The sequence below is a fragment of the Oscillibacter sp. KLE 1745 genome, from assembly GCF_000469445.2.
Classification (GTDB): domain Bacteria; phylum Bacillota; class Clostridia; order Oscillospirales; family Oscillospiraceae; genus Oscillibacter; species Oscillibacter welbionis.
In genome coordinates this window covers 1-53423 of the sequence record NZ_KI271735.1, presented here as the reverse complement: position 1 = coordinate 53423, position 53423 = coordinate 1, and the positions used below count along the sequence as shown (strand labels likewise).

At 54.7% G+C, this 53423-nt stretch carries 42 protein-coding genes and 4 pseudogenes; 26 read left to right on the top strand and 20 right to left on the bottom strand.

Features of this window, described 5'->3' with window-relative positions; translation table 11 throughout:
• From HMPREF1546_RS19675 to HMPREF1546_RS11400, 10 genes and pseudogenes are all read right to left on the bottom strand, one after another.
• Positions 1-259, bottom strand: a 259-nt coding sequence (locus HMPREF1546_RS19675) for a tyrosine-type recombinase/integrase (protein ID WP_021751957.1), incomplete at its 3' end; no start/stop codon positions are given.
• A gap of 69 nt (positions 260-328) precedes the next feature.
• The gene (gene xerC, locus HMPREF1546_RS19670; RefSeq protein ID WP_051320018.1) at positions 329-883 is read right to left on the bottom strand and encodes a tyrosine recombinase XerC; all 555 of its coding nucleotides are present in this window, start codon (positions 881-883) and stop codon (positions 329-331) included.
• Positions 884-2200: 1317 nt separating this feature from the next.
• Positions 2201-3799 (bottom strand): solute:sodium symporter family transporter, encoded by a 1599-nt coding sequence (locus HMPREF1546_RS11435; protein ID WP_021749586.1) that lies wholly within the window; start codon positions 3797-3799, stop codon positions 2201-2203.
• 70 nt (positions 3800-3869) lie between these two features.
• Complete coding sequence (locus HMPREF1546_RS11430) at positions 3870-4868, bottom strand: Gfo/Idh/MocA family oxidoreductase (protein ID WP_021749585.1); 999 nt, start codon at positions 4866-4868, stop codon at positions 3870-3872.
• 92 nt (positions 4869-4960) lie between these two features.
• A complete protein-coding gene (locus tag HMPREF1546_RS11425; RefSeq protein ID WP_021749584.1) occupies positions 4961-5713 on the bottom strand; it encodes an SDR family NAD(P)-dependent oxidoreductase in 753 nt (250 codons plus the stop codon).
• Positions 5714-5775: 62 nt separating this feature from the next.
• On the bottom strand, positions 5776-7014 hold the full coding sequence (locus HMPREF1546_RS11420) for a Xaa-Pro peptidase family protein (protein ID WP_021749583.1): 1239 nt from the start codon (positions 7012-7014) through the stop codon (positions 5776-5778).
• Between the two features lie 332 nt (positions 7015-7346).
• Complete coding sequence (locus HMPREF1546_RS11415; RefSeq protein WP_021749582.1) at positions 7347-8060, bottom strand: GntR family transcriptional regulator; 714 nt, start codon at positions 8058-8060, stop codon at positions 7347-7349.
• A 1370-nt stretch (positions 8061-9430) separates the two neighbouring features.
• Positions 9431-9925 (bottom strand): annotated as a pseudogene (locus HMPREF1546_RS19665) (site-specific integrase).
• 49 nt (positions 9926-9974) lie between these two features.
• Positions 9975-10301 (bottom strand): annotated as a pseudogene (locus tag HMPREF1546_RS19660) (hypothetical protein); the annotation flags it as partial.
• An 848-nt stretch (positions 10302-11149) separates the two neighbouring features.
• Entirely contained in the window at positions 11150-12619 is a 1470-nt protein-coding gene (locus HMPREF1546_RS11400; RefSeq protein ID WP_021749575.1) for a sigma-54-dependent Fis family transcriptional regulator, read from the bottom strand.
• A 445-nt stretch (positions 12620-13064) separates the two neighbouring features.
• Between HMPREF1546_RS11400 and HMPREF1546_RS11395 the strand changes: the two genes are divergently transcribed.
• Genes HMPREF1546_RS11395 through HMPREF1546_RS11375 form a run of 5 tightly spaced genes read left to right on the top strand, consistent with a single transcriptional unit; the run spans position 13065 to position 18265 of the window.
• Positions 13065-14372, top strand: a complete 1308-nt coding sequence (locus tag HMPREF1546_RS11395; RefSeq protein ID WP_021749572.1) for an acetyl-CoA hydrolase/transferase family protein — start codon at positions 13065-13067, stop codon at positions 14370-14372.
• 1 nt (position 14373) lies between these two features.
• Positions 14374-15183 (top strand): enoyl-CoA hydratase/isomerase family protein, encoded by an 810-nt coding sequence (locus HMPREF1546_RS11390; RefSeq protein ID WP_021749571.1) that lies wholly within the window; start codon positions 14374-14376, stop codon positions 15181-15183.
• Positions 15184-15220: 37 nt separating this feature from the next.
• Positions 15221-16306 (top strand): TRAP transporter substrate-binding protein DctP, encoded by a 1086-nt coding sequence (gene dctP, locus HMPREF1546_RS11385; RefSeq protein WP_021749570.1) that lies wholly within the window; start codon positions 15221-15223, stop codon positions 16304-16306.
• A gap of 52 nt (positions 16307-16358) precedes the next feature.
• Positions 16359-16958 (top strand): TRAP transporter small permease subunit, encoded by a 600-nt coding sequence (locus HMPREF1546_RS11380; RefSeq protein ID WP_021749569.1) that lies wholly within the window; start codon positions 16359-16361, stop codon positions 16956-16958.
• Positions 16955-18265, top strand: a complete 1311-nt coding sequence (locus HMPREF1546_RS11375; RefSeq protein WP_021749568.1) for a TRAP transporter large permease subunit — start codon at positions 16955-16957, stop codon at positions 18263-18265. The genes HMPREF1546_RS11380 and HMPREF1546_RS11375 overlap by 4 nt, the downstream gene beginning before the upstream one ends.
• 508 nt (positions 18266-18773) lie before the next feature.
• Here the strand turns inward: HMPREF1546_RS11375 and HMPREF1546_RS19655 are convergent.
• Positions 18774-18908: pseudogene (locus tag HMPREF1546_RS19655) on the bottom strand (site-specific integrase); the annotation flags it as partial.
• Positions 18909-20055: 1147 nt separating this feature from the next.
• Between HMPREF1546_RS19655 and HMPREF1546_RS18895 the strand changes: the two are divergent.
• The 13 genes from HMPREF1546_RS18895 to HMPREF1546_RS11315 all read left to right on the top strand — a co-directional run bounded on the left by HMPREF1546_RS18895 (position 20056) and on the right by HMPREF1546_RS11315 (position 34466).
• Complete coding sequence (locus HMPREF1546_RS18895) at positions 20056-20445, top strand: hypothetical protein (RefSeq protein WP_021749563.1); 390 nt, start codon at positions 20056-20058, stop codon at positions 20443-20445.
• Between the two features lie 1253 nt (positions 20446-21698).
• The gene (locus HMPREF1546_RS11370; RefSeq protein ID WP_021751948.1) at positions 21699-21947 is read left to right on the top strand and encodes a heavy-metal-associated domain-containing protein; all 249 of its coding nucleotides are present in this window, start codon (positions 21699-21701) and stop codon (positions 21945-21947) included.
• Positions 21948-21987: 40 nt separating this feature from the next.
• Positions 21988-22869: a helix-turn-helix transcriptional regulator gene (locus tag HMPREF1546_RS11365; protein WP_021749558.1), complete on the top strand. Its 882-nt coding sequence runs from the start codon at positions 21988-21990 to the stop codon at positions 22867-22869.
• 213 nt (positions 22870-23082) lie between these two features.
• Positions 23083-23343, top strand: coding sequence for a DUF6110 family protein (locus tag HMPREF1546_RS11360; protein ID WP_025544004.1), 261 nt, complete (start codon positions 23083-23085; stop codon positions 23341-23343).
• 56 nt (positions 23344-23399) lie between these two features.
• Positions 23400-25496 carry a heavy metal translocating P-type ATPase gene (locus HMPREF1546_RS11355; protein ID WP_021749555.1) on the top strand — a complete coding sequence of 699 codons (2097 nt, stop codon included), beginning with the start codon at positions 23400-23402 and terminating at the stop codon, positions 25494-25496.
• A gap of 113 nt (positions 25497-25609) precedes the next feature.
• On the top strand, positions 25610-26227 hold the full coding sequence (locus HMPREF1546_RS11350; protein ID WP_036630510.1) for a TetR/AcrR family transcriptional regulator: 618 nt from the start codon (positions 25610-25612) through the stop codon (positions 26225-26227).
• Between the two features lie 57 nt (positions 26228-26284).
• Positions 26285-28078, top strand: a complete 1794-nt coding sequence (locus HMPREF1546_RS11345; protein ID WP_021749553.1) for an ABC transporter ATP-binding protein — start codon at positions 26285-26287, stop codon at positions 28076-28078.
• Between the two features lie 16 nt (positions 28079-28094).
• The gene (locus tag HMPREF1546_RS11340; RefSeq protein ID WP_021749552.1) at positions 28095-29849 is read left to right on the top strand and encodes an ABC transporter ATP-binding protein; all 1755 of its coding nucleotides are present in this window, start codon (positions 28095-28097) and stop codon (positions 29847-29849) included.
• Positions 29850-30861: 1012 nt separating this feature from the next.
• Positions 30862-31053: a hypothetical protein gene (locus HMPREF1546_RS11335; protein ID WP_021749550.1), complete on the top strand. Its 192-nt coding sequence runs from the start codon at positions 30862-30864 to the stop codon at positions 31051-31053.
• 699 nt (positions 31054-31752) lie between these two features.
• Positions 31753-32598 (top strand): tyrosine-type recombinase/integrase, encoded by an 846-nt coding sequence (locus HMPREF1546_RS11330; protein ID WP_021749547.1) that lies wholly within the window; start codon positions 31753-31755, stop codon positions 32596-32598.
• Between the two features lie 287 nt (positions 32599-32885).
• On the top strand, positions 32886-33758 hold the full coding sequence (locus tag HMPREF1546_RS11325) for a site-specific integrase (RefSeq protein WP_025544841.1): 873 nt from the start codon (positions 32886-32888) through the stop codon (positions 33756-33758).
• Positions 33724-34194: a hypothetical protein gene (locus HMPREF1546_RS11320; RefSeq protein WP_021749545.1), complete on the top strand. Its 471-nt coding sequence runs from the start codon at positions 33724-33726 to the stop codon at positions 34192-34194. The genes HMPREF1546_RS11325 and HMPREF1546_RS11320 overlap by 35 nt, the downstream gene beginning before the upstream one ends.
• Positions 34191-34466 carry an S-layer homology domain-containing protein gene (locus HMPREF1546_RS11315; protein WP_198016070.1) on the top strand — a complete coding sequence of 92 codons (276 nt, stop codon included), beginning with the start codon at positions 34191-34193 and terminating at the stop codon, positions 34464-34466. Before HMPREF1546_RS11320 ends, HMPREF1546_RS11315 begins: the two co-directional genes overlap by 4 nt.
• 578 nt (positions 34467-35044) lie before the next feature.
• Here the strand turns inward: HMPREF1546_RS11315 and HMPREF1546_RS11310 are convergent.
• The 4 genes from HMPREF1546_RS11310 to HMPREF1546_RS11295 are packed head-to-tail and all read right to left on the bottom strand — an operon-like array spanning position 35045 to position 39047.
• Complete coding sequence (locus HMPREF1546_RS11310; protein ID WP_021749543.1) at positions 35045-36199, bottom strand: mandelate racemase/muconate lactonizing enzyme family protein; 1155 nt, start codon at positions 36197-36199, stop codon at positions 35045-35047.
• A gap of 11 nt (positions 36200-36210) precedes the next feature.
• On the bottom strand, positions 36211-37488 hold the full coding sequence (locus tag HMPREF1546_RS11305) for a TRAP transporter large permease (RefSeq protein ID WP_021749542.1): 1278 nt from the start codon (positions 37486-37488) through the stop codon (positions 36211-36213).
• The gene (locus HMPREF1546_RS11300; RefSeq protein ID WP_021749541.1) at positions 37482-37997 is read right to left on the bottom strand and encodes a TRAP transporter small permease; all 516 of its coding nucleotides are present in this window, start codon (positions 37995-37997) and stop codon (positions 37482-37484) included. Before HMPREF1546_RS11300 ends, HMPREF1546_RS11305 begins: the two co-directional genes overlap by 7 nt.
• Before the next feature lie 21 nt (positions 37998-38018).
• Positions 38019-39047 carry a TRAP transporter substrate-binding protein gene (locus tag HMPREF1546_RS11295; protein WP_021749540.1) on the bottom strand — a complete coding sequence of 343 codons (1029 nt, stop codon included), beginning with the start codon at positions 39045-39047 and terminating at the stop codon, positions 38019-38021.
• Positions 39048-39323: 276 nt separating this feature from the next.
• Between HMPREF1546_RS11295 and HMPREF1546_RS11290 the strand changes: the two genes are divergently transcribed.
• Positions 39324-40223, top strand: coding sequence for an AraC family transcriptional regulator (locus HMPREF1546_RS11290; protein ID WP_021749539.1), 900 nt, complete (start codon positions 39324-39326; stop codon positions 40221-40223).
• 842 nt (positions 40224-41065) lie between these two features.
• Positions 41066-41287, top strand: a complete 222-nt coding sequence (locus HMPREF1546_RS11280) for a hypothetical protein (RefSeq protein WP_036630504.1) — start codon at positions 41066-41068, stop codon at positions 41285-41287.
• A 216-nt stretch (positions 41288-41503) separates the two neighbouring features.
• Here HMPREF1546_RS11280 and HMPREF1546_RS11275 read toward each other — a convergent pair whose 3' ends face one another.
• The 5 genes from HMPREF1546_RS11275 to HMPREF1546_RS11255 are packed head-to-tail and all read right to left on the bottom strand — an operon-like array spanning position 41504 to position 45970.
• Positions 41504-42712: a hypothetical protein gene (locus HMPREF1546_RS11275; RefSeq protein ID WP_021749536.1), complete on the bottom strand. Its 1209-nt coding sequence runs from the start codon at positions 42710-42712 to the stop codon at positions 41504-41506.
• Entirely contained in the window at positions 42712-43857 is a 1146-nt protein-coding gene (locus HMPREF1546_RS11270; RefSeq protein WP_021749535.1) for a hypothetical protein, read from the bottom strand. Before HMPREF1546_RS11270 ends, HMPREF1546_RS11275 begins: the two co-directional genes overlap by 1 nt.
• On the bottom strand, positions 43854-44705 hold the full coding sequence (locus tag HMPREF1546_RS11265; RefSeq protein WP_021749534.1) for an ABC transporter ATP-binding protein: 852 nt from the start codon (positions 44703-44705) through the stop codon (positions 43854-43856). Before HMPREF1546_RS11265 ends, HMPREF1546_RS11270 begins: the two co-directional genes overlap by 4 nt.
• Positions 44692-45441: a hypothetical protein gene (locus tag HMPREF1546_RS11260; protein WP_021749533.1), complete on the bottom strand. Its 750-nt coding sequence runs from the start codon at positions 45439-45441 to the stop codon at positions 44692-44694. Before HMPREF1546_RS11260 ends, HMPREF1546_RS11265 begins: the two co-directional genes overlap by 14 nt.
• Positions 45434-45970 carry an RNA polymerase sigma factor gene (locus HMPREF1546_RS11255; protein ID WP_021749532.1) on the bottom strand — a complete coding sequence of 179 codons (537 nt, stop codon included), beginning with the start codon at positions 45968-45970 and terminating at the stop codon, positions 45434-45436. Before HMPREF1546_RS11255 ends, HMPREF1546_RS11260 begins: the two co-directional genes overlap by 8 nt.
• Positions 45971-47213: 1243 nt before the next feature.
• Here HMPREF1546_RS11255 and HMPREF1546_RS11250 point away from each other — a divergent pair.
• The 6 genes and pseudogenes from HMPREF1546_RS11250 to HMPREF1546_RS11225 form a co-directional block, all read left to right on the top strand.
• A pseudogene (locus tag HMPREF1546_RS11250) lies at positions 47214-47576 on the top strand (transposase); the annotation flags it as partial.
• Between the two features lie 873 nt (positions 47577-48449).
• The gene (locus HMPREF1546_RS11245; protein ID WP_021749525.1) at positions 48450-49226 is read left to right on the top strand and encodes a FadR/GntR family transcriptional regulator; all 777 of its coding nucleotides are present in this window, start codon (positions 48450-48452) and stop codon (positions 49224-49226) included.
• Between the two features lie 45 nt (positions 49227-49271).
• Positions 49272-49772, top strand: coding sequence for a TRAP transporter small permease (locus tag HMPREF1546_RS11240; RefSeq protein WP_147629928.1), 501 nt, complete (start codon positions 49272-49274; stop codon positions 49770-49772).
• Positions 49769-51064 (top strand): TRAP transporter large permease, encoded by a 1296-nt coding sequence (locus HMPREF1546_RS11235; protein WP_021749523.1) that lies wholly within the window; start codon positions 49769-49771, stop codon positions 51062-51064. The genes HMPREF1546_RS11240 and HMPREF1546_RS11235 overlap by 4 nt, the downstream gene beginning before the upstream one ends.
• Positions 51065-51139: 75 nt before the next feature.
• Complete coding sequence (locus HMPREF1546_RS11230; protein WP_036630500.1) at positions 51140-52198, top strand: TRAP transporter substrate-binding protein; 1059 nt, start codon at positions 51140-51142, stop codon at positions 52196-52198.
• A 208-nt stretch (positions 52199-52406) separates the two neighbouring features.
• On the top strand, positions 52407-53366 hold the full coding sequence (locus HMPREF1546_RS11225) for a 3-hydroxyacyl-CoA dehydrogenase family protein (protein WP_036630498.1): 960 nt from the start codon (positions 52407-52409) through the stop codon (positions 53364-53366).
• Positions 53367-53423: the final 57 nt, after the last annotated feature.

Genomic DNA, 53423 nt, shown 5'->3' with positions numbered 1-53423 from the left:
TGAAGCCTGCGCTGAAATGTCCCAGCATCCCGGACACCGTCTTAATGTCCACCCCATTCTGAAGTGCCAGCATAGCGAACGTGTGCCGGAGGTCGTGGAATCGAACTCTGGGCAACCCCGCCCGCTTCAGCACCGGGTGGAGTATATGCAGGACGCTATCCGGTAAGATTAGACTGTCAGTAGGTAAGGGAAACACCCAGGGACTGCTGCCAATTTCTTTTTTCTGTTGTTTCAGAACCCGGATGATGTCCTCTGACACCGGAAGCGTCCGGTAGGCCTTCTTGGTTTTCAGGGAGGCATCTACGATTTTTCTGCTGATCCGGGCGATCTACTGTTTCATCCAAAGGTTTCCGTGTTCGAAATCGATGCCTTCCCATTTCGGGCCAAGCAATTCGCCTCTTCTCAATCTTGCTGCCAGCTCCACATAGTACATCTCGAATATCCTACTGTTTCTGGCATCTCTAAGGAAGGATGCCAGCTGTTCAATGGGCAGCGTTTTCATCTCCTTGCGTTTCAGCTTCGGCAGGGCACAGCCCTCTGTAGGGTCTGCTGCAATCAGCCGTTGCTCTTTGGCCAGTTTCATAGCCGAGGCAATGATCTGGCAGATGTTCCGCACCGTCTTAGGACTCAAACCCTTTGCCTGATTTTTGCTCTCGACCCTGTCAATTCTCCCGCTGGTCAGCAGCTTCTTGTAGAATTTCTGTAACTCCAGAGAAGTGAGCTTTTCCAGTGAAATCTCCCCGATGTTTGGCTTGATGTGGTTATCGATGTACCTCCGGCAGGTCTGGTGAGAGGATGGTCTCGCTTTGATCTTTGAGTAGTTCTCGAACCACTTGTCCATCCAAGTACCCGCTGTGTATTTCACGATGTTGGTAACGTCCAAGCTCTTGGTTTCCTAGATGGCCGCCTTTAGCTTGGCCTTTGTCTCTGCCTGGGTCCGGCCGAGGACGTTTTTGTAGATCACCTTTCCGGTCTCCAGATCGTGCCCAGCGGTGTAACGCCCTTCCCACCGGCCATCTTTTCCTGATATTACCTTCACCGTTGGCTCGCTTCTTTGCCATGGCATCCGCCTCCCTTTCAACGACACACAATACCACAGAAAAAGAAACAGCCAGGGCTTACAGCTACTGTTATCAGAAATTTAAGAAAGAGCTGCCAGCGGCAGCTCTTTCTCTTTGTATACCATATCAATCTTTGACGTGGGGACGCCCTGTTTTCACCCACTCTGTGGCTTGCTTTTCTTCCGCGTCTTCGAAAGAATAGGGCTCCAGTCCCCCAGCAATCCCCATGCCCAGCTGAAACCCGGCGATAAAGGTACCAGGGAGGTCTCCACCCGCAGTTCGTTCTCCCGATCCGCCAGCTGTAACAGAATTTCCTGGTCTTGCTCCCTAATCTTCCTTTGATTTTTCTGCAGGTGTGTTCCAGTGCCGCCCGGGTACTCCAAAGCTCCGGCTCCCGGTAGAACCGTGTGTGCAGGGCTCTTATGTAGCTGCGCCGCTTCCTATCAGCGACACACCATATCATGACGCTGGCTCAATAGCCGGGGGATACGTCATCTATTACCAGAAAAGCAACAACTTGGTTGTCCGGTCGGAATCCGTAGCGTTGCTTTCGGTTCCGCAATTCCTGATGGGACGTCCCTGCCGGAAGCGTGGGGCATAGCTCTAGGAAGCTGTGTGCATCCCAGCGGTGACCCATACTTTTTGCTCGTGCTTTCGGCCACCTGAAAAACTCCCGCAACCGCCCGTGCTGCGGGCAGTTGTAATCTGGCCAGAGGACGCCCGTGCCTATGGCCTTTATCCTACGGCACTGGCCGATCCATGCAGCGTGGGGCCGCACCTTTATGCACATTTATTGAATATAAACTTATTCAAATAAGTGCATTTTTAATCCTTGATAAATCCATAGCCGAATGCCTTTTCTTTCGTTCTCCTCAAATTCCTGAAATAAGGTCCAAACTGCCCCCAAAAGGGCGGACGCGGGAAGATGCTGTTGCGTGCCCTCTGATGAAAGAGGGCACACAGCGGCTCACAAAGCCAAACGGGGGAGCGTCTCACCGCCCTGGGGCCTTTGACTGCTCAAAGTGGGACCGGCTTCTGATGTATAAAATTATATGGCCCTGTGCTGAAAACACAGGGCCATATAATTTTCGGAAATATCTCCAATTAGGAGATAAAATGAAAGTAAAATTTAGCACAAATTATATCTTTGCTAAACACAGCGGAGAGAAAACAAAGTACATGCCCAGCAGTGCTAAAATCGACAAAACAGCAACTAATTTGCCGTATTTCCAGGGGGTCATATCAACCTGTGCTTTTTCTTGAATCTCAATCAGTTCTGTTCGGGGGTGCCGCTTGGTGATAACATACATCACCAACACATCAAACGGGAAGAGAATCGCAAAGAAATAGAGGTAATGGACCTGTGGCAGCAATAGCGTCGCCAGCCAGTACAGGGGGATATGTACGCAGAACGCAGCCTTTGCGGCCAGCGGTGTAACCTTGCGGGAATAAATCGCATACAGAACAACCGCCAGTGTAGGAGCATTGAACGTGCCAAAAAATCTTTGCAGAAAATCGTACAGGCCGGAAGGCGCATACATGATGAACGGTGCAATGCCTATGGAAATGATTGCAATGATCACACCGCTGATTCGGCCTACACGGACCAGCCCTTTGTCGCTGAGCTTCTTTTTGAAAATGCTTTCATGAAACTCTAGAGAGTACAACGTTACACAGGAGTTCAGTGTACCGGCATAGGAACTCAGGATTGCGCCAACAATAGCGGCTCCGACAAAGCCCAGCAGGGGGGCAGGTAGGACTTCTGCAACCACCATAGGATACGCCATATCAGCCACTTCGATCGTATCGCCAAAGATCGCATAGGCAAACAGTCCTGTAGAGCAGAGGATCAGAGGACAGAACACCTTAATCAGGCCGAACAACAGGGCGCCCTTCTGGGCTTCTGCCAGGCTTTTTCCTCCCAGAGCCCGCTGTACAAGGGATTGATTACATCCAAAATAGTACAGCATGTTAAACACCATGCCAGTAAACAAAATCGGCCAGGGGACCTCGGGCGCAGTAGCGGTTGCTGAGTTGATTGCGGTAAATTTCTCAGCCGGGACCCTGGACAGAAGGGCTTGGAAGCCATCTAAAAAGTTGCCGTTTCCCAAGAAGATTAAGGCAAAAATCGGCACGGCGCAGCCACCGATCGCGAAGAGGATGCCATAAATGGTATCCGCAGAGGCAGAGGCTTTAACACCGCCAACAATGGTATAAAAAGCCCCTACCAAACCCAAGATAAACGTGACCAGTGCAACCGCAGTGAAATGACTGATATTCAGGATCTCGCCGACATTGAACATCTGTTCAAAAACCAGCGCGCCGGAATAAAGTACGGTCGGCAGGAATGTCAGCAAATATGTGGCAAGCAGCAAAAAAGCAACCAGCTTTTTGACGCCTGCATCATATCTGGTCTCTAAAAACTCTGGGACAGTCATAACACCCTGCCGGAAATAGTGGGGCAGGAAGATAAATGCTAAGCCGATTGCGCCGATACAAGCAGGAGCTTCCCAGGCCATTGGACCCATGTTGGAGGAATAGACCTGTCCGCTCAGGCCTACCAGTTGCTCAGTAGAGAGGTTTGTCAGCAGAATTGTGGCACAAATTACGCCGCCTGTCAGAGATCTGCCTGCCAGAAAGTATCCGTCACTGCCGCTGACATTGATCTGTCTGGTTTTATAGACCACATAGACAAAGACGACCAGCAAGCATATAGCCATACTGATAGCAGTAAACATCGCTGATATTTCGCCTACCTTTTTATATTATGCGTAGTATCAGTGAGTTCTCTGTGGTTTACTCTGTTTTTCAATAAGTTAGTTGTACTGGTTTATCTGTGCGGTAAGATTCGGTGGCAGCCAGGGCCAGTTTGATACCGACCAGCCCGTCATAGGCGTCTACGGGAGAGGGGTTGCCTGCCCGGACGCAGTCAACAAATGCCTGCAATTCGCCTTCATAGGCATCCTTAAAGCGTTCCAGAACCCAGTCAGACATATCTGTGGTGCGGCTGCGGTCTCCGATCATTGTCACATTGGTCAGGCGGTCCTGCCCAACCAGAATGGTCTTCTCCTTACCAACGACCTCTGTACGGCATTCATAAACATTATTGCCATTGCGGCAGACCTCGATCATTCCCAGAGCACCATTTTCGAACTTCAGCAGCATCTGGCCATGATCCACATCGTTCAATTCATTGAGGAAGTCGTATTTCAGTACACTGCCGCGAGAATAGATTTCCGTGATCTCGCAGCCCATCATCCAGCGGACGATGTCCAAATCATGTACACCCATATCCACAAACAGACCGCCGCTCTGCGGGACATAGTTGGGGGGAGGTCCTTTGGGATCTCTGCAGCAGTCATGGACATAGATGGGCTTACCGCATTCGCCACTTTCGATCATCTTTTTTCCGGCCATGTAAGCAGGGTCGTACCGGCGCATATAGCCGATCATGACAAAGGCGTTGTATCGTTCAACTTCTTTTAAGATCTTCTCCGCCTCGTCAAGCTCAAAGGTAATGGGCTTTTCACAGAAGATCGGCTTTCCGCTGGGAATTGCCGCCATCAATACCTCATAGTGAGTCTGGGTCGGCGTTGCAATGACAATGGCTTCCACTTCAGGGTCATTGATCAGATCACGGTAGTCTGCATAACCTTTTACTCCGAAATCCGTTTCACCCCGTTTTAAAGCATCTGGGAAAGCATCTGCAACTGCTACCAATTCCGCGCCAAATGTCCGAGTCACGTTTTTGGTATGATGGTAACCCAGGCGTCCGAGCCCGATGGTGCCAATTTTCAGATTTGCCATGACAGCAACTCCTCCTTATTAGTCCCGGGCATTTGTTAAAACAAATGCCCGGGAATTTCAAAGTTCAAAAACACGCCAAACGATGATGCCAATTACTTTGCGGTCCAGCCACCGTCAACCATCAGAATGTGACCGCAGATAAAGCTGGCATCATCAGAGGCCAGAAAGACGGCGGGGCCGGCAATGTCATCCGGAGTAGAGATCCGGCCAATGGGATGGCCGTCAATGCAGTCCTGAAGGAATTTACCCTCCAGCGGAGAATTGATGTCGATAAACAGGGGTGTATCTACAACACTGGGGCAGATCGCGTTTACATTGATGCCGAAAGGCGCCAGCTCGACACCCAGCTCACGCGTCATATTGACCACACCGCCCTTGGCGGCGCAATAGATGGATTGATCCACAAAGGCAACGCAGCCGGAAATGGAGGCGATATTGATAATCTTGCCGCTTTTGTTGGCTTTCATAGTGGGTGCTACACCTTTGATCATCAGCCAGGTGCCCTTCAGAGTGACATTGTTCACGTAATCCCAGTCTGCCTCAGTAGCATCTGTGATAGATGCCATCTTGGACAAACCTGCGGAGTTGACAAGAATATCAATGGTGCCATAAGTATCCAAGACCTGCCGAACAGCGGCTTCAATACTGGCCTGCTTAGAAATATCGCACTGAATAGCCATAGCGTCGCCGCCATTGGATTTGATGTGGTTCACGGTCTCCGCGGCAGGGTTGCGGTCCAGGCAGATAACCTTTGCGCCTTCCTTACCAAATCTGGCAGCAATACCAGCGCCGATACCTCTTGCAGAGCCGGTTACGATTGCAACTTTTCCCTGAATGCTTGCCATAAAAGATCCTCCTTAAATATCACATATCAGCACACCCGTGCCAGAGCTACACAAGAAAGACTTTACAGAATAGGGCAGGCCAGAAGCTTATCTTTGGGGAACTTGGAGATTACCAGAGGGCCGTCTTTGGTGATGACCACCTCGTCTTCGATGCGGGCGCCCACATGCCCCTCGCCATCATAGGTCTCCACAGCGATGACCATGCCTTCCTGCAGCTCCACAGGATGCTCCAGAGAGAAGCTACGCTCGATCATGGGCCGCTCCCACAGGCATACGCCCAATCCATGGCCAAATGCCAAGCCAAATGCCTCACCTTCATTTTTAAAGCCCCAGTGCTTGAAATCAGGCCATGCATTCACGATATCTGCTGTGGTGTTGCCTACCCGACATTTATCAATTCCGGCCAGCAACATCTGATAGGCACTGTCATACACTCGCTTTGCCTGGTCAGAGGGTTCACCGCAGCACAACGTCCTGTAATAACAGGTGTGGTAGCCATTGAACAATGTGCAGAGATCCGCAAATACCATATCGCCAGGCTGGATCACACGATCAGAGGACAGATGCGGGTGGGGATGTGCCCGGGTGCCAGAGGTCATCTGGATATTATGTATCCACTGTGATCCCTGCCGATGCAGCTCTGCGGCGGCTACTGCCTGCAACTCATTCTCCTTCACGCCGGGATGCAGCGCACGGGCCATTTGATAGAAAGCTGCGTCCACACTGGCGGCAGCCTGCATCATGATCTGGATCTCGTCCTCGTTTTTGATCTCACGGGCGGCACACATGATTTCTTCGCCATCGCCCAGCTTATAACCTCGCTTCGTCAGTTCCGCCATCAACTGGCCGTCGATCTTGTCTACACCGATGGGGGCCTTTGGATCCAGATGATTTTCCTCCATCACCATTCGGAGATCCGCCTCAAATTTATCCAGATGTCCGCCATCCATGCCCCAGCTGGCAGGCAGAGCGCCAAACATTGTTGTATGAGCGGGATAGGCCCGATTTTTAATCCAAGAGCAGTTAATCCGCTCATTGGCGACCTCGGAGCCGAATCCAAAAATATAAGGTTTGCCGCCGCGGGGGACAATGGCATACCTTCCCATATTATCGACTTCTGGAGAGGCTACCGCCGTGGATGTTGCATACCGTTTGTTCTCTGTGGCAAACAGAATCAGGCAGGAAAAGTCAGACTTTTCCAGGAGCTTCTGAATCCGTCCCTCGCGGTACTCCCGCATTCGTGTAAAGTCAATCCGGTCTTCATAATCGACCTGCATCGTCCCCTTGGTGCCGTATACCATTTTGATTCCTCCCTGCGCATATATCGCTTTAATTTACTTGGTTCTTTTGGTATACCAAGAATACCATTCGGCTTATGAATTTGTCAATATACTTAATGGGCTCTGGGGATCAATTCTATTTTTTGTAACATTCGGATCAAAAAATATATACACTTTTAACAAATTTCTATGCCCAGTCCTAATTCTTATGTGTATTCTGCTCCGAATCTCGGTATTCCTAGTATTATTTCTGATTCAAGCGATTCCGCAGCATTCAGACTTTTTATATATCAGAAAAAAATACGCCTGCTTTCCTTATGGAAGCAGGCTGCATTTTCCTGAAATCCGCACAATTATGTGGCAGATTCATCATTTTTTAATTTTTGAAGATGGTACTCCATGGTCGATATCATATGTTGTTGAACAGCTTCACATGCCTTCTCAACATCTTTGGCCTCGACGGCCTCTAAAATCGCCTGATGCTCCCGCCTGGAGGCCATGATGCGGGTATGGTCTTCTTGAACGAGATGCCGCATCCGGTTGGACTGGTCTTTCAGCCCATCCAGCATCGCCTCTAATCTGCCGTTTCCCGTGTTGTGAATATAAATACCGTGAAAGACCTCGTCTTGCTGGGCAACTTCTGCGTAATCTTCGAGATGATAAGCCTCTTCCATCGCATCAAAAGCATCTGCCATCTGTTGAATGGACGCCTTTGTTGCACGTCCAATATACAATTCAATTGCCAGAACATCCAGGGCCTTCCGAAGGGTGTACACATCTACGACATCATGTTTGTATAGGGGCGCCACCACCATACCTCGCCCGGGCGAGATCACAACAAAACCCTCATCTGCCAGGCGCATAAGTGCAGTACGGACCGGGGTCCGGCTAATATGCAGCATTTCACTCAGATGCCGCTCAACCAGCAGGGTAGACGGCTTGATTTTATTCTCAATAATCGAGCTTTTTAGCCACTGATACGCATACTCCTGCTTATTAGTGAGAAGAGGGTCCAGAGAGTTTCCCTGCGCCGCGACCTCTTGATATACCAGTCTTTTGTAAGACATATCTGATAAAACCTCTTCACAAAAGATTCTTCCGGATGGAGTTCATCTGGAAAATTTCAGAAACCATAAACCGAAAACAAATCTGCAACGCTGTATACTATAATTAACATATATTATAGCATGACGAGACAAATCCTGGCAATACCAAGATGAAGAATGGCTAGTATGTTCCAAGTTTTTGACTCCAAGTCTCCCTTTAAGTTCCTGTCGCTCTGTGGCAATCGTAGTGTCTGGGAATTGGCCTGTCCCGAGAACGCAAAAGTCGAATTGTGGCCTTTTTGTTCAAAAAAACAGGAAATACTGATTCAAAAAACTGTGCTGCAATGTCACTAAGTTAAGAACCGGGGCACCCCTGTTCTTAACTTTCGCTTTTTAAGTCTCCCCCAATTTGTGCGAAATAAATTACTACTTTGTGCGCCGTTCCTTCGGAAAACGCTTAACTTAATGACATTGCCCTGTACTGTGGGGCTTTTTGAACAGGCTTCCGGACTTCCCACAGCAGTCCTCTATCCCCTGCTTTTTGCGGGAAACTCAATTTTTCCTAAATCGTGTGGTGGGTAACAACTTCAAACTCATCGGCCACGCACTTCTCCCCAGACAATTCCAAACTAAGGCATCATATCACATGTTTCTGGTTCAGGTCAAATTCTCTTCTAATGGCAAACAGTCCAAAGGACACACAGAGGCTCACACGGCCAAACAAGATCTGGATTTTTTCTGTCCTTCGGGCTGTTGGTCCCCCAAAGTTGGGCCAGGTTTCTGCTCGGAACTGAGACGGCGTATAGCTGGATGTGGTGCTTGCCCTGCCCAGTTCCATGGCTCAAGAAATGAGAAGAATAGCTTCGCTTTATTTCTTGAAATATCCTTACTTAGTTCGAAGCGGGGTAAGCCTTCCCACATGGTTGTGCAGTTTTTGGTAATTGCAGTTGCCTCGAATCAGCACGGCAGATCAAGGCCAAATCCGTGTTTGCGGTTATTTTGCAAGTGGGATAAAATAGTTAAAATTAAAAGGGAAAAAACTGACACACAGGCTCTACGGAACGTGCTTTGCTGTCGGGCGCTGTATCGCCTGATATGAAAGGCAAAAACAGAAAAACGACCTCCGGATTACGGGCCACTAGATTAGTGACTCATAACCCGGAGGTCATTGGTTCAAGTCTAGCCCCCGCAACCATAAAATCGCTGCTTCCCACCCGGAAAGCGGCGATTTTCTCTGCCCGTTTGCAACTTTTTTGGACATCCCCATTTTCTGGACACCGGGGTGACCCAAACCATGACCCAGATGGGTCAAAAAACGCGCCCGGAGGCGGAAATACCGCCTCCGGACTTTTCCGCTTTCGGGGAAGATTTTTTTGTTTACAGTGTTGCCGTCAGGACCCTTTCCATGGTTTTTGCTGCCTCCTTCTGGGCTGCTGTTGTGACATGGGCATAAGTGTCCAGGGTGAACCCGCGCTGAAGTACCCCAGTATCCCGGACACCACCTTGGTGTCCACGCCGTTCTGGAAGGCCAGCGTGGCGAAGGTATGCCGGAGATCGTGGAATCTGACCCGAGGCAGCCCCGCTCGTTTCAGTACCTGGTGGAGCAAACTATCCGGCGAGATGGGACCGCCGGTGGGTGAGGGAAACACTCAGGGACTGCTGACGGTTTTCTTCCTCTGTTGTTTCAGAACCTGGATGGTATCCTCCGCTTGCGGCAGCGTCCGGTAGGCGTTCTTGCTTTTCCGGTGTGCTTTTACGATTTCGTCATTGATCCGGGCGATTTGCCGTTTCACCTGGAGGTTGTCATGTTCGAAATCGATGTCCTCCCACTTCAGGCCGAGCAATTGGCCTCGCCGGAAACCGGTTGCCAACTCCACGTAGTACATCTCGAATACCCCGCTGTCTCTGGCCTCTCTAAGGAAGGAGTCCATCTGTTCAATGGGCAGTGTTTTCATCTCCCGATGTTCCAGCTTCGGCGGGATCTGCTACGATGATTCTCTGCTTCTTTGCCAGTTTCATGGCTGAGGCGATGATCCGGCAGATGTTCCGCACTGTCTTGGGGCTCAGCCCCTTTGCCTCGTGCCTGCTCTCTACTCTGTCAATTCTCCCGCTGGTCAACAGCTTCTTGTAGAGCTTCTGTAACTCCAGAGAAGTGAGTTTTTCCAGCGGAACTTTGCCGATATTCGGCTTGATATGGTTATCGATGTACCCCCGGCAGGTCTGGTGGGGGGAGGAGCGACCCTTAATCTTTGCGTAGTTTTCAAACCACTCGCCTAGTGCCGCTTCCTATCAGCGACACACCATATCACGACGCTGGCTCAATAGCCGGGGGATGCAGCATCTATTATCAGAAAAGTAACAACTTGGTTGTCTGGTCAGAATCCGTAGCGTTGCTTTCGGTTCCGCACTTCCTGATGGGACGTCCCTGCCGGAAGCGTGGGGCATAGCTCTAGGAAGCTGTGTGCATCCCAGCGGTGACCCATACTTTTTGTTTGTGCTTCTAAGTATTCCAGAAAAGTGACCCTAAAGATGAGCCGATCCCTCTGTTTTTGGTCCTGCTTTCGGCCGCCTAGAAAACTCCCGCAACTGCCTGTACTGCGGGCGGTTGTGATCTGGCCGGAGGGCGCCCGCTATGCTTTCAACTGGTGGAGCCACTCCCGATTCTGGGGAAAAATGTGTTTCCATGGCAATCTCGCACTTCCACTCCCCACTTCCGCCCAGCCGTAGGATGACTTTTGTGGGGGGCACGGCTATCCCGTCCCCATTCGCCCCACACAGCGGCTCACATACCAAACAGAGGGGGGCTTCTTCCAGTCCTCCAACCCGTGGTCGTCCCAAGTGGGGCCGGGCTTCTGCCCAGAACTGCAGCCGCCGTATAGCTGGACGAGATGCTTGCCCACAAAAAAGCCCGGATGGTCTTGTACAAAGAATCAACAGAGCCGCCCCGCTGATTTTACCCAGCTCCCCACATGGGTCCAAAGGTCTGTGTCATTTACATAGAGTTGCCCGCATTCCAAGCATCCCGTGGCCCAACTCATTTCATATTGCATTTTGGAATTTGAATACATAGTATCCACATTGCATTAGCGGATGTTTATTTCGTCAGATCCTCATTCTTTGCCTTCTGCTGAAGAGGTTCCATATTTCTGCCGTAGCCGTTCCCAATGGCGTAGGAACGTAGTGGGCGGGAGTTTCAGGCGTTCCGCAGCCTTACGGATACTTCCGTACCGCTCGTAGAATGTCTGGAGATACCGCAGCTCCATACGCTCCAGCATCTCATTCAGTCCCGCCTCTGCCGGAGCATCCTGAACAGGCTCCGGACCCGCCACGTTCATCGGCAGGCTCTCCGGCTGAATCAAGTCTGTATCCGTGATGATGGTCGCCTGCTCAATGCTGTTTTTCAGCTGGCGGACGTTCCCTTCCCACCGATAGTTCAGCAACGCAAAGCAGGTTGCTGGGGACAGTTTCCGATGAAAGTCGTATTTTTGATTGTAGTAATCTAGAAAATGCTGAGCCAGAGGAATGATGTCATTTTTTCGCTTCCGGAGCGGCGGAATATGGATCGGCATGACATTCAGCCGGTAATACAGGTCCTCCCGAAAGCGTTTCTGCTGCACCATCTCTTCCAAGTCGCAGTTAGTAGCGGCGATCACTCGGATGTCCACCTGTACGGGTTCGTTGCCGCCCACGCGGATGAAAGAGCGGTTCTGCAGCACATGGAGCAGTTTGGCCTGCATATTCAGAGACAGCTCGCCGACCTCATCCAGAAACAGCGTTCCGTGATCTGCTGCCTCTAGAAGGCCTGGCTTCACTTTGCTGCCAGCGCCGGTGAAGGCATGGCCTTCATGTCCAAAGAGTTCGCTCTCAAAGAGAGACTCTGTGATGGCAGCGCAGTTGATGGGAACAAACCGCCGGTTGGACCGCCCGCTGTTCTGGTGGATGAATCTGGCAATCTCATCCTTACCTACACCGGTTTCTCCCAGCAGAAGGGCGGTAGAGTCCACCTTGGCTATCCGGGCGGCCAGGGCCAGCACCTTCAGCATCTCCTTATCGGCCACAATCAGTTTGCTTTGGCCACCCATCCGGGCCTTGATGCTCCCCAGTTCCTGGAGATATTGGTCATTCAGTCCCCGGATCTTATCAAGCTCCTGCTGCAAAGAGCTGATTTCGTCCAAATCCCGGTCATTACAGATATAGAATTCAATCTCACCGCAGCTATCAAATACCGGCGTGCAGGACACATGTGCACTGCGCCCTGTGCGATAGAAGGTCTGCACAATGGTGTGTGGCTTTTTGGTCTTTGCTACGATAGCACCGCAGGATTCGGAAATCAGATGGTTTCTCACCAACTGCTCCACCGGCACCCCCACTAACTCCTCTCTCCGAATCCCGGTGAGGACCTCATAAGCCCGGTTGATCCGCAGCGTCACCAGATTCCGGTCTGAGATCTGGATGGCATCCGTAGAGTTCTCGATAAAAGCATCCAGGACACGGTTCTGTTCTTCCAAATCCAAAACTCGCTTGCGCAGTTCCTCCATGGTCTCATGGGAAAACTGCGAGCGCACCTGCTTTTGCTCCAAAAATGGAACACCTCCCTTCGCCTTTTGCTCTTTTGTGCAATTTCAAATTTGAAATTACACTTTTTATCGTCAAAACTCATATCATCTTTGCTTTGTTTTTAACAAAAATGACTATATCATAAATCTTATGTTTTCACAAGTTCCAATTTCGGAGCACTCTACTCAAAATTCGTTCCAATTTTGGAACACAAAATTGCAATTTTTTTCACATAATCGAGGCCCCGTTTCCGTCATGGAAAATAATTCGATCTTTTTTGAATTTTGGGAGGAACCGCAATTCCATACAGTCATAGGGGTTTCTGGCTTTTCGCTGGAATGTTTTTTTAAATTGGCAAGATTTTTGCTATAATGATTTGTCGAATTCCAACGGAATGTGTTGGTGGCGGAAATCCCCCGCCAGACATACCATCGATGAAATATGTGAGATTTTAAGGAGGTACAAGAGATGGAAGACTGGAAGGCGCTCTATGCTTCCAAGCTGACGACCGCTGATGAGGCTGTCCGCCAGATTCCCAATGGCTCCCGGGTCTTTTTCGGCCATGCGGCCAATGAGCCCCCCGTCCTGGTGGACGCGCTGGTGCGAAACTATGAACAGTACAAAGACGTGGAGATCGTCCACTGGGTCCCCATGGGAAAGGGAGAGTATTGCGATTCCAAAATGAAGGGGCACCTCCACCATAATGCCATGTTCGTAGGCGGCCCCACCCGCAAAGCCGTGCAGGAAGGGCGGGCGGACTACACCCCCTTTTTCTTCCATCAGTCCACCCGGTTCTTCTCTGACGGCACTTTCCCCATCGATGTGGCAATGGTGTCCGTCACTCCGCCGGACAAGCACGGCTACGTGTCCCTGGGCGTCTCTGTGGGCGGTACCAAGCCCGCCTGCCTGAATGCCAAGATGGTCATTGCCCAGGTCAATGACCAGATGCCCCGCACCATGGGAGAGTCCTTCCTCCATGTCTCCCAGCTAACCTATTGTGTGGAGGCGTCCACGCCTCTGCCGGAGCTGGGTGGCGGCGCTATCGGCGAGGTGGAGGAGGCCATCGGCCGGAACGTGGCCTCCCTGGTGGAGGACGGCTCCACCCTGCAGCTGGGCATCGGCACCATCCCAGACGCGGTTCTGAAGTTCCTGGGAGACAAAAAGGACCTGGGCATCCACTCGGAGATGTTCTCCGACGGGGTGGTGGACCTGTACCAGAAGGGAGTCATCACCGGTGCCAACAAGCGGCTGGACAAGGGCAAGATGGTGGCCGCCTTCTTGATGGGCTCCAAAAAGCTCTATGACTTCGTGGACGACAACCCGGACGTGCTAATGCGGACCGTGGACTATGTGAACAACCCCGCCGTGATCTGCCAGAATCCCAAAGTCGTGTCCATCAACTCCTGCCTGCAGGTGGATTTCAACGGCCAGGTAAACTCTGAGTCCATGGGTACCAAGCAGTTCTCCGGCATCGGCGGTCAGCTGGACTATGTCCGGGGCGCGGCCATGTGTCCAGACGGCAAGGCCATTCTGGCCATGCCCTCTACGGCCAAGCACGGGGAAGTGTCCCGGATCGTCCCGGTGTTTGAGCCCGGCACCACAGTCACCACCACCCGCACAGATGTCCACTACATCGTCACGGAATACGGCATCGCCAACCTGCGGGCCAAGAGTCTGCGGGAGCGGGCCAGGCTCCTGATCAGCATCGCCCACCCCAAGTTCCGGGATCAGCTCTGGGAAGCTTACTACGAACGCTATGGCAAGGAGGATCAGTAATATGTCCGAGAAAAAAATTGAGGCCGTCAATGGACATACCTTACAAAAGGTATTCCTGTCCGTGGAGGATCACATCGCCGTTATGACCCTCCACAATCCCCCGGTGAATGCGGCAGACGGCGTGGTGCAGGAGGAGATCCTGCTCCTGTGCGACTATATCAACCATGAGGACGACATCTGGGTGTGCATTATGCACTCCGACATCAAAACCTTCTGCGTGGGCGTGGACATCAAGCGATTCTATCAGAGCATCCTGGATAAGGATGTCACCAATACCCAGGAGGTCTATTACGATGGTGCTCAGGCCCTCTATGAACTGCGGGTTCCCCTGATCTGTGCAGTTCACGGCCACTGCCTGGGCGGCGGCGTGTGCTACCCCGCCGGTGCGGATATCTCTATCGCCGTGAAGGGGACCCTCTTCGGCGCACCGGAGGCAAAGCTCAGCGTGGTGGGCGGCAGCGCCCATCTGGCCCGTATTCTGCCCCCCCAGATCCAGCGGGATATGAGCTACTGCGGCACTTTCATCACCGCAGAAGAGCTCCACGACAAGTACGGCGGTGTCACCATGGTGGTAGACACGCTGGAGGAACTGATGCCCGCGGCCATGGACAAGGCGCGGGAGTTGTGCCGCCGTGGTCCCCTGGTGCTGCGGTACCTGAAAGCCTGCATGAATGAGCAGGAGGATTTCCAGATCCACCGGAAGGATGAGCTGGAGGTGACTTACACCCGCTACATGGCTCGTCATGCGGATTTCAAGGAGGGTGTTTCCGCCTTCCTGGAAAAGCGGGAGCCGCAGTATACCGGCCAGTAAAACACATCCCCCATACAAGACTTTAGGAGGAAGGATCATGAGAAAGAATGCAAAAAAACTGTTTGCGCTGATTCTGGCACTGTGTATGTCGCTGACGTTGCTGACTGCTTGCGGCGGCGATACCGCTGGCAGCGATTCAGGCGTGGGAGAGAGCTCCTCCGGTGGCGAGACGATCACCTGGCGCCTGCAGAGCAGCTACTCCCTGAATTCCCTGCAGGGCGATATGGCCACCAACCTGAAGGAGGCTCTGGAGACCGCTACCAATGGCCGCCTTCAGGTGGAGCTGTATGAGCCGGGCGCTTTGTGCCAGACCTCCGATATACTGACCTATCTCTCGCAAAATGCCTTTGACTGTGCCGTCATCTTCGGCTCCACCTTCTCCGGCCTGATTCCGGAGGCGGATCTGGCCTGCGGCATCCCCTTTGCATGGGAGAGCTCCGCCGAAATCTATGACGTAATGGAGAACTATGGGTTGCTGGATGTGATCCAGGAGGCCTACGGAGAACTGAATCTCAAATACTACTGGAATGCCCATGAGCCCAACTACAACGTCCTGGCAAACTTCCAGGTAGAGAGCCTGGAGGACTTCCACGGCAAAAAGATCCGCGCTCTGGGCGTGTGGGGCGACTTCCTGGCTGCGTTGGGGGCCTCTCCCACCAACATTGCCGGCACAGAGGTCTATCAGGCCCTGCAGCTGGGCACCATTGACGGCGCTCTGTATGGCTGGTCCTCTCTGAGTGACTCCAACAACATCCGCGAGGTGGCGCAGTACGCCCTCAGCCCCTCCATGTGCTTCTGCCAAATGGCCACCGTGGTGAATCAGGACAGCCTGAACAAGCTCCCTGAGGACCTGCGGAGCATCGTGGACGAGACCATCCGGCTGGCCAACATCGGCGTCATCGGCCAGGCCCATGTGGTTGGTACGGAGAAAAGTGTTCGAGACGCTATCCAGGGCGGCTACACTGAGCTGTCTCCGCTGCCTGATGACGTCCTGGCCGAGATGCGTGAAATTGCTGTCACCCAGACCTGGGAAGAGCTGGCCGCCAAGAGCGAGCGTATGGCCCGCGGTATTGAGATCATCAAGCAGCAAAACCGTGACTATGGCCGCCAAGTGGATTACTGAGTCCGCGCGTTCCTCACAGAAAAATAGAATTCAAGAGAAGGGAAAGTGAGACATGAACGCACTATTGAAATTATCAGGCGGCATTGACGCCATTAATCGGACCATTGGCAGAATCTTCGCCTGGATTCTTCTGCCCATGATCTGCCTCACCGCCTTTGAGGTATTCTCACGTTATGTCCTCAAGTCTCCAACCGTCTGGGCATGGGAGCTGATTATCCAGATCTGGGGCCTGATGCTGATGGCCTGCGGCGGATACTGCTACTGGAAGGGCGGCCTGGTGCGAGTGGATCTGCTTTATAATAAATTCCCTGTCAAAGTCCGCTGCGGTATCAATATCGCCACCGCCATTCTGGTCCTGATCTGTATGGGGCTGGTATTTATCTACGGCATAAACATCTTCCTACTGTCCTTCCGCCTCAATGAACGGATCTCTTCCGTGTGGGGGTCTCCCATGTGGACCATCCGGTTTTGGGTGCCTCTGGGCGCTGCACTGATGTTCATTCAAGCCATCAGTGAGCTTATCAAGAATGTAGCCGCTATGGCAGGCAAGATTGAACTCACCAACAACTCCGACGAAGTCGCGGAGGCAATTGAAATCGTGAAGTCCGCTGAGCATCTGCCTGACGAAACCGGAAAGGAGGACATACAGTGAGTCCTGATATTATCATTTTGCTGCTGGGGCTGGTAGCCCTGATGGCGCTAGGCATCCCCATCTGCTTTGCCATGATGAGCGTGGCTTCAGTCATCCTGCTGGTGTTCTACGGCTCTGGCCTGCTGAATGTGTTGAACGCAGCATTTGTTTATCAGATGCAGTCGGAGTCCCTGCTGGCCATCCCCATGTTCGCTCTGATGGCGGCGTTCCTCCAGACCTCCGGCATCGGCGGAGACATCTACGAATTCTTCCACAAGTGGCTTGGCGGTATCAATGGCGGTCTGGCTATGGCCACAGTGGCCACCACAGCAGTCATCGCCGCTATGAGCGGTGTGGCGGCCACCGCTACCATCATGATGGGGCTGATTGCACTGCCAGCTATGTTGGACCGTGGTTATGACAAAGCGTTGGCCACTGGCCCCGTGCTGGCAGGTGGCTGCCTGGGCCCCATTATCCCGCCCTCTACCATCATGATCATCATGTCTTCCTATACCGGCGTGTCCGCAGGCTGGCTGTTTGCCGGCGGTGCGTTGCCCGGCGTAGGCTTGGCCCTGCTGTTCATCATCTATATCGGCATCCGCTGTGCCATCAATCCCAAGCTGGGCCCCGGCATCCCCAAGGCCGAGCGTCCCTCCTGGGGCGAGAAGATGCGGGTGTTTAAAAAGGTCATCGCCCCCATTGCCATCATCGTTCTGGTGCTGGGCTGCATCTATGCCGGAATCGCAACACCTACTGAGGCCGCCGGTGTGGGCGCCTTCGCCTCCATGGTGTATGCCCTGATTACCCGGAAACTGAATGTGAAGAATCTGCGGGCCTCTCTCATCCAGACCATGGAGGTCTCCGCCATGCTTATGTGGATTCTCATGGGAGGCGCCGCTTACAACTCCCTGGTGAATATCACCCGCCTGTCTGACGTGGTAGCCGCTGCTTTTGCAAGCTCCAATCTGGACGGCCTGCCCCTGATGCTGCTGATCTTTGCGCTGTTCTTTGTGATGGGGATGTTCCTGGACACTACGCCCATCATCATGATTGCCATTCCCATTCTGCTGCCGGTAATCCAGGCTTCTTCCCTGGACACCAACGCCACCATCCTGATTCTGTGTGTCACTCTTTGCCTGGGCATGATTACTCCGCCTTTTGGCATCAATATGTTCTACTTGCAGGGTGTGGCACCTCCGGGAGTGGACACCAAGGTTATGTACAAGGCGGTCATGCCGTATGTTATTATTTTCCTGGTTGCTTGCTTCTTTATGATGCTTTTCCCGGAACTGATTGTCATCTTCCCGAACGCTGCGATGGGATATTGATCTGGAAGAACATCGGAGCTGCAAAGACCCAGGGCCCGTTCCGTTTGATTCATGCAATGTGGTGTTAACACATCTCCCCCAATATGTAAGCATAAACCGTTAGATGCATTTCTTGTACTCCTTATTTTCGGCATCTTTCCCCGCCCCATGACCTGCCACAGATTGCTGAAAACCGTCATGGAGTAGGAAGAAATGAATTCCGGGTTTTGGACGATTCCAGGTCCCACAAAAGTCCGGAAAACGTTGCGGTGCAGCGGATAGAGAAAACGATAGCAGTTTATAACCCGGAGGTCGTAGGTTCAAGTCATGCCCCGCAATCACAAAACCGTCTGATTTCATAGAAATCAGACGGTTTTTCTGCCTTTGCATCCAAAGGTTTCCGGAGAAATAACGCGATTTTACAAAATTTGCAGTTGCCCCAAACCATGACCCATACAGGGCAAAAAACGTGCCTTGGCGCAACTCTGCCGTGCCAAGGCTTTCCTGCTGTTTGGAACCATTTTTCCACTTTCAGCTTGGTCGTCGTCTCTGCCTGGGTCCTGCCAAGGACGTTCTTGTAGATGGCCTTGCCTGTCTCGGGATCATGCCCTGCGGTATCCCCCCCTCCATCTTTTCTCTTTCTGATGTTACCTTCGCCGTTGATCTATTTCTTTACCATAGTATTCGTCTCCTTTTCAACGACACAATATACCACAGAAAAAAGAAATAGCCAGGGAAAGGTGACGGTTTTATTAAAGTTAAGAAATAACTGCCAACTGCAGCAAATTCTCCTGGGTCTGGTGAGCTAACGTTTCCTTAATTTTCCTATAAGCCTGTTCCGGTTTCTGCCGGACACCCTAAGTTTCGGTGCCCGGCAGAACCTTGCGTGTAGGGAACCCATGTAGTCATGCATTGTGCTGCATCCTTGTTAGTGACACATCATATCACGACGCTGGTTCAGTAGCCAGGAAACTGGATAGAAATTTTTAGAAAAGTAACAACTCGGCTGCCTGGCTGGAGGCCCTATGTTTGTTTTCAGTACCGCAAGGGGATGCGCTCTGGAACCGTGGGCCAAAACCGCAGAAAACCGTACATATCCCCGGCACGCCCCCACTTTTTGATTTTGTCTCTAAGCATTCCGGGAAAGTGATCCCAGAGCGGATCCCATCCCCATATTTTTGCCCCACTTCACAGCCCTATGAAAACCCTTGAAACAGCCCGCACTGCGGACTGCTGTGATCCGACCGGAGGCCGCTTGCGCTCCCCCGGTCTTTATCCTGTTTTTTCTTTCGTCCTCCGCAGAGCCTCAAAACTACCTTGTTTCCGCTCCCAATGGTTCGGTGGGGCTGGGACTATTCCCTGCTTCCGTGGCGGGCACACAGGCCACACACTGTTCGTAGCCGCTTCAGCCGTCCTGGTGCTGCCCTCTCTGCCAAAGCCTCAGACAAACCACTCACAGGCGGCAACGTGTGACTCTCCCGTTCAGGGCCCCAGTTCTCGGTCTTGTCTCTTTGCATTATTCATCGAGAGCTTTCTATATTCTTTAGTGCGGTGCAAATTTTGATAGATCTGTCCCTCAAAATCCTGCACCAGAATATCAAAAGCCACCGCAGAGCGGAATGAATCGCCCTTTGGCTCTTGGGGATTTCAGGAAGCAAAAGGTCCGAAAAGCACTGCGGCACAGCAGTTTGACGGACGGAATGCAGCCGGGGAACCGAAAGTCCTCATGCCTTCAAACCAGCGGTTTCCGTCCGAATACTGTCAGGATCCAAACAGGCCGGACCGTTGCTTATTAATTATTTTTCGAGATATTGGTTAATTTTGCTGCCCAGAATGGGGATGTACTGGACGATCTTCTCCTTGCTGACCGTGTAGAAAAACCTGCCGGGAATGTAGGCGATATTTTTTATCCAATATTTAAAACCAGCAGTTTGAGAATGACAGCGCGAAGCATTCACCAGATCATCGTCTCGGCTATGAAGCCAACAAATGCTTATCACAGCAGCTCAGAATACGGCAAAACCACGCAAAAATTCTTCCAGATACCATCTAATTCTTTGAAGGCGCAGGAAACCCGGCTGATTTCTTTGGAAATCAGCCGGGAGAGAAGCGGAATGCAATACCAGGCGGTAGCCTGTGTCCACTTTGAAAAGGCAGAGAAAAAGGGGCAATGCCCACTGCTCAAGGTGCGGCAGAGATAAGCCCGAGATTTCCATCTATGAGCCGATGCTGTTTCAAACGGCTATAAAGCCAGGTTGGGTCTGCCAGACCAATTTGAGCTTGTTTTACATGGCCCCGTAAAAGGCAAAAAACGTCGCGGTACGAGAACACAGAGTCTCCTCCGGGCGGCATCGCGTCGGCCAACTGTGACGCAAAAAAGCAGAAAGCGTATGACAGCAGGCGTCAGGCCGGAAGCAGCATTCTATCCCGCCACGACGGGCAGAACGGGAGGATATGGACTTGGTGGCACCGGTCTTCACGATGTTGGGCGGCCTGTCTCCCTGCCGTTCCGCATACAGCAACCGCGATATCAGCGAGCAATACCCCTAGCTCTCCACTGCGCGAAAGAGCTTTCCCACAGCGCAGCGCCGCAGCAACAGCACTTACTACCAGAACTTCAGCGAGCTGCAACTAGAGACCATTCTGGCTGCCCATGTCCAGCAGGCAGTTTTGGGGGTATGTTCCCCAGAAGAAGCGCTGAAGCAGGCCCAAGAGGACTGCAATCGCTATTTTCAGCCATGGTAAAGAGGCCAAACTGCAAGAGACAGATAGTCGAGGACGAATTTATCAGATCTGGAAGAGACGTCAACCCGGCAGGACCAGGAGATTCTGCCGCCGTCTGCAGAACTGGAGATCGGGCCGCAGGCTGAAACACGGCTCAGAATCTGCAGGGCCGTCGAGAGCAGGAAAGTCCTTCGTTCCGGGCATGTTCCTTGTTAGCCCGGCACCATGCATCCAGCGCCATCGTGGCGGAGCATCGCAGATGGGTGTGGGGCCCTTTCACCTGCCGGCTCTTTTGGCGGAGACGGGGGAGCCGTTGCTCCGACACCGGCCAAAGTAAGGTGCAGGCCGGAAAGCGGTTCCTGCAAACGGAATCAACACGCCGATAAAAGGCAGGCACATCCGAATTTCCCCTCTTTCGAGCGCCACGCCGTTCAAATGCTTTTGTATGGTCGCCCCTCTCTCAAAGCAGCCGCTTTGCGTACCGTTTGCCAGACGGTCGTAGCCGGTTTTAAGAGGCTCCTGCCGGAATACCATGCCGGGTGCCAATGCTTGCGCGGTCCCGGGGCTTGACAAACCAGACGATGCGGCTCTATAATGTTTTTTGGTTAGATATGCCTAACCGATTTGCATGGGAAACCAGACTGATATTATCTGGACAATTCCCCTGACAGGAGAAGATTGTCCTGTGGTTAGCGTTAACTAATAGAAGCAGCAGTGGAGGCGGCAGAATATGTGGAAATATACTGTGCGGGTGACAGGTATGATGTGCGGCATGTGTGAGAGCCATGTGAACGACGCGGTGCGCAGAGCCTTTCCGGTGAAGAAAGTCACCTCGTCCCGGAGCAAAAAGGAGACCACGGTGATCGCAGAAACAGAGTTGGATGAGGCAGCCCTGCGGGAAGCCATCCGGGCCACCGGCTATGACGCAGGGGAGATTCGGAAAGAGCCCTGGGGGAAGAAGGGGCTGTTCGGCCGGTAAGCGGCCGGGACACAGATCAGCAGAGAGAGGAGGCAGACGGATGCTGGCAGAGGTTCTGGCGGACCGTGGAGACTGGTCGCAGGTGATGCCCGGCGTCCGGGCCTGCCTGTTCTCTCTGGAAAAGAGCCCTCTCCCCCTGCCCCTTCGACTGGAGCCTCTGCATTTCGAGGCCTTGTTCTGTGTTGCCGGGACGGTAACACTGACCCGGCGGGACGGATCGGCCCTGACGGCAGGTGCCCGGCAGGTGCTTCTTCTCACGGACGCCTCCAGCCTGTCCGCCGTCAAGGTCGGCACCTCCCTGGAGGGAGTCCTGGTAGCAGTGGACGCCCGCAGCGCCCGGGACAGCCTGGAGGCCCTGTGTGCGCTGCTGGGGGGCCTCTCTCTGGACACAGAGCAGGTACGGCGATGGATGGCCAGCCGGAACGGCTGTGCCGTAGAGGGGCCCAGCACCTGGAGCCGGGCGGTCTTTGCCAACCTGGACTGCCTGCCCCAGAGCGAGCAGGCCCGCTGGTGCGTGTGGAAATCGGCAGAGCTGCTCTATCTGCTCTCCGCCCCAGAGGGAAATGCGCTGAATGTCCTCCCGGTCCCGGCACTGGATCGGGAGGTAGTCCGGGTTTTAGGAAAGACGCGCCGTTATATGGAGGATCACCTGGCCGATCCCCTGACCATCCCAGCCCTGAGCCGCATGGCCATGCTCTCCGCCACAACATTCAAGGATGCTTTCCGCCGTCTGTACGGCCTGCCGGTCCACGCCTGGCTGCGGCAGCGGCGGATGGAACGGGCGGCAGAGCTGCTGCGGGACTCCTCCCTCAGTGTTCTGGGGGTGGCTCAGTCAGTCGGATATGGCAGTGCCAGCCAGTTCACCGCCGCCTTCCGCCGGCAGTACGGTATGACGCCGGCCAAGTACCGGAAGGATGTCTGAACCGGCACAACATCGTCTGTTTTGGTGATACACCGGGCGTTTCATCTGCTATAATGCTTTAATACGCGAAGAGACGGGCTTGTTTCCAGACAGGAGGAGATCTTGATGAAACAACATCGCTTCTGGGCCTGGGGCGCCGTGATCTGCATGATCATGGTGATGATCACAGGTTACAAACGCAAATAACCAATCACGGAAAGGAAGAATCCTATGATGAAGCATTACGTCAGACTGGCCTGCTTTGTGGGCGGTGCTCTGTTCGGCTCTGCCGGCGTGAAGCTGCTGACCAGCAAGGATGCCAAGAATGCCTACATCCACATCACCGCCGCCGGCCTGCGGATGAAGGACAGCGTGATGGAGACGGTCACCGCCGTCCAAGAGAACGCCGCCGACATTGTGGCCTCCGCCAAAGACATCAATGAGGCCCGGGCCTCCAAGGAGGCCGAAACCCAGGTGGAGGGTCAGGAGGCTTAAAAGCTGCGGAAGGGAGCCGGAAAGCGGCTCCCTTTTTCATAGGAAGGAGTACCTGTATGCGAGCAACCATCGTACACGAGAGCCGGGGGCGGCTACGTCTGCGCCTCCGGCAGAAAAACCTGACCTTGCGTCAGGCCGACCTGCTGGAGACCTGGCTGAAGGGCCAGCCCTGGGTCCGGGAAGCCGCTGTCCATGAGCGCACAGGCTGTCTCATCGTGACCTTTACAGGGGAGCGGGAAACGGTTCTCTCCGCACTCGGCGCGTTCACCTGGGCCGGGGCAGAAGCGTCTGTCGCCCTCCCCGATCACAGCACCCGGGCTATGAACCGGGAGTTCCAGGAGAAACTGGTGGGTAAGGTGGCAGTAAAGGCGGCGGCCACCCTGTTCCTGCCTGCGCCGCTGCGGATTGCCCGGGTGATTTGGCACATGGCGCCTTTCCTGCGCAAGGGCCTTCGCTGTCTGGGACGGCGTCAGATCAAGGTGGAGCTGCTGGATGCCCTGTCCATCGGGATTTCGGCCTGCCGCCGGGACTTTGGCACCGCCGGCACCGTCATGTTCCTGCTGGAGATCGGGGAGCTGCTGGAAGACTGGACAAGGAAGAAGTCTGTGGCCGACCTGGCGGAGAGTTTGTCCCTTCACGTAGACCGGGTGTGGCTGAAAAACGGGAACGACGAGGTACTGGTCTCCATTGGACAAGTGAAGCCCGGCGATCTGGTTGTGGTCCGGGCCGGGGGCGTCATCCCTCTGGACGGCGTGGTGGCGGAGGGTGAGATCACCGTCAATCAAGTCTCCCTCACAGGCGAGTCCGTCCCTGTGGCCAAGCGTCCCGGAGGGGCGCTGTACGCCGGCACCGTGGTGGAGGAGGGCGAGTGCGTCCTGGAGGTGAAGCAGGCATCCGGCCAGGGCCGGTACGACCAGATTGTGGACATGATCCAGCGGTCGGAGCAGATGAAGTCTGCCGCTGAAGCCAAGGCGTCCAACCTGGCCGACAAGCTGGTGCCCTATACCTTCGCCGGGAGCCTGCTGGATTTGCTCCTCACCCGGAATGTGACCCGAGCCCTGTCGGTGCTCATGGTGGACTTCTCCTGTGCCTTAAAGCTGGCGATGCCTTTGGCAGTCATGTCTGCCATGCGGGAGGCCGGGCGTGAGCACATCACCGTCAAGGGCGGCAGGTTTCTGGAAGCCACAGCCAAAGCGGACACCATCATCTTTGATAAGACCGGCACCCTTACCCACGCCTGTCCCCAGGTGGCCCAGATCATCCCCTTCAACGGCAAGAATGAGGCGGAGATGCTCCGCCTGGCCGCCTGCCTGGAGGAACACTTCCCCCACTCCATGGCCAACGCCGTAGTGGAAGCGGCCCGCCGCCGAGGCCTGCGCCATGAGGAACGCCATGCCAAGGTGGAGTATCTGGTGGCGCACGGCATCGCCAGCTCGGTGGATGGGGAACAAGTGCGCATCGGCAGTGCCCATTTTATCTTCGAGGACGAGAAGGTGCGCATTCCGGAAGGCGAGCAGGAAAAGTTCGACACCCTGCCTCCGGAGTTCTCCCAGCTCTACCTGGCAATCGACGGAGTGCTCTCCGCCGTGATCTGTATCTCCGACCCCCTGCGGGAGGAGGCAAAAGATGTGTTCTCCGCTCTGCGGAGACTGGGCGTGAAAAAGACTGTCATGCTCACCGGGGACAGCCCCCGCACCGCCGCCGCCATTGCGGCCCAGCTGGGGGTAGATGACTTCCGGGCCGGGGTGCTTCCGGCGGACAAGGCGGAGTATGTGACAGCCCTGCGGCGGGAGGGGCACACAGTCCTCATGGTGGGAGACGGCATCAACGATTCCCCTGCCCTCTCCGAAGCGGACGCGGGCATCGCCATCAGCGACGGGGCGGCCATCGCCAGAGAGATCGCCGATATCACCATCGCCGCCGACAGCCTGTGGGAGCTGGTGCAGCTGCGGCAGCTGGCCATGGCCCTCATGAACCGCATCCAAGCCAACTACCGATTCGTCATCGGGTTCAACGGGGCGCTGATCGGCCTTGGCGCGGCGGGTGTGCTGCCGCCGGCCACATCGGCCATGCTCCACAACCTGTCCACTCTGGGCGTCAGCCTCCACAGCATGCGTGCTCTGCCCCTTCCCAAATCAGGGCAAAGATTTTGATCGAAAAGCCCGGCGCACTTGCGCCGGGCTTTTTCGGCTTTCCCCCCTTGACAAATTGTGGGGCTGGTTGTATTATAACACCGTTATATAACGATGTTACAGGAGAGATTCCAGTGGAAGAAACATCTGTTACCACATTGGAAAAAATTCAGGAGGCCGCTATGGCGGAATTCCTGGATAAAGGCTTCCAGGGGGCCTCCCTGCGGCAGATCGTGAAGAATGCCGGGGTGACCACCGGCGCCTTCTACGGCTATTTTTCCAGCAAGGAGGCCCTGTTCGCCTCTATCGTGGAGCCCCATGCCGCCGCCCTCATGGGGAAGTTCATGGCGGCCCAGACCTCCTTCGCCGAGCTGCCTGAGGAGCAGCAGCCGGAGCACATGGGCGTGGAGTCTTCTGGCTGTGTCCACTGGATGGTGGATTACATCTGTGCCCACCGGGAGCCGGTGAAGCTGCTGCTCTGCTGTGCGGAGGGGACCAGCTATGAGCACTTCGTCCACAACATGGTGGAGGCAGAGGTGGAATACACCCAACGGTACATGGAGGTGCTCCGCCGCCTGGGCCGGGACATCCCAGTGCTGGACAAATCCCTGTGCCATATCATCGCCAGCGGGATGTTCAATGGCATCTTTGAGATCGTGGTTCACGACATGCCCCGGGACCAGGCGATGCGGGATGTGGATCAGCTCCGGGACTTCTACACCGCCGGATGGCTGAAATTGATGGGGGGATAGCCCCCTGTCTTTTTGGATGACAGTTAGTTTTAGCTAACTTTGAGAAGGAGGTTTTTTATGAAGCAGAAGAAAAAGAGTGATGTGGCCGTCCTGTTGGGCTACGCAGGCAGCCACAAGGGCCTGACCTTTCTGGGCCTGGCCCTGTCGGCGGTGTCCATGCTGCTGAGCATGGCACCCTACATCTGCATCTGGCTGGCAGCCCGGGACCTGATCGCGGTGGCGCCGGACTGGACGAAGGCGCAGAGCGTCGCCCAATACGGCTGGCTGGCGTTCGCCTTTGCGGTGGCCGGCATCATCCTGTATTTTGCGGGATTGATGTGTACCCATCTGGCTGCCTTCCGCACGGCGTCCAATATCCGCAAGCAGGGTGTGGCCCATGTGATGAAGGCCCCGCTGGGCTTTTTCGACTCCAACGCCTCCGGCCTCATCCGCGGGCGGCTGGACGCGGCGGCGGCTGACACGGAGACCCTGCTGGCCCACAACCTGGCGGACATCGTGGGTACCATCACGTTGTTCATCGCCATGCTGGTGATGATGTTCGTCTTTGACTGGCGGATGGGGGCGGCCTGCCTGCTGGCTGCGGTGATCTCCATTGTGGCCATGTTCTCCATGATGGGCGGCAAAAACGCCAAGATTCTGGCAGAGTATCAGGCGGCCCTGGACCGCATTACCAAAGCAGGCACTGAGTACGTCCGGGGTATCCCTGTAGTCAAGATCTTCCAGCAGACCGTCTACTCCTTCAAGGCGTTCCAGGAGGCTATTGAGGACTACAGCACCAAGGCCGAGCACTACCAGGCAGATATTTGCCGGACACCTCAATCCATCAACCTGACCTTCACTGAGGGCGCCTTTGTGTTTCTAGTGCCGGCGGCCCTGTTCCTGGCGCCCGGGGCTCTGGCCGCCGGCGACTTCACAGGATTTGTCACAAACTTCGCCTTTTACGCGGTGTTCTCCGCCATCATCTCCACGGCACTTGCCAAGATCATGTTCGCCGCATCGGGCATGATGCTGGCCAGCACCGCGCTTGCCCGCATCGACCAGGTCATGTGCGCCCCGGAGCTGAAAGTGCCGGAGCAGCCCAAGTCCCCCCAGAGCAGCCGTGTGGAATTTGAGGATGTGAGCTTCACCTACGACGGCGCGGAAACCCCCGCCCTCTCCCATGTCTCCTTCACGGCGGAGCCGGGGCAGACCGTGGCCCTGGTGGGGCCCTCCGGCGGCGGCAAGACTACCGCCGCCAGCCTGATCCCACGGTTCTGGGACACCGCCTCCGGTGCGGTGAAGGTGGGCGGCGTGGATGTGCGGCAGATCGACCCCCATGTGCTCATGGACCAGATCGCCTTTGTGTTCCAGAACAGCCGCCTGTTCAAAGCCTCCATCTTTGAAAATGTCCGGGCCACCCGCCCAGACGCCACCCAAGAGCAGGTGCGCGCGGCGCTGATGGCCGCCCAGTGCGGGGACATTCTGGAGAAGCTGCCCCAGGGCATGGACACCCTGATCGGCTCCGAGGGGACCTATCTCTCCGGCGGCGAGCAGCAGCGCATCGCCCTGGCCCGGGCCATCTTAAAGGATGCGCCCATCGTGGTCCTGGATGAAGCCACCGCCTTCGCGGACCCCGAGAACGAAGCATTGATCCAAAAGGCGTTCTCTGAGCTGACCCGGGGCCGCACCGTTATCATGATCGCCCACCGCCTGTCCACCGTCGTGGGCGCGGACAAAATTCTCGTGTTGGAGGAGGGCCGCATTGCGGAGCAGGGCTCCCATCAGGAGCTGACCGCCGCCGGCGGCCTCTATGCCCGGATGTGGGCGGATTACAACCAGGCGGTCCAGTGGAAGATCACCAGCGAACAGTGAGAGAGGGGTGGAGAAGATGTTCGGCAAAAACTTTCAGCGGAAATACGCCCTCACCGACCAGGGCGTGAAAAACGCCAAAAAGGGCGCCTTCTGGACGGTCATTGTCAATCTGGTCGTCATGGGCGGCATGGGCATCCTGTACCTGTTGATGTACGGCCTGATGGGAACCCTGACGGACGGAGCGCCGCTGCCCGGCCCGGCGCTCTTTCTTGGGCTGGTAATCGCGTTCGTCATTCTGTCCTTTGTGACCCACCTGCAGCAGTACCACGCCACTTACGGCCTGGTCTACAACGAGGTCAAGTCCACCCGCCTCAGCCTGGCGGAGCGGCTGCGCAAGCTGCCCTTGGGCTACTTCGGCAAGCGGGATCTGGCGGACCTGACCGAGACCCTCATGGGCGATGTGAACCGCATGGAGCACGTCTGGTCCCATGTGCTGGGATATCTGTACGGCGCCTACATCTCCACGGCCATTATCGCGGTTTGCCTGCTGGTATATGACTGGCGGCTGACTATCGCCTGCCTGTGGGGGGTTCCGGTGGCCTTCGGCCTGCTGTTCGGCACCCGGAAGATCTCCGCCCGGGCCTCGGAGCGGACAAAACAGGCCGCAATCCGTGTCTCCGACGGCATCCAGGAGGCGTTGGAAAACGTCCGGGAGATCCGCGCCACCAACCAGGAGGTGCGCTATCTGGCCGGGCTCAACCAGAAGATCGACGACCATGAGAAGGTCACCATCCAGGGCGAGCTGGGCACCGGCATCTTTGTCAATGCGGCCAGCGTCATCATGCGCCTGGGGGTCGCCACCACCATCCTGGTGGGGGCCAGCCTGATCCTCTCCGGACAGATCGACTTCATGCTGCTGTTTTTGTTCCTGCTGGTCATCACCCGTGTGTACGCCCCCTTCGACCAGAGCTTGGCCCTCATTGCAGAGCTGTTCGTGTCCCAGGTGTCTGCCGACCGCATGAACGAAATCTATAACACCCCCACCGCCGAGGGAGTGGAGCGTTTCCAGCCCAAGGGCCACGACATTGTGTTCGACCATGTGGGCTTCGCCTACGACAAGAAGAAGGTACTGGACGGTGTGAACTTTACCGCCCGGGAGGGTGAAGTGACCGCTCTGGTGGGGCCCTCTGGCTCCGGCAAGAGCACCTGCGCCCGGCTGGCCGCCCGGCTGTGGGATGTTACGGAGGGCACCATCCGGGTAGGCGACGTGGACATCTCCACCGTGGACCCGGAGGCGCTGCTGACCGACTACTCCATGGTGTTCCAGGATGTGGTGCTCTTTGACGATACCGTGATGGAGAACATCCGCCTGGGCAAGCGGGGCGCCACCGACGAAGAGGTGCGGGCCGCGGCGGAGGCCGCCAACTGCGGGGAGTTCATCCGCCGCCTGCCCCAGGGCTATGACACCCCCATCGGGGAGAACGGGGCGAAGCTCTCCGGCGGGGAGCGGCAGCGCATCTCCATCGCCCGGGCGCTTTTGAAAAACGCCCCCATCGTCCTGCTGGACGAGGCCACCGCCAGCCTGGATGTGGAGAACGAAACCAAGGTGCAGGGAGCCCTCTCCCGCCTGCTGGCCGGCAAGACGGTGCTGGTCATCGCCCACCGGATGCGTACCGTGGCCGGGGCGGACCACATCGTGGTGCTGGAAAACGGCCATGTAGCCGAGCAGGGAACTCCGGCGGAGCTGATGGAGCGCGGCGGCCTCTACCGCCGCATGGTGGAGCTCCAGAGTGAGAGCGCCCGGTGGAAGCTGACCGGAACAGAGGCATAGAACAGAGATGATTTCAATTCAGCATTCCCAAAGGCAATTTCTTATGGAAGGGCCGCGTATTTTCAACGGAAAGCAGAGAGCGTCCGGAAGAGTAAACTTTTACAGAGGACCGTTTCCTGGCGAGAACATCAAATCAAGGCGCGTTCACTTCGCATGTGTCTCTGGATTCTATTGTTCGGAATCGTCAAAGGCACCTGATTCTGTATAAACGAGGCGGTTCACAGGCGCCGCCCCAAACGTCTGAATCTGTGAGAGGAAACAGGCCGACAGGAGGGAAGCTACGTCGAAGGGACCAGTTGCAAAAGCCGCGATGACCTGACGCTGTTCCTCAATGCACAACTGTGATCGTACTTGCCGTGCTACCGTCCGGCAGCTGCGAAGCGCTGTACGAATCGGACTTCTTGGTGTTCCGCATCGTCAGCCGGAGGAGCGCGGTCTCCGCACCACGGAGATAGCTGAGCTGATGACCAGGGCCGCCAGACGACGCGACGGCAGCCCGCGGTTCACCATCCGTCCGATCCGGCAGAAATTGGCGGGCACTCCGCCAAACAGCCGCAGAGCACCCGCGGGTAATGTCCCACGCGACTGCCTTTCGGCCGCTATGCGCCTTGCGGGAGGGGCAGAGTTCCTCTCCAGGCGGTCCGGGACCGGTTTTGGACCATCGTTCCGCCGTTGCAGAGGCGTGTCTATTTGGCCATCTGCCGCCCGCTTGGGCGTTTTTCAAAGGCCGAAGGGAAAAGCGGCAGCAGCCCTTGGGTATTCCCCTCCCACACCGGCGGACCGGTCTCCCTGTACAGCGTCCCGCACATGTTCCACGGGGTTCTGAAGCGGGCGGCTGTTGAAGGCGAGGTTCCACGACCTACGCCGCGCATTCGCCACTCTGATATTTCAGTGTGGGATTGACCTTGGACACCTAGTCCCACGCCACACCATCGGTCCCAAAAGAGGCGGAAAAAGCCATGGAAAAAGTCCCGGCAAATGGTTCTGAAACCAAAAACAGCAGGAGGCTCAGATGCAGAAAATGCTTCTGAGCCTCGTTTTTGCCCTGTATGGTTTGGGGTTCGGGACAGGCGGAAGTGCCTCCCGATCTGGTCCGAGCTTTTTGATGCCAAAAGCCGGGAAAACCAGCTTGATTGATCGCAAATCAGACAGTTTTGCGGTTGCGGAGGCGGACCTGTACAACGCCTTTCAGGTGATAAGCTGAGGCAGAATTCTCCATCCGATACACCGTGCTTTCCAAGTGTGTTTAGCCCCGAAATCGCCCACCCCCGGAGGTCGTGTCCACTCTACGGCGGCTTTTATCATTCCGGGGCAGGCTATGGGAAGCACAAGATCACAACGAAAGGAGGGGCGAACATCCTGCTAAATACCGGTTTTGGCGTCTTGCCGCTCTGCCCAGGTGACGCAGATCACTTCCTCCACAAAATTTCTATTCTTAAAACTATGGCGGACATCATAGCGGATGCCATACTGGCTTCAAACAGCAAACCGCAGTCTGTATAGGCCATATTTTCCTATACGGGCAGAGCAAAGCAGCCTCCGGTCGCACTGACACTCTGACCAGAAATGCGGCAGGCACACAGGGCAATCCGTCCCATCCAAACCCCTTACAAGTTGATTGGCTGCCGGATCAGAGAGGCAACCAGAATCCCAATTGCTCTATCAGCCGGGCCTTTTATGGGGAGCGGCAATATCTGAAATCTTTACGTTCATCGGCCGGCCATCTGCTTCAAAAAACACACAGCAAAAAACGCATAACGGACCGCCCGTTACAAGTTCATGTATACTACAGAAAACAAAAAATGAAACCAGACTTTGAACGGACTTTGGAGGGCTCTTAGTACTGCATAAGCTGCCTCCTGCAAGATAAAATAAAGAAAATTATTTGTAGGAGGTTATAGAAATGCCTGAGCGGACAATCGACCCGGCACAACTCGCGTCATATACGGCACATCTGCGGAGGGAGGAGCGGAGCCCCGGCACCATTGAAAAGTATCTCCGGGATATCAGGGCCTTTGCCGGCTGGCTGGACGACAGACCAGTTTCCAGGGAACTGGTTGCCGAATGGAGGGATCACCTGCTCTCTAAAGACTACGCCCCGGTGACCATTAATTCTATGCTGGCTGCACTTAACGGACTGTTTCATTTTCTGGGCTGGGACGAGTGCCGGGCAAAATTTTTGAAAGTCCAGCGCCGCCTGTTCCGCGACGCAGGCCGTGAACTGACCCGCCAGGAGTACGAGCGGTTGCTGGCCGCGGCAAGAGCGCGTGGGCAGGAGCGGCTGGCCCTGTTGATGGAGGCCATCTGCGCTACCGGTATCCGGGTGTCCGAGGTGCGGTATATCACCGTGGAGGCCGCCCAGCGGGGTCGGACCGAGATCTCCCTCAAGGGAAAAATTCGCACCATCCTGCTGCCGGGCAAGCTTTGCCGCAAACTGCTGAAATACGCCAGAAAACACAAAACCGTTTCAGGCGAGATTTTTCTCACCAGAAACGGAACCTCTCTGAGCCGCCGCCAGATTTGGACAGAGCTGAAACGGCTGTGCAAGTCCGCCGGAGTGGAATCTGCCAAGGTGTTTCCTCACAATCTGCGTCACTTGTTCGCCACCATTTTCTACCGGGCCTGCAAGGACATCGTGCGGCTGGCCGATGTGCTGGGCCACAGTTCCATTGAAACCACTCGTATCTACCTTGTGACCTCCGGAGCGGAGCACGCCCGGCAACTGGAACGTCTGGGGCTGGTTTCGTAGGTCAAAATCAACATTTTGTCACAAAAAATTTCAACGGCCCCCATTTTTCTTACATAAATTGCTTTTATTATAGCACGGTTTGAAAGGAACCGCAAGGGACTCCCCCCCAATTGGGACGCACAAAATCAGGCCGGGAAAAAGGATTTTTCTCGGCCCTCTTTTCTCTGCCCCAACGAGGTCTGGAGCGTGTTTTAGAAGCGGATTCTCTCCTGAAATCATGCGCTCCAGGTCTTACTTTGCCCGCGGACGTATTCAAAATGTTGATTTCGTTGATAGGGGGAGGAGCAATGCAGAGAACAGGCGCGGTGTGTCAAAAGGCGGCAGCACCGCTGAAAGCAATCGGTGTAACGGTAAGTGAAGAGAGCATCCGGGCCTATTTGGAGGATCTGAATCACCGAGGGCGCCGGGAAGAGACCGTGCGGTTTTACGCCGCAAAACTGAAGACATTCTACGACTATCTGCCGCCTGACAAGCAAATCGTCCTGAATACTCTGGAGACATGGCGGCAGGCTCTGCTGGCAGAGGGATATGCCCCGGCCACAGTGAACACAAACATCTCCGCCGCTAACGGCCTGCTGGACTACTTGGGCCGCCGGGATCTGCAGCTGACCGGACAGCTGGAGACGGAAACGGCACCCCAGTCGGAACTGACCCGAACGGAATATCTGCGGCTGCTGTCTGCTGCCCGGGCGCTGGAAAAGGAGCGAACATATCTTTTGGTGAAAGCAATTGCCCTGACAGGAGCCCACGTCGGAGAACTGCCTCAGATCACTGTGGAGGCCGTGCAGAGTGGACGCACACCGGCTGTCTCCGGCGGTGAGCAGCGGCGTGTCCAGTTGCCAAGGTGTCTGCAGGCAGAGCTGCTATCCTATTGCCGCCGGCAGGGGCTGACGGCAGGGCCGGTGTTCGTCACCAGAAGCAGGCGGCCCCTGCGGCGGACACAGGTGACGGGGGACATCCAGAGTCTGTCTGGTGCGGCCCGTGTAGCGCCGGAGAAGTGCAATCCCCGGTGCTTGCGAAAGCTGTATCTGGTCACCCAGGCAGAGATCGACCGCGGCGTGCGGCTGCTGGCGGAACAGGCTTACGACCGTCTGCTGGACACGGAGCAGCTGGCCGTCGGTTGGGATGAGCTGCCAGAACAGAAAAAAGCGGCCCAATAGGACCAGCGGATCCCGCGCCATCACCGCCGAGACAGGCCAAGTCGGCTCCATCACCCCCTCCGGGCGCGCCAACATCAGCCGGGGCGGCGACCGGGCCTTCCACATTATGGCCGGCGACGGTTACCGGATTTTTAATGTGCTGGTAGATGGCGAGAGCGTAGGCGCTATCAGTCACTATACCTTTGAGAACGTGCGGGCCAACCACACCATCAAGGTGGTATTTAAGGCCACTCAGCCGATCGCCGATCCTGATAACACCGACGTGTCCAGCTGGTTGAATACCAGAGACCATACGGTTTATCTCGACGGATTCACAGGCGGCTCTTTCGCCCCCGGCCGGCAGATGACCCGGGGCCAGGCGGCGCAGATGTTCTACAACCTACTATTGGAAAAGAACGTGTCTGTCACCGATACGTTGCACAGATGTTCCAGATGATATGTGGCGCGCCTCTGCTGTTATCCCTGGGCATCATACAGGGCTACTCCGACGGCACATTTCAGCCCAATCGGGATATCACCCAGGCCCAATTCGCAGTGATCGCCATACGGTTTGCCAACGAGACGCCCGGTGGAACCAGCCTCTTCTCCGACGCGAACGAGGATGACTGGTTTTGTACCCAAGTGACCAGCGCCGCCCAGTACGGCTGGATCGGCGGATTTTCCGATGGTACGTTCCGGCCATATATTCTATCACCCGGGCACAGGTAACTGCCATCGTTAACCGAATGTTGGGCCGCAGCGCCGACACAGCGTATATGGACCGCCATACTGATGAACTGCGGCGGTTCTCCGATGTGGAAGGGACCCATTGGGCCTACTTATGGAGGCCACCAACGCTCACAGTTATGATATGGACAACGGCACAGAGGAATGGACTGGCCTCCTGTAAGCCAATGAGGCGGGAGGGAGCTTTCAATGTCATTAAATTCCGCTCCCTGCAGGACGCGCGGAGCATTTGGCTTGCCGGCAGCAGCCAAGCGCTGAGAGGCCCACGCCTACTTTGGACGGCCGGCGCCGAAGTGTGGTGGAATGAAATACGGACTTGTTTGCTATCGGAATTGCGATGCTGTGCAAAAAATTCAGAGGCCAAAATTGCGGAAGTGGAGCAGCATACGAGTCCCAATCCGTTTGGCGGAGTGAGTCCCCGTGTACTCTCTTTTGGGTGTAGGCTGCCTTTGACTTTCAAAGAAAGCTTGGGCCCGGTTTCTGGATGTTGCAAGGAGCAAAGAAGATAGAGGCGTTGTTGTTTGCACGATGTGCAAACAACAACGCCTCTATCCGAAAAGTTAAAAGACCTGTGTTTGATAAATGGTGTGACGAGTTACCGTCTCCATATTCAGCTCCAGACCGAAGCCCGGGCGATCCGGAATTTCATAAGTGCCCTGTTTAAAGGGATATGGCTCCAAAATGAGATCCTCTCGGAAAGCACTGGGGTTGATGTCATATTCAAGCATGTAATGCTTACGCACAGTTGCCATTAAATGCATATTTGCAGTCATACAAATAATGGACGACCAGGAATGTGGAGCAAACACCCGCTCGTTCAGATCAATTAGATTCATGATGCGGCGCATGCCGGTAGGCCCCCCCACACGACAAACGTTTGGTTGCACGAAGTAAACGCCGGAACGCATCAGCTCTTGAAAACCGCGAATAGAAGATTCATTTTCTGAGCCAGCTAAGGGAATGCGGGTCTGCTGGGACAGAGCCTGATAAGAATAAGGGTGGTCAAGCTGGAACGGTTCCTCAATAAACGTAATTCCTAATTCCTCTAGGTAAGGGAGGTACTTATATGCAAGCGGTAGGTCCCAGGTGCAGTTGGCATCCACAATTAGATCCACATCTTCCCCCAGAGAATCTCGGGCATACTGCACACGGGCGAGATCCTGTTGCAACGTCAACGTGGGCTTGCCTACTTTCATTTTATAGCCCCGAAATCCCTTTTCTTTGGTATAGGCCATTTCTGATTCCATTCCCAGCATCCCATCTGGATTTTCCCCAGGAAGTCCGTAGTACATGCCGCCGCTACTATATGCGGGAATCAAATTGTGATGCCCTCCCCACAAACGATAGCAAGGAAGGCCAGCAACCTTACCTGCAATATCCCATAGGGCAATATCAATACCGCTGATGGCATGCATGTGAATCCCTACGCGGCTGTGCTGAATGTGCATGTAATACATATCATCCCAGATGGCCTGGATGTCTAAGGGGTTTTTCCCGATTAGGCTGGGCCCAAGTTCTTTTTCCAATACAGAGACCACACTGGAGGGGGGCCCGCCTGGATAGTCTGACTCCCCGATACCCACGATCCCCTCATCTGTCATAATTCGTACCAAGATACAGAAGCGTTTGTTGTAAATCTGATTGGCGCTGGCGGAGGACATCCAGAAGTCCTGCTGATATTCCATGCAATTAATAGATAGCCCTGTAATCTTCATAAGTCCTCCTTTTACATAATGATAGATAGAGGGACCAGAACAATCTGCGGGAAGATGGAAAGCGCAATAATTACGGCCACCTCAACCATCATAAAGGGGAATGCCCCTCGAACCGCCTCAACAATCGAAATCCTGGAGATGCCGCTGCCGACATAAAGCACAGTGCCGACAGGAGGCGTGATGAGGCCAAAGGTCATGGTAATAATAGACAGAATGCCGAAATACTCCAGGTTGACCCCTGCAGCATTCACTAAGGGGATCATCACAGGTACCAGGATCATGATAATGGGGACGATATCCAGAACCATGCCAAAGAGAATAAACAGCAACTGGCAGCAGAGAACCAGAAGAACAGGATGGGCAACAAGGCCGTGGAAATAAGAAACGAGTTCGCTGGAGAGATTGCTGGCGGTGATAATCCAGGAAACTGTCAGTGATCCGCCCACAATAAAGAGCACTTTGCCAGTGGAGCGGACGGTGTCCAGAAGGACGGCAGGAAGATCTTTCCAAGAAAATCCTTTATAGATAAACATGCCCACTACCAGCGCGTACGCACAGGCAATTGCACCGGCTTCTGTAGGGGTAAAAATACCGCCGCGCAGCCCGAAAATGATAAAGATGGGCAGCAGCAGGGCCGGAATAGCTTGCCAAAAAATGTGCCATTTTTCCGAAGAGGAAAGAGTAGAGGGCTCGGCTTTCAGACCATCCTTCCGGGCAGTAAAGAACCAGGTAATCATCAGTGCACAGCCAATGATAACGCCCGGGACAAGGCCACCCATGAACATCCGACTGATGGATGCTCCACTTACGACACCAAACAAGATAAAGCCAATGCTGGGCGGAATGATGTTGGCAATGATTCCAGATGAAATGACGATACCAGTAGCACGGCTCTTCCCGTACCCGCGTTCACTCATCATGGGGATCAGAACGCCGCCTAGGGCAGCTGTATCCGCAATGGCACTACCACTTAAGCCGGCAAAAATCATACTGGAAATAATAGCCACATAGCCCAGGCCGCCGCAAAAGCGTCCAACCCAGATAGAAACCACGTCCACAATCCGGCGGGTAATGCCACCTTTATTCATCAATTCACCCGCTAGCATAAAGAAAGGGACGGCTAGAAGAGAAAAGCTATTTATGCCGCCAACGAATTGCTGAACAATCAGCTGGGAAGAAAACAGGTCTTGAGATGCCATCAGTACAATCGCGCTGATGACCAAGGAGAATGCTACAGGAACCCCTAGAAGGAGCGGCACAAATAGAGTGACTAAAAATAAAATTAGCATTCAGCAGAGCCCCCTTCTTTGGAGTGGTCCTTTTCCAGATTTAGCCCCAGATCAGACAATAGCTGCAACAGCAGGTACAGGATGCTTATGGCGCTGGAAAACAATAGCAGTCCATAGGGAAGCCAGGAGGGCAGCCCAATGGCCGGAGTTCGGTTCTCCCAGTTAAGGACCACCATTTGATAGCTCCCGAACGTCATAACATACATGATGACTAACATCATGATGTCCGCAAAAATGTTCATCAAGCGGCGGACAGGTTTGGGAGCAACATTGGTAAGAAGATCCACGGCGAAGTGGTCGCGCTGGTGTGTGACCTCAAGAACGCCCAAAATAATCACCGCCATCATAGCATAGCGTGCGCCTTCCTCGGACCAGGCAAATCCGGTTCCCAAAATATAGCGGGTAACAACGTTTAAAAACACAAAGAAAAACATGAGAACCAAGGACAGCACCGCAATCCATGCTGTAATGCGGTCAATCCATTTGAATATAGCTCGAATAAAATTCATCTTTTATCCTCTCGCATTCACCTACTGAATGGCTTGGATGGCGTTAATAACTTCCTCCACTTCGGGAGCAGTTTCATACATGTTATCATACATAGGAGCCGTGGCCTCCACCATCTCCTGGCGGAACGAATCGGAGGGTTCGTAAACCTCAATGCCACCTTCGCTGGACATATAATCCAAATCCTCCTGGGCCTGTGTTTGAGCCGTGTCCCAAATTTGAGCGCAGGTCTCATCAATGACTTCGTCCAGAATGTTCTGCAGTTCACTATCCAGAGAATTATAAAAGTCGTTGTTTACGCACAGGAAGAGACTCGTAAACACATGATTGGAGACCAGCAAATAGTCCTGAATTTCATACCAGCCCTGAGAGCGAATGGTGGAGGGCGGGTTTTCCTGACCATCAATGACCCCCTGCTCCAATGCGGAGAAAACCTCTGTCATGGACATAGGAGTCACAGCAAAGCCTAGATAATTACCGATTTCAACCATGATCTCCAAATTGGGCATCCGCATTTTCAGGCCATGCATATCGGCAAGGCTTTCTACCTTTTTGTTCATGGTCATAACCCGAAATCCATCAGGTACAATCCCGTTAACTGTAAATCCAAGAGAGGCCACATCGCCAATCAATTGATATCCATAATCCCCTTCATACAGAGCAGCACGGGCCTGATCATAGTCCGTAAATAAAAACGGGAGCTGGAACGCTGCGACAGAAGGAATTCGGTCCTGAAAAATGGTACCGACAACTCCCATCTCATAGGTATTATTTCGGAGTCCTTCATAGATTTGCTCTTCGGTTGCGAGGGTGGAATTGGGATAGATATCCACAGTGAGACGTCCGTTGGAACGGCTCTCCAATTCGGGCTTAAAGAAATTTTGAAGGGTATCGGTTAAGGGGTGTCCTTCCACATAGCAGTGGGGAAGCTTGATCGTAATTGTGTCCCCAGAGCTTTGGCCGGAAGAAGAGGTGCTCCCACTCGCCTCTCCACAAGCTACCAATGTGAGCGCCATAGCTACCGCCGACAAGAGAGCAAATATGCGTTTCATTTTATTTCCTCCATTCCCAAATGTTGTCAAAAGCCCCCTTATTTTGGCAAAAACGTCAACAATATTATATATTTTGGGGGCTTTTGCCGTTAATTCCACTATAGCAGGACAATAGCCACATGGTCAATCACAGACTTGGTCATAAAATACACATTTTCGGACATATTCCAACAGGTAACGCTTGAACGAAAAAGGCGAAGATGGTATAATTATAACAATCACACATAAAAACTCACTGCAGCTATTGTGCTTGATGTCTATATTGTAGGTGATGATATGAACCAAGAGATCAGTCGTTCTATTTTGAATAGTCATCAGCCCATGAACCGACAAATTATCAAAATTGAAGATCCCTATATGAAGCTGGATGTATACTGGATTTTTTTCCGTGCAGGGGGAAGGGATATTCTTCTCTCAAAGAAAAATAAGCATACCTTCTATGAGCTGCAACTTATGTTGGATGGATTCATTTGCCAGACTGTGGAAAAAGAAAATAAAATTTTCACAACAACCATAGAAGCCGGGAATTTTATGATTATTCCTCCGAACCACTATCATCAAGTTACTGAGGCCTCTGATAGTGGCACCCGTTTCAGTGTTGCATTTCAGATCGAAAGTCAGGACACCTATATACTGGCTGCGATAGAGCAAATCAAGAAAATTTTAGTGTTTCCTTTTCCGGAAGCCGCTTCTTCATATATCCAGCTGATGAGAGAGGTCTTCAAAAAAACTTCTCCATGGGCCTCAAAGGAGGTTTCCAACCTTCTCCAGTGTCTATTGTTGCAACTGTTTATCGCTGTTTTGCCTGATGATGTCCGGGGAATCCAGAGGGATGTAAAGCCAGACAGTGCAGCCGGAATGATGTTGGAGATCCAAAAATATATTGAAGAACATATCAGTGAAGGGATCTCTGTTTCAAAAGTCGCAAGCCATTTTGGCAGAAGCTCTCGGCAGCTGAATCGGATTTGCAACAGTCAAAGAGGCATGCCTCTAAACCGTATTATTGGGGAAGAAAAATTAAAATATATTAAAGATTTGATTGGAACTTCGGCACTTTCCTTCACCGAAATTGCCGAACTTTGTGGCTTTTCTAATGAGTATGCTCTAAACCGCTTTTTTAAATACGCAGAGGGCTACACCTTAGGACAATATCGAAAGTTGGCAATGCTTTCATGATATGCTAGAGAGAGGAGTCAACTTTTTTGATAGCAACTTCTTCGCTTAAAGCCTACTAATGACAGGTAAAAAATAGCTCTTTTTTCTGCTTGTAAAGCTTTACGTGCGGCAAATCGCTCAGAGGTAGACTCAGACCTTTTTGCATGAATCGGGCTGCTGGGGAGACTATTGCGAGCGAAGATATTCAGGAGCGAACTCTCATTTCCAGAGAGGTCTAAGCGACGAAGGACGTAACAGGAGAAAGAACCGGCGCGTTTGCTGCGCCGGTTCGTTCACAACTGTCCGCAGCGCAGGCTGTTGCGGGAGTTTTTCAGGTGGCCGAAAGTGGGAGGGGGGTAAAACAGAGGAGGGGGCTCATCTTTGGAGTCAATTTTCCAGAATGCCTAGAGGCACAGGCAAAAAGCAGGCGTCACCCCGGGGATATGCACGGCTTTCTGCAGCTTTGTCTCATGGTTCTGGCGGAAGCCGGAACTTCAAAAAGTCCGGGTGGAGCTGGAGCGGGCCTACAGAGATATCAAAGAATACTTGCATCTGCCAGAGCGAGAAACCCTGTTGCAACTGGCAAATCTGGAGAACGGACTGGGAGGGGGAATCTCTCTAACATCCTTCATCGCCGGGTTCCATCTGGGTACGGGGATCGCCGGGGAGTATTGCTTTAGAGACGGGGCAGAAAGGCGGGCTGCAAGGAAAATGAAAATAGAACGCATCCACATCAAAGATTGATATGCTATACAAAGAGAAAGAGCTGTCGCCGGCAGCTCTTTCCTGACCATCTGATAACTATGGCCGTAGGCCCTGGCTATTTTTCCGTGGCATTTGTCGTTGCAAAGGAGGCGGATGCCGTGGCAAAGAAACGGGCCGATGGAGAGGGCAACATCAGAAAAAGAAAAGACAGGAGGCCCGGAGGCGAAAATACCGCGTCCGGGCCTCGTTTTTATCCCGTATGGGGCACAGTTTGGGTCAACTGCAAATTTTGCAAAATCGCGCAATTTCTCCAGAAACCTTTGGAGGCAAAAGGTGAAGAAAAACCGTCTGATTTTGCGAGAAATCAGACGGTTTTGTGATTATGGAGCCGGACTTGAAGCAACGACCTCCGGGTTATGAGCTGCTATCGGTTTGTCTGTCCACTGCAGTTTAATGCTTTCAGGGCGTTTTTAGACCCCAAACGGGCCAAGACTCGAAGGCTGCTGTGCTCCACTCCGCGCTATTTCATCGTTCCGGGTCACAATCCGGATCATACTTGTAGAGATAAAATTTAAGAGAAAATAAAATTTCCTTTATCATAGTTCCCTCTTTCGCTGCCGCCGGCAGGCCAGGGCACACAGGCCAAGTCCCAAAGCCAGCAGGACTGCAGCGGCCACTGCCTCCGCACCCTTGGGCACCCAGGGGCCGTAGCCGTCCCAGAGGGGGCGGAACGTGAAGGGCCGATCCAGAAGCCAGGAGCCCAGCACGGCCCCCACCGCCACGAACAGGGGAACGGCCTTCAGCAGCATGGCGATGTAGTTGCCGCTGTACTGGGAGAGAAAAGCCGTCAGCCCGGCGGCCCCCAGGGACAGGGCCAAAATCAGCCCCGCCAGCACCAGCAGATAGGTGCCGTAGGTCCAGTCGAACCAGGGAGTGCCCCACTCCCAGATGCCGTCCAGGCCGCAGGCGGCAAATTGCAGGGGCCCCTGGGCCAGGAACGGAATGACATAGACTGTTATATTCACCACCGCCAGCACCAGCGCAGAGAGCAGGGCAGCTCCCATCTGGACGTTCAAAACGGGCCGCCCCCGCCGGGAGGCCCACTGCATGGGCCGGGTGTTCCGCAGCCGGTCCCGCACCAGGGTGGGGGAGAGCAGGAGCACGATGCTGAGTATGCACCATACCGCCAGATCCTTGCCGTACTCCTGAGTAGAGTATTTCACAGAGGACGGCAGCAGGGAATGGATCATATCCGAGCTTGCCAGCTCCGCCTCCCGCCGGACCATGGCCTCCGGCTGGGCCAATTGCTGTCGGTTGGAGACAATCAGAGCGCGGTGCTCCTCCTGGGTATCATAGGTCTCCAGAGTATCCGCCAGCGCCTCGATCCGGTACCAGTTGGTGCCGCCGTACACCCGGTAGAGCAGGGCCTCCACATCCATATCTGCCTGTCCATCAGTGTTGCGTATGCCGTTCAGGTAGTCCCCTCGAAAGGAGAAAAAAGATTTATAGTCCGTCAGCCCCGCTGCCGCAGCTTCCGGGATGGCGGTGATCTGTGTGTCAAAGGCCGTGATCTCCTCTGCCATCTGCTCGTCCAGTTCTGCCCGCTCTTCCGGTTCCAGGGTGGGGCCATACCGCTCCACCCAGTCGGAGGCCAGATCGAACTGGGCCTCCGACTGGGGACCGTTGCAAAAGTGCTCGATATAGAACTGTGGGAACATCCAGTAGTATACCGCCCCCAGCAGCAGGATGGCCGCCAGGATGCCGGGCCGCCAGATCTTCCGCAGCTCCCATTTCAAAAGTTCCATCAGGACACGTCCTTTCTGTCAAACCAACCGAGAGCCAACAGGACTACGCCGCCCAAAAGCAGCAGGTTCAGCCCGCTTGCGATGGTCTCCTGCCAGGGGAGGACGGCGTTCAGTCCCAGCTCCGTGAACCAGGCGCTGCAGGAGAGCCAGACCGTTACCGGCTGGAAACAGGCAATCAAATAGGCCGCCCACCAGCCCAGCTCCCCCAGAACGGAGACCAGTCCCAGTCCGCCGAAGCACACCAGGCACAGCGCCAAGGCCGCCAGATAGGGGCTTCGCACCAGCGTGCCGCACACCGACGCCAGCAGGGAGAATACCGCCGTCAGCACCGCGCCCAGGGCTAGGGCAGCGGCCAGGTACTGACCCACCGTGAAGTCCCCCCAGGTGAGGAAGGGCCGGACCACCAGCATGTCCGAGAAATAGTTGAACTGGCTGGACACGCTGGCATTCCAGATTCCGCTGTAGTCGTACAGCAGGAAGTAGGGCACCAGGGTGCAGAACGCCAGCAGGCCGTACAGCGCCGCCGACGCCTGGAGAGCCGCCAGGACCTTCACCCGCCGTAGTTTCCGTCCCGTTCGGGAGGCGCAGGCCAGGCCCTCTGCGCGGTGCATCCCCTCGTAGCCCAGCAGATACAGCGTCCCCAGCATGGCCAGAATGGCGCTCTCACAGAGAATGGCCCGGAACAGCGCGCCGAAGAGGAACTGGTGGCTGCCGTAGGTGGCCGGGCCGGCGTACAAATCCAGCGCCGCGTCAGTCTGGGCCAGGTGCTCCACCCGGCTCGCCAGCAGATCATATTTCCAGGTCATCCAGGTAACTGCCAGAGGGGATTTCTCCACCACACCGGCATAGAAATCCGAGAGTTCCCCGGTGTCATACGTCTCGAAAATGTCCTCCATCCCGGTGACAGATTGACGCAGCAAATCCCGGTTCTCTGTGGCGGGTATAGCGTCCAGCCCGGCAAGAAAGTCTTCATCAACCCGCTGGCCCAAGGCCTTTGCCGTTTGGGAAGTCTCGTTGAAGAACGCCCGGTCATAGGGGGAGAGCGTGGCGATCAGCAGCCCGTTAAAGGCCAGACACAGGGCCAGGAAGGCCCACAGGGCGGGCAGGCGGAAGAGCTTCCGCCACTCATAGACCGCCAGATTCATGTCTGTTCCTCCCGGTAGATGGCGAGAAACGCATCCTCCAACCCCGGCGTTACCGGCGTTCCATTGACAGGGGGCGTCTCGCAGAGCACCCGGAGCACCGGGCCATCCGCCCCCTGTCCTTCGCTGAGCAGGAACTGTCCCGGGGCCAGGGGCATCCCGGCAGGAAGCTGGAATACCCTGCCCTGGAACCGGGCGCAGATGCGGGCAGGGCTGTCGCAGCAGTAGAGGCGGTGATCCTTGAACATGACGATTTGCCCGGCGATGGTCTCAATGTCTGAGACGATGTGGGTGGAGAGAATCACGATCCGATCCTCAGCCAGCGTGTGGATCAAATTGCGGAACCGCACCCGCTCCCGGGGGTCCAGCCCAGCGGTGGGCTCGTCCAGGATCAGCAGCTTCGGGTCGTTCAGCATGGCTACGGCGATGCCCACCCGCTGGAGCATCCCGCCGGAGAACTTCTTCATTTTTTTGTCCGCAGCATCCCCAAGTCCCACTGTCTCCAGCAGGTGGTCAATGCGGCCGTCCGCCTCCCGCTTCGGGATGCACTGGAGGGCGGCGGCATACCGGAGGAATTGCCGGGGCGTGTAGCTGGGATAGTACCCGAACTGCTGGGGGAGATACCCCAGCAGGCCCCGGTATTCCGCCCCCAAGGCCCGGATGTCTTCTCCCTCCCACAGGATCTGTCCCTTGGTGGGGAACAGCAGGGTGGTGAGCATCTTGATGAGGGTGGTCTTGCCCGCCCCGTTGGGTGCCAGCAGACCGTAGACGCCGGGAGTGAAGGTCAGGGAAATGTCCTCCAAAGCGGTGAACTTCCCATAGGTTTTCGTGACGTGCTCAACGGAGAGCATAGGAGACGCCTCCTTCCATCGGGCGCCGGCAGAAGCAGCGCAGTTCCAAAAGGTACAGAGTAATCCCGGCCGCGGCCAGCAGGCAGAACACTACGGTGGGGATGGCCGTCAGCCACTCCGCCGTCCGGGGCCAGATCAGGGGAATCAGGCCCATCAGAACCCAGCCGGTCGGCGCCGCCAGCCACCCGGCAGGTCCCCGCAGCCGCTGGCACAGCAGGGAGAGAGCGCCATACAGAAACAGGCTGGCCAGAGACAGTGCCAGCATCCAGCCCAGGGGCATCTCCTGCCCGGTGAAGGTCCACAACAGCATATTTGCCGGGACACACACCAGTACGGACACCCCGCCGAAGCACAGCATCTGCAGGGCCGCCACCATCCGGGCGGAGACCTGGAAGGTCCAGGTCCACTCCCAAATGCCGGTCTGCAGGTTCTTCCAGGCAGTCAGCAGGGAGAGGGCGGCATAGAGCAGGGGAGAAAACAGGAACAGGGCCGGTGCCAAAGAGCCGGTGGAACCGGCCACAAAAAGCGCCGACAGCAGGCACAGGGCCCAGATCAGCAGGGACAAGGCCAAACAGTCCCCAACGCCAAACAGCAGCGCGCGGGGGCCGATGCGCTGCAAAACCTCCCGCAGCTCCCGGCCAAAGGCGACCCGGCGGGGCAGACCTGCATCCAGAATCCGGGCAATGGCCCGCTGTTTTTCCGCCTCTGTGGGCATGGAAATTTTTTGATTATCCATCTGCTCCAAACTCCTTTCGCAGCCGCCCGATCAGGCGGTAGTATCTGGATTTCACTGCCGCTTCCGGCTCTCCCATGGCGGCAGCGATCTCCGGGAAGGTCTTTTCCCCGTAGATCCGCAGGCGGAACACCGCCTGCTCCCCGGGGTCCAGGCCGGAGACATAGCCTTCGATGGTCTCCAGCAGGGCCCGGTCATGGACGCGGGCCACAAAGTCCTCTGCTGCAGGGAGCTCCATTTCCTGAATAGGAATAGAGACCGGCCGGGCCTTCCGGCGGGTGTCGATGACCTTGTTGGCGGCGATGCGGTACAGCCAGGTGCGGAAGGACGCCCGCTCCGCCCGGTAGCCGGGCAATGCCCGCAGGACTGCGATGAAGACGGACTGGGTCAGGTCCATGGCGTCCTCCTTGCTGCCGGTCTGACGGTAGACGAAGCGGTAGATTTCGTCATAGTAGGTCTGGATCAGCTGCTCCGCCGCCTCCCGGGAGTTTCGCCGCTGGATAGCCCTGATCCATGTCTGTTCCCGCTCCATCGCCTCACCGCCTTTCACAGGTATATTCGTGTTTCAGAGTACCATCGTTTCAGGGGAATAAAAAGAATTTTTACAGGATTTGGGGCGGACGATCCCAAAAGCCCCCCGCCTTTCGGCAGGGAAAGCATCGTCCCCGGCTATAGCCGGGGGCAGTTCCATGCGGAAGCCCGGACCCACTTTGCGCGGCCGGAGGGGCAGAAGAGCAGAACGAAGACAGCACTCCTCTGTTTGGCCATGCGGGCCGCTGTGCGGGGTGAATGGGGCTGAGGTGGTATCCTTTGCCCGCCAAAGCAACCTTGCAACCCTTGCCGGCACCGTGTGACGCAAGTCATTGGCGGCTGTTGGAACACGTTTTCCCCCAGAATTGAGGGCGAACCTATCGATTGAGAGTATAGCAGGAGAACAAACCGGTGCTTTTGCTGCGCCGGTTCGTTCACGACTGTCCGCAGTGCGGGCAGTTGCGGGATTTTGAAAGGGTGTTGTTCTGGATATGAAATAGAGGAGATGACGTCTTTTGTGCGGGAATCGTCTGTCTCCTTAGTGCCGCAAAGAACAACTGGGGTGTTCCAGAATTATTTAGGCACGAATGGTTCCTCGGAAATTGCGGCACTGAAAGCAATAAAATGCCGAAATATTTTTGCGAAATTTCCGTTTGTTTTCTTTCTGTCACTCTCTAAAACTACTGTTTCTATGTGCTCCCTACCGCACTGTGGCTAAAATGTGGTCAAAAACGACTTCCCTCTGCACCGAGGATGCTGCGCCAGTACTGGGAAAAGACATTCTTCTAATTGTTAGTCATCCGCAAGGCAGCTCCGGGCAGGAAAGGAAGGGAGCCGTTTCTACCTGAGTCAGTTCAAGATTTGCAGGGCTGTAAGCAATATCGGTTCATCCTTTTGAGCGGTCATGCCGTCCTGAGAATGCTTGGGTGTCTTGTATAAGATTATTACAAAAACAAACGCAAAGGCATAGACTTTCACTTGACGCTACCACAATATAATTGTCGGGTAAAGTACGCCAGCCAGACGTTCTTCATTCGTTCTCAAGTTTCAGCCACAATGGGGCATAATCGGGTATCGCTTTTGACGCTTGGGCTTCTCACGTCCGCATGTAAGACTGTTCCCCATTCGTCATTGCAGCGTTCGGCTGAGCAGGTTGGGCTTGCTGCCTGTGTCGCGGAGTAGCTTGAATCGGCACGGAGAGAAGGACGGTCTCCGATTACAAATAAAGTGCGGGAGGAATTTAAATGAACTCCGTTGGCATCGATGTTCCCAAAAGAAAGAGCATGATTGCCGTTATGCGTCCCTCTGGAGAAGAGGGGGTCTCTCCCATTGAGAACCAACATACAGACGGCGAACTATCACTGCTCCGTGGGCTGCCCCGTGAGACCTGTGTTGTAATGGAGTCCACGGGTAATTATCATTTACCAGTAGCCTGGCTGCTGAATGCCTCCGGATTCTATGTTTCGGTAGTCAGCGCAGCGCTGGCGCATGACTACGGGAACAATTTGCGCCGCGCCAAGACCGACAAGAAGGAGGCCATAAAACTGGCAAACGACGGTCTTGACCACTGGCTTACTTTGCCGAGATATATTCCGGAAAAAGATACTTGATTGATCTCCACAAATCAGTCTCTGCCTCAATCCAGCGCCGACAGAAACTCCAGGCGAAGCGCATCACCTTGGGCCATAAACCGGATAACCACGAGGGTAAGCAGATGCAGGGCGGGATGGTCATGGACGGTGTGCATTCATCACTACCGCTAAGAAACACCAACCCCTACGGCTTTTGGTCGGGGGCTTTTTCTTCGGGAAACGGCGCCGGCACCTGTGCAGGTTTACCCCCTTTCATTTTACCGGACCATCCCTTATATTCGGACCAGTCTAAAAACAGTGCCTCAGCGCCTCCTTTCCTATGATCCCTCGTCAACTATGGAGGCAGGGCCCATGACGGGTGACTTCTTTCCCCCGTGCAGCACCACTGAATCAGCGGTGCTGCAATTTCTTTTTTCGTGGGATTCGGCATACGTTCCCAGCTGTCAGACCTGGTCCTCCTCCCCGGCGCAGGCCCGCGAATCATGTGCTTTTTTGTTGTCCGTTTATACTGATTTTTGGGCTTTTAGTGAGATTTACTCCGCTGGCTGCGGCGGCGGTTCCTCCAGACGGATATCATTTTTTTACTTCCGGACTGTCCGTTTCTGTCTTTGCATAGCGTTCAAATTTTGAATTTTTGCTCTTACTGCAGACATGGCAATCCTGCTTTAAAGTTGGTTGAATTTTTAACTAATTTTGGAAAATGTATCGAAATTCATTAATTTTAACCAAAAATGGCAAGTTGTCTAGTAGTGTACGTGTCAAATTATATATAAATGCAGTCAGAAGTTTTTGGATCCTGTCAATTGTTTTTCTGATAGGCTGAGGTATAAAATGCACTTGTGAACAACAAATAACCATCGTCCATTAGGAGATGTCTAACAAGTATCTATGGGTATTGTCAAAATCAAAAAAGCAAATATCGGTGATCAAGTTTTCACACAATTGAAGGATCAAATTATCAACGGCGAATGGCGTCCTGGTGACCGGATCCCCTCTGAGGCTCAGTTGATACAGCTTTTCGGCGTCAGCCGGGGAACGGTCCGGCAGGCCGTTCAGAAGCTGGCGGGGGAAGGTCTGATCGTTACCCGTCACGGCGAAGGCTCCTTCGTTCAGGGCACCGGGCTGAATAACTATTTCCAGACTGTCGCCCCTATCTTTTCTATCTCTGAAGACGAGATGGAGAAAATTTTTGAGTTCCGTCAGATGTTTGAGAGCGGGGTGGCGGAGGTAGCCGCCACAAAGGCCACAGAAGCGCAGATCTATCGCATGGAGCAAAATTATGAACGGATGCAGGAAGAGGTTCCCACGCTGAGCAAATATGTCCATACAGACCTGGGCTTCCACATGCTGGTCTGTGAGTGTACCCAGAATCCCCTGGCTGTCCAGATCCTTCGTTCCTATGAAGAGCTTTTGGGCCCCTCTATTCTCCATATGACGGAGGTCATCGGCGCGGGCAACGGTCTGAAATACCATCAGCTGCTACTGGAGGCGATCCGCGCCCACGATCCGGTTCAGGCCAGGACCGTGATGCACCGCCACCTGGAGGACAATATACAGCGTTTCCGGGCCATGCATACCCAGGGAACTGAACCAAGAAATGTGGCTGGATCCCGGCCATTGGAGATGAGCGATACGGAGGTGAACAATCGCCACGATATCTTCTGAGTGATCGAGAGAGAACAGAAATTCGAAAAAAGTGGAGGGTGAAAGGTGAAGGTTCTAAAAAAACTTGCGATGAATTTTGAGGCATACCTGTGTGCCATTGCCATCGCCGTCATGTCGGTGGTGGTGTTTGTTCAGGTCGTGTTCCGGTTCATCGTCAAATCGTCTCTGCCCTGGTCCGAGGAGTTGTCTCGGTACCTGCAGGTGTATATCACATTCTTTGGCACAGCTTATGGCATCCAGACTGGCGCCCATCTGGGCATCGAAGCGTTTACGCATCTGCTGCCTAAGGGTGGCCGCAAGGTGCTGGCCATCCTCGTACAGATCGTCAGTATGCTGGTCTGCACCCTGATTTTGAAGCTAGGCGTTGATATCGTTATGTCGCAGATGGCTTCCGGCCAGGTATCCCCCGCCATGCGGATTCCTATGTGGGTGATCTACGGAGCCATTCCGATGGGTATGGCGTTCTGTGTGATCCGCTATATCGTAGAGATCTATCATTCCGTCAAGAACTTCAACAAGCCGGAAGATAGGGAGGTGCTGGAATGACAGCTGCGTTGTTTATCACCTTTGCCATCACGGCTATTATGGGTTTCCCCATTTGGATCGTGCTGGTGCTGTCCTGCTTTGCCGGCATCTTCTTGGGCGGCTCTGCCACCCCAATGCTGGTTATCGCCCAGCGGATGTTTACCTCCGTGGATTCCTTCCCGCTGCTGGCCATTCCTCTGTTCATGGTAGCCGGCAACCTGATGGAGGGCGGCGGCATCTCCCGGCGCCTGATCAATTTCTGCAACTCCCTGCTGGGCGGCTTCACCGGTGGCCTGGCCATGGTAGCCGTGCTGACCTGTATGCTGTTCGCAGCCATCTCCGGCTCCGGTCCCGCCACTGTGGCAGCCATCGGTGGTATCATGATTCCTGAGATGGAAAAGGCCGGCTATCCCAAGGCATTCTCCGCTGCTTTGCTCTCTGTGGCCGGTGGCATCGGTGTTATCATCCCGCCGTCGCTGCCCATGGTCAACTACGCTGTGGCCGCCGGCGGTAGCGTGTCCATCTCCAACCTGTTTGCCGCTGGCTTCGGCCCCGGCATCCTGGTCGACTTGGTTCTGATGGTTATCTGCTATTTCTCTTCTAAGAAATACGGCTACGGCCAGAAGAACAGAGTTCCCTTCTCCCTGCACAATGTGGGCAGGAGCTTTGTGAATGCCATCTGGGCCCTTATCATGCCTGTCATCGTGTTGGGTGGCATCTACGGTGGCATCTTTACCCCGACCGAAGCCGCTGCCGTGGCCGCGATCTACGGCTTCATCGTGGGTACATTCGTCTATCAGGACCTGAAGCTGAAGGATCTGCCCCAGCTGCTGATGAACTCCGGCAAGGGCACCGCCATGGTTATGATTATCGTGGGCGCCGCCTCCAGCTTTGGCTGGATCCTGACATCCGCCCGGATCCCGGATGTCATCGCCTCCTTCATGGTGAGCCTGACCAGCAGCAAAATTGGCATCCTTCTGGTAATCAACATCTTCCTGCTGATCGTTGGCTGCCTGATGGACGTGACTGCCGCCATCATCATCCTGACTCCCATCTTCCTGCCGATTATCGGCCAGTTTGGCATCGATCCCATTCACTTCGGCATCATCATGACCGTGAACCTGGCCATCGGCCAGTCCACGCCGCCGCTGGGCGTCAACCTGTTTGTCTCCTGCGGTATCGCGAAGATCTCCATCGAAGAGAACGCAAGAGCCATGGTCAAGTTCCTGATCGCAAATATCATCGCTTTGCTCCTGATTACCTATATCGAGCCCATTTCCCTGACTATCCCCAAACTGATGGGCCTGATGTAATCCAAACCATTTCTGTTGTTATGATGCTGGTAGGAGCTCCACCTGCACATAAAAATTACTGAGGAGGATATGAAAATGAAGAAAAGATTTTTAGCGCTGTCTCTAGCTCTGGCGATGTGCCTGGCTATGCTGACTGGCTGCGGCGGCGGGAATGACGCCGCTACGGATGATGGCGGCTCCACGGATGACGCCGCCCCCGGCACTCCCGAGGTGACCTGGGTTGCCTCCTGCGCCAATGCTGACGATCACCCCGCCGTCCAGGGCGTGCACAAGTTCGCTGAACTGGTGGAGGAAAAGAGCGGCGGTCGCATGCATATCGACGTGTTTGCCAACGCCCAACTGGCCAGCGACCGTGACTGTATTGAGGGCATGCAGATGAACACCATCCAGTCTGGTATCATGGTCTCTTCGGCCCTGGCTGGCTTTACCGATGAGCTGCTGGTCTTTGACCTGCCCTTCCTGTTCGAGAACAGTGCCCAGGGCCAAGCCGTGTGCGACAGCGATGTGGGCCAGCAGATCCTGGGAACCCTGGAGGACATCGGCATCAAAGGCCTGGGCTGGATGGAGTACGGCATGCGCAACATCACCAACAGTGTCCGTCCCATCGAGAAGCCCGAGGACTTGCAGGGCATCAAGATCCGCACCATGGAGAACCCTATCCACATGGCCGCCTTCCAAGTCATGGGTGCTGATCCCACTCCTATGGCCTTTGGTGAGCTGTTCACCGCTCTGCAGCAGGGCACCATCGACGCCCAGGAGAACCCCCTGTCCGTCATCACCTCCAGCCGCTTCAATGAGGTGCAGGATTACCTGAGCATGACCGAGCACGTCTACTCCGCGGCTCCTCTGATGGTCAGCAAGGCCGCCTATGATGCCCTGCCTGACGACCTGAAGGCCATCGTGGATGAGGCCGGTGTTGAAGCCTGCCAATGGGAGCGTGAGTATCTGGCTGAAGTGGAGGTCCAGTGGCTGGACGAGTTGGAGACCGCCGGCACCCAGATCAACTATCCTGACAAGGCTCCCTTCGTGGACGCTATGAGCAGCGTATACAATCAGTTCGTGGGTGACGGCGACGACATGGTCTCTCCCGAACTGCTGGAACAGGTCCGTGAGATCATCAGCCAGGTGGAATAAGAACGTCTCATACGACATGTAGCTGCAATTTTTTAAAACAACACATTCTGGACTTGAATCTGTAGAATATCCTGTCCTGAGGCTACCTTTCATATAGCGGTATCGACAAGGGGAAGCCTTTTTGCTGACAACGGCAGAAAGGCTTCCCCCGATTCTTCCGCTAGGATGCCTCGGGATGGGAGCGGAAAATTCGGAAGGAGATTTGATCATGGAGCAGAAGCATATTGTGCTGGCCGGCGCCGGTATGATGGGTGCTTCTCTGTCCCAGGTCTATGCGCAGGCCGGATATCAGGTAAGCCTGTGGAATGGGTCAGAATCCGGTTTGGAGCGGGCAAAGAACCTGATCGCCCTGAACCAGGAGACTCTCCGCAAAGAGGGCATGGTGACAGCGGAGCAGTCTGAAGAATTACAGAAACGGATCACATACACCACCTCCAAGGTCTGCATGGAGGACTGCGATCTGATGGTGGAAGCCATCATCGAAAACATGGATGCCAAGCACAAGTTCTGGGAAGATGCTAGTCGCATCGCTCCGGAGGATGCCCTGCTGGCCACCAATACCAGTGGACTGCTAATCACCGAAGTAGCCAAGTCGGTCTACCATCCCGAGCGGTTCATGGGCCAGCACTGGCTGAATCCCCCCCATCTGCTGCCCCTGTGTGAGATCATCCGCGGGGAAAAGACAGAGGAAGCCTACCTTCAGCAGATGTACGAACTGGTAAAGGGACTCGGCAAAAAGCCGGTCATCGTCAAGAAGGACGTGAACGGCTTCATTTTGAACCGTCTCCAGTACGCCGTCCTGCGGGAAGCGCTCTACCTGGTGGAAAATGATGTGGCCTCCTTTGAGGACATCGATACCGTCTTTACCGCCGGTCTGGGTCTGCGATACGCCGCTGTGGGCCCCTTTCGAGTGTGCGATTTCGGTGGCTTAGATACCTTCAACCGCGTCAACAAATATCTCAACACCAGCCTGTGCGACAACAAGGAGGGCGATCCTCTGCTGGACAAGATCGTGTCTGAGGGCCGCTACGGCGTGAAGTCCGGTGCGGGCTTCTATGACTACTCCGGTGACAAGGCAGATGCCGCCGTCCGGTATCGGGATAAACTCTATATCGACCTGGCAAAGGTACTGTATTACCGGGATGACAAAGAAACGCTTCCCCAGTGAAAAAGGAGATGGCACAAATGGAACGCAGTGAAAAAATTTTGCAGGGTCTAGGGAACC

Bases quoted from the DNA above. Each gene is read 5' to 3' on its own strand.
- HMPREF1546_RS11435 (WP_021749586.1), bottom strand. From the start codon at position 3,799: ATGTTTACTGCTATCAGTATGGCTATATGCTTGCTGGTCGTCTTTGTC.
- HMPREF1546_RS11430 (WP_021749585.1), bottom strand. From the start codon at position 4,868: ATGGCAAATCTGAAAATTGGCACCATCGGGCTCGGACGCCTGGGTTAC.
- HMPREF1546_RS11425 (WP_021749584.1), bottom strand. From the start codon at position 5,713: ATGGCAAGCATTCAGGGAAAAGTTGCAATCGTAACCGGCTCTGCAAGA.
- HMPREF1546_RS11420 (WP_021749583.1), bottom strand. From the start codon at position 7,014: ATGGTATACGGCACCAAGGGGACGATGCAGGTCGATTATGAAGACCGG.
- HMPREF1546_RS11415 (WP_021749582.1), bottom strand. From the start codon at position 8,060: ATGTCTTACAAAAGACTGGTATATCAAGAGGTCGCGGCGCAGGGAAAC.
- HMPREF1546_RS11395 (WP_021749572.1), top strand. From the start codon at position 13,065: ATGGAAGACTGGAAGGCGCTCTATGCTTCCAAGCTGACGACCGCTGAT.
- HMPREF1546_RS11390 (WP_021749571.1), top strand. From the start codon at position 14,374: ATGTCCGAGAAAAAAATTGAGGCCGTCAATGGACATACCTTACAAAAG.
- dctP (WP_021749570.1), top strand. From the start codon at position 15,221: ATGAGAAAGAATGCAAAAAAACTGTTTGCGCTGATTCTGGCACTGTGT.
- HMPREF1546_RS11380 (WP_021749569.1), top strand. From the start codon at position 16,359: ATGAACGCACTATTGAAATTATCAGGCGGCATTGACGCCATTAATCGG.
- HMPREF1546_RS11370 (WP_021751948.1), top strand. From the start codon at position 21,699: ATGTGGAAATATACTGTGCGGGTGACAGGTATGATGTGCGGCATGTGT.
- HMPREF1546_RS11365 (WP_021749558.1), top strand. From the start codon at position 21,988: ATGCTGGCAGAGGTTCTGGCGGACCGTGGAGACTGGTCGCAGGTGATG.
- HMPREF1546_RS11360 (WP_025544004.1), top strand. From the start codon at position 23,083: ATGAAGCATTACGTCAGACTGGCCTGCTTTGTGGGCGGTGCTCTGTTC.
- HMPREF1546_RS11355 (WP_021749555.1), top strand. From the start codon at position 23,400: ATGCGAGCAACCATCGTACACGAGAGCCGGGGGCGGCTACGTCTGCGC.
- HMPREF1546_RS11345 (WP_021749553.1), top strand. From the start codon at position 26,285: ATGAAGCAGAAGAAAAAGAGTGATGTGGCCGTCCTGTTGGGCTACGCA.
- HMPREF1546_RS11340 (WP_021749552.1), top strand. From the start codon at position 28,095: ATGTTCGGCAAAAACTTTCAGCGGAAATACGCCCTCACCGACCAGGGC.
- HMPREF1546_RS11335 (WP_021749550.1), top strand. From the start codon at position 30,862: ATGCAGAAAATGCTTCTGAGCCTCGTTTTTGCCCTGTATGGTTTGGGG.
- HMPREF1546_RS11330 (WP_021749547.1), top strand. From the start codon at position 31,753: ATGCCTGAGCGGACAATCGACCCGGCACAACTCGCGTCATATACGGCA.
- HMPREF1546_RS11325 (WP_025544841.1), top strand. From the start codon at position 32,886: ATGCAGAGAACAGGCGCGGTGTGTCAAAAGGCGGCAGCACCGCTGAAA.
- HMPREF1546_RS11320 (WP_021749545.1), top strand. From the start codon at position 33,724: ATGAGCTGCCAGAACAGAAAAAAGCGGCCCAATAGGACCAGCGGATCC.
- HMPREF1546_RS11315 (WP_198016070.1), top strand. From the start codon at position 34,191: ATGATATGTGGCGCGCCTCTGCTGTTATCCCTGGGCATCATACAGGGC.
- HMPREF1546_RS11310 (WP_021749543.1), bottom strand. From the start codon at position 36,199: ATGAAGATTACAGGGCTATCTATTAATTGCATGGAATATCAGCAGGAC.
- HMPREF1546_RS11305 (WP_021749542.1), bottom strand. From the start codon at position 37,488: ATGCTAATTTTATTTTTAGTCACTCTATTTGTGCCGCTCCTTCTAGGG.
- HMPREF1546_RS11300 (WP_021749541.1), bottom strand. From the start codon at position 37,997: ATGAATTTTATTCGAGCTATATTCAAATGGATTGACCGCATTACAGCA.
- HMPREF1546_RS11295 (WP_021749540.1), bottom strand. From the start codon at position 39,047: ATGAAACGCATATTTGCTCTCTTGTCGGCGGTAGCTATGGCGCTCACA.
- HMPREF1546_RS11290 (WP_021749539.1), top strand. From the start codon at position 39,324: ATGAACCAAGAGATCAGTCGTTCTATTTTGAATAGTCATCAGCCCATG.
- HMPREF1546_RS11275 (WP_021749536.1), bottom strand. From the start codon at position 42,712: ATGGAACTTTTGAAATGGGAGCTGCGGAAGATCTGGCGGCCCGGCATC.
- HMPREF1546_RS11270 (WP_021749535.1), bottom strand. From the start codon at position 43,857: ATGAATCTGGCGGTCTATGAGTGGCGGAAGCTCTTCCGCCTGCCCGCC.
- HMPREF1546_RS11265 (WP_021749534.1), bottom strand. From the start codon at position 44,705: ATGCTCTCCGTTGAGCACGTCACGAAAACCTATGGGAAGTTCACCGCT.
- HMPREF1546_RS11260 (WP_021749533.1), bottom strand. From the start codon at position 45,441: ATGGATAATCAAAAAATTTCCATGCCCACAGAGGCGGAAAAACAGCGG.
- HMPREF1546_RS11255 (WP_021749532.1), bottom strand. From the start codon at position 45,970: ATGGAGCGGGAACAGACATGGATCAGGGCTATCCAGCGGCGAAACTCC.
- HMPREF1546_RS11245 (WP_021749525.1), top strand. From the start codon at position 48,450: ATGGGTATTGTCAAAATCAAAAAAGCAAATATCGGTGATCAAGTTTTC.
- HMPREF1546_RS11235 (WP_021749523.1), top strand. From the start codon at position 49,769: ATGACAGCTGCGTTGTTTATCACCTTTGCCATCACGGCTATTATGGGT.
- HMPREF1546_RS11230 (WP_036630500.1), top strand. From the start codon at position 51,140: ATGAAGAAAAGATTTTTAGCGCTGTCTCTAGCTCTGGCGATGTGCCTG.
- HMPREF1546_RS11225 (WP_036630498.1), top strand. From the start codon at position 52,407: ATGGAGCAGAAGCATATTGTGCTGGCCGGCGCCGGTATGATGGGTGCT.